Below are 55,922 nucleotides of genomic sequence, written 5' to 3'. Positions count from 1 at the left end.
CATCCAGATAGGCAAACACCTGGCTCATGGAACTGTCGACCCGTACCCCGGTGCCTTCGACGGTATCCACGCTGCTGCCCTGCAACACCTGTTGCCCGATGGCCTGGTGAATCTGTTCGAGGTCGAGGTTATAGACCACCAATTCGTGCTTATCGTCGAACTCGAACCCCGCCAGGAAGTAATGCCCTCCGAACCGGGCCGGCAACGGTGCCGACAGGTACCAGCGGCTGCCATGACGCGAAACCGTAAACAGGTACTCATCGCGCTGGGCCGGCGTGGCTTTAGGGTAGCTCACCGCCTTATAGCGGCGCTCACCGATACGGCTGATGTGCAGGTTGAGCGGTTCGCCCCAGGCATTCCTGCTGGTCCAATGGCCCAGCAATTCATCCGGCGCCGCCTCATGGGCGGGCAACGGGTCCTTGAACGTTACCAGGCAACCGCTGAGCAACAGGAACGACAAGGCGATTATCGCCACACGCCAGGTTTTCATTGGACTCCCCGGTGTCAGACCGAGGCCAACACCAAATGCATGTAACGCTTGAGGATCTCAAGCATCTCTTCACCGGTCAGAGGCTCTGCGCCGCCCAGCAGGCCCTGATATTCCATCCGACTGATAATCGCCGTCAACACCTTGGCGTCCTGTTGCGGCTCGCGGGAGCCCAATACCTGGAAAAACTGTCCCGTGCCCTGCAACAGAATCTGCTGGTGGGAACGCACCAATTGCGCCAGGCGCGGGTTGAGCAAGGCTTCCTGGCGAAAGGCCTGCTCGGCCATCAGGTGTTCGCGGCGGTTGGTCAGTTGGCGCAGCACATAGTCGGCGGTCAACCGCGCGATGTCATCGGCCAGTTGCGAACGCGATTCCGGGCTGCCATCGCCATAGGCGACCATCTCACGCAGCAAGCCTTCGTTACGCACCCATAGCTTGCCCATGAACGCAGCGCTGCGCTCGACGTACTGGGCGAACGTGTCGGTGAGCAAATCGTCGATATCTTTGAAGTAATAGGTGGTAGCCGACAACGGCACGCCGGCCTCGGCCGCCACGGCCCGATGGCGCACGGCCCGCACGCCATCGCGCACCACAATGCGCATGGCCGCATCGAGAATGTCTTGCCTGCGTTGCTCGCTGCCCCGACGGCTGGCCTTACGGCCCTGGTACTGGACGCTTTCAGCCACGGCAGCGGCAATGCCGGCGGCGCCTTCTTGAGCGGTTACGCGGTTCACGACGGATCTTCCTTATCAGGTGACGCGGGGCGTCACGGTGTGTATTCCCACGCAGAGCGCGGGAACGATCCCATGGCGCTGTTTGTTTGACGCTTATTAATGCCACATAAAAAAGCCGCCTTATAAAAGGCGGCTTCGGATTTCGCTACGCTTACGCTTGTGGCCGCATGTGCGGGAACAAGATCACATCGCGGATCGACGGCGAGTTGGTCAACAACATCACCAGGCGGTCGATGCCGATACCTTCACCGGCCGTTGGCGGCATGCCGTATTCCAAGGCACGTACGAAGTCGGCGTCGTAGTGCATGGCTTCGTCGTCGCCGGCGTCCTTGTCGGCCACCTGGGCCATGAAGCGCTCGGCCTGGTCTTCCGCGTCGTTAAGCTCGGAGTAGGCGTTGGCGATTTCGCGGCCACCGATGAACAGCTCGAAACGGTCGGTGACGTTCGGGTTGTCGTCGTTACGACGGGCCAGAGGCGACACTTCGAACGGGTACTGGGTAATGAAGTGCGGCTGTTCCAGCTTGTGCTCCACCAGCTCTTCGAAAATCATCACCTGCAGTTTGCCCAGGCCTTCGAAGCCCAGCACCTTGGCACCAGCTTTCTTGGCGATGGCGCGTGCCTTGTCGATGTCATTGAGGTCGTCGGCGGTCAGCTCAGGGTTGTACTTGAGGATCGAGTCGAACACCGACAGGCGCACGAACGGCTCGCCGAAGTGGAACACCTTGTCTCCGTACGGCACGTCAGTGCTGCCCAGGACCAGTTGCGCCAGTTCGCGGAACAGTTCTTCGGTCAGGTCCATGTTGTCTTCGTAGTCGGCGTAGGCCTGGTAGAACTCCAACATGGTGAATTCCGGGTTGTGACGGGTCGAGACGCCTTCGTTACGGAAGTTGCGGTTGATCTCGAACACCTTCTCAAAGCCGCCGACAACAAGACGCTTGAGGTACAGCTCAGGCGCGATACGCAGGAACATTTCCAGGTCCAGTGCGTTGTGGTGGGTTTCGAACGGCTTGGCTGCAGCACCACCCGGGATGGTCTGCAGCATCGGGGTTTCCACTTCCAGGAAGTCACGCTGCATCAGGAAGCTGCGGATGTGCGCGATGACTTGCGAACGCACGCGGAACGTCTGGCGCACCTCTTCGTTGACGATCAGGTCGACATAACGCTGGCGGTAGCGCTGCTCGGTATCGGTCAGGCCGTGGTGCTTGTCCGGCAGCGGGCGCAGGGACTTGGTCAGCAGACGCACACTGGTCATTTCCACGTACAGGTCGCCCTTGCCGGAACGGGCCAGGGTACCTTCGGCGGCGATGATGTCGCCCATGTCCCAGGTTTTCACAGAGGCCAGGGTTTCTTCAGGCAAGGTCTTGCGGTTGACGTAGACCTGGATACGCCCGGTCATGTCCTGGATCACCATGAACGAGCCACGGTTGAGCATGATGCGACCTGCTACCTTGACCGGGATCGCAGCCTCTGCCAGCTCTTCCTTGGTCTTGTCCGCGTACTGCTTCTGCAAGGCATCGCAGTAGTTTTCGCGGCGGAAGTCGTTGGGGAAGGCATTGCCCTTGGCGCGCTCGGCAGCCAGCTTTTCCTTGCGCAGGGCGATCAGGGAGTTTTCTTCCTGTTGCAGGACTTGCGGGTCGAGTTGTTGGTCGCTCATGTCTTTAAATTTTCCATCAGGTTCGTTGTCCCAGGCGTAGGCCGGGGATCGCCGGCATGCCGGCTCCTACAATCTTTATTACAAGCCGGACTTCAGGCTGGCTTCCAGGTATTCGTCGATGTCACCGTCGAGTACCTTGTCGCAGTCGCTGCGTTCGATGTTAGTGCGCAGATCCTTGATCCGCGACGCATCGAGCACATAAGAGCGGATCTGGTGACCCCAGCCGATATCCGACTTGGTGTCTTCCAGCGCCTGGGAAGCCGCGTTGCGTTTCTGCATTTCCTGCTCGTACAACTTGGCCCGCAGCATTTTCATGGCGGTGTCCTTGTTCGCGTGCTGGGAACGTTCGTTCTGGCAGCTCACCACGGTGTTGGTCGGTACGTGGGTAATACGGACGGCCGAGTCGGTGGTGTTTACGTGCTGGCCACCGGCACCGGAGGAGCGATAGGTGTCGATCCGCAGGTCGGCCGGGTTGATCTCGATTTCCACCTTGTCATCGATCTCGGGCGAGACGAACACCGCAGAGAACGAGGTGTGACGACGGTTGCCGGAGTCGAACGGGCTCTTGCGCACCAGGCGGTGCACGCCGATCTCGGTACGCAGCCAGCCAAAGGCGTATTCACCCTTGATGTGCACGGTCGCGCCCTTGATGCCGGCGACTTCACCGGCCGACAGTTCCATGATGGTGGCGTCGAAACCGCGTTTGTCGGCCCAGCGCAGGTACATGCGCAGCAGGATGTTGGCCCAGTCCTGGGCTTCGGTGCCGCCGGAACCGGCCTGGATGTCCAGGTAGGCGTTGTTCGGGTCCATTTCGTGGCTGAACATGCGGCGGAATTCAAGCTTGGCGAGGTTTTCCTCGAGACGGGCCAGCTCGGCGACGACATCGCCCACTGCGCCTTCGTCGTTTTCTTCGACGGCCATGTCCAGCAGGTCGCGGCAGTCGGCCAGGCCGGTGTTCAGCTCGTCGAGGGTGTCGACGATCTGCGCCAGCGCAGCGCGCTCGCGCCCCAGTTCCTGGGCGTATTCAGGTTTGTTCCAGACACTCGGATCTTCAAGCTCGCGATTGACTTCGGTCAGACGCTCATGCTTTTGATCGTAGTCAAAGATACCCCCGAATAGTTTCGGAGCGCTCGGACAGGTCCTTGATGGTGTTAAGGATCGGGTTGATTTCCATGGCGGGCAGCACTCGTTGGCGAACTTTTGAAAGCCGGCGAGTATAACGGCAAACAGCTGGAAACGGCAGTCCGCCGAGCCGAAAAGGCGGGATCTGTACACAATCCAAGCCCCATGAAGATCCAAATGTGGGAGGGGGCTTGCCCCCGATGGCAGCCTGTCAGCCAATGAGGTTGTGACTGACCCACCGCTATCGGGGCAAGCCCCTCCCACATTCTGATCTGTTGCGGCCTCGACTCACTCGATGCCGACCAGATTGCGCCCGTTGTGCTTGGCCGTATACAAGCCCTTGTCCGCCGCCATGATCAACTGGCGGCAATCCGTACCCTGCACCGGCGTCATGGTCGACAGGCCGATGCTGATGGTCAGGCTTGAGCCTTCAGCCGGGGCAATATGCGGGATTTTCAGCGCGGCAACGGCCATGCGCAGCTTTTCCGCCACCAGACGTGCGCCACCCGGCGAGGTGTTCGGCAGCACCAGCGCGAACTCTTCGCCGCCGTAGCGCGCCGGCAGGTCCGAGGGACGGCTGCTGGCTTCACGGATGGTGTTGGCGACTTTACGCAGGGCTTCGTCGCCCTCGACGTGGCCGAAGCTGTCGTTGTAGGTCTTGAAGAAGTCCACATCGATCATCAGCAACGACAGCTGGGTCTGGTCACGCATGGCGCGTCGCCATTCCAGCTCCAGGTATTCGTCGAAGTGGCGGCGATTGGACAGCCCGGTCAGGCCATCGGAGTTCATCAGCCGTTGCAGCACCAGGTTGGTGTCCAGCAGCTGTTGCTGGCTGACCCGCAGCGCACGGTAAGCGGCATCGCGCTGCAACAGGGTCATGTAGGAGCGCGAGTGATAGCGGATGCGCGCCACCAACTCGATGTTGTCCGGCAGCTTGACCAGGTAATCGTTGGCCCCCGCCGAGAACGCCGCGCTCTTGATCAGCGGGTCTTCCTTGGTGGAAAGCACGATGATCGGGATGTTCTGCGTGGCCGGGTGGTTGCGGTATTCGCGCACCAGGGTCAGGCCGTCGAGGCCGGGCATCACCAGATCCTGCAGGATCACCGTGGGCTTGATACGGATGGCCTGGGCAATCGCCTGGTGCGGGTCGGCGCAGAAGTGGAAGTCGATGTTTTCTTCATGGGCCAGGCCGCGCCGTACGGCTTCGCCGATCATGGCCTGGTCGTCGACCAGCAACACCATGGCGGCATTTTCGTCGGTCTTGATGCCGTCGATCTGTAAATCATTCATGTGCAGTCACCTGAATTACTGCCTGCAAGCCAGCACCGTGGAAGGTCATGATCATTTTGCAAAGACCTCCAGCAGTCGGGGCGCAATTCTATCCAGTGGGCGAATTTCAACAGCAGCATCAATCGCCGCCGCCGCTTTGGGCATGCCATACACCGCCGAGCTTTGCTGATCCTGGGCGATGGTCAAATAACCTTGTTCACGCATTAACTTGAGCCCCTGGGCCCCGTCACGGCCCATACCGGTGAGCAGTACGCCGACGGCATCGCCATTCCAGTGGCTGGCCACGCTTTCGAAGAACACGTCGATCGAAGGCCGGTAAATCTCGTTCACCGGCTCTGCGGTATAGGCTAGCGTGCCATTCTTCAATAAACGAATGTGATGATTAGTGCCGGCCAGCAGCACCACCCCGCTTTGCGGCGGCTCGCCTTCCCGGGCCAGGCGTACCGGCAGGCCGGAGGCACTGCTCAGCCACTCGGCCATGCCGGCGGCGAATACCTGGTCCACATGCTGCACCAGCACAATGGCCGCGGCAAAGTCCCGGGGCAAACCCCTGAGCAGGATTTCCAGGGCAGCCGGGCCACCCGCCGAAGAACCGATCGCCACCAGGCTCTGGCGTTTGCCGGTGCTGCGCTCCGGCGTGGTTTCGGCGCGCACACGGCTGCCGCGCTGGCCGATCAGCCAGCCGATGTTGAGGATCTTGCGCAGCAACGGCGCCGCCGCATCCTTGGGGTTGCCCACGCCGAGCGCCGGCGTATCCACCACATCCAGGGCGCCGTGACCCATGGCTTCGAACACCCGACTCATATTGGCCTGGCGGTCAACGGTCACCAGCAGGATCGCGCACGGGGTCTCGGCCATGATCTGCCGAGTGGCCTCCACGCCGTCCATCACCGGCATGATCAAGTCCATCAGGATCAGGTCCGGGGTCAATTCAGCGCAGCGCTGCACCGCCTCCAGGCCATTGCCGGCCACCCACACCACCTGGTGCGCGGGTTCGAAGCTCAAGGCCCGGCGCAGGGCCTCCACGGCCAGGGGCATGTCATTGACGATCGCAATCCTCATGACCGCGCGCCTCCAATCAGTTCCACCACGGCATCCAGCAGCGCGTCATCGTGGAAGCTGGCTTTGGCCAGATAATAATCGGCGCCAGCGTCCAGCCCGCGACGGCGGTCTTCTTCACGGTCTTTGTACGACACCACCATCACCGGCAACGATTGCAGGCGACTGTCACGGCGCAAGAGTGTGACCAATTCAATACCGTCCATACGAGGCATATCGATGTCAGTGATAAGCAGGTCGAAGTCTTCGGAGCGCAAGGCGTTCCAGCCGTCCATGCCGTCGACCGCGACGGCCACTTCGTACCCACGATTAAGCAGCAATTTGCGTTGCAACTCCCGCACGGTGAGCGAGTCGTCCACCACCAGTACTCGCTTGCGCGGTGCTTCGTTGGCCTGCTGGCTGCGCCGGGCGATGCGTTCCAGGCGCCCGGTGTTGAGCAGCTTGTCCACCGAGCGCAACATGTCTTCCACATCGACGATCAATACCACCGAGCCGTCGTCCAGCAAGGCGCCGGCGGAGATATCCTGGACCTTGCCCAGGCGATCATCCAGCGGCAGCACCACCAGCGTGCGCTCGCCGATAAAGCGCTCCACGGCGATGCCGTAAACCGCATCGCGCTCGCGGATCACCACCACCTTCAAGGTTTCATCATTGTTCTGCCCTGGCGGGCGCTGCAATAACTGGCTGGCGGCGACCAGGCCCACATGCCGACCCTCGTGCCAGAAATGCTGGCGGCCTTCCAACTGCACGATATCGTCAGGCGCCAGGTCGCACATACGCTCGATATGGGCCAACGGGAACGCATAGGCTTCTTCGCCGACCTCCACCACCAGGCTGCGGACCACCGACAGGGTCAGCGGCACCTCCAGATGGAAGCGGCTGCCCTGCCCCGCCGTCTGCTCCAGCACCACCGCGCCACGCAGTTGACGGACCATATGTTGCACCGCATCCAGGCCGACACCACGCCCGGACACTTCGGTAACCTTGTCGCGCAGGCTGAAGCCAGGCAGAAACAGGAACGTCAGCAGTTCCTCTTCGCTCAGGCGCAGGGCGGTCTCCAGCGGTGACAGGTGCCGGTCGACGATGGTGCCGCGCAGGCGCTCCAGGTCGACGCCGTTGCCGTCGTCACTCAGTTCCAGCACCAGCAAACCGGCCTGATGGGACGCACGCAGGCGGATCAAGCCTTCGGCCGGTTTGCCTGCCAACAGGCGTTGGTCGGGCATTTCGATGCCGTGGTCGACGGCATTGCGTAATAAATGGGTGAGTGGCGCTTCGAGCTTTTCCAGCACGTCGCGGTCGACCTGGGTCTTTTCGCCCTCGATCTCCAGGCGTACTTGCTTGCCCAAGCTGCGGCCGAGGTCGCGCACCATGCGCACCTGCCCGGCCAGCACATCGGCAAACGGGCGCATGCGACACGCCAGCGCGGTGTCGTAGAGCACCTGGGCGCGTTGCCCGGCCTGCCAGCCGAATTCATCCAGCTCGGCGGTCTTTTCCGCCAGCAACGCCTGGGCTTCGCTCAGCAGGCGTCGGGCATCGGCCAGCGCTTCCTGGGCTTCGAGATTCAAGTTCAGGGTCTTGAGCTGGCCGTCCAGGTTGTCCAGGGCACGCACGCTGTTGCTCTGGATCCGCTTGAGGCGTTGCATGCTGGCGAGGTAGGGCTTGAGGCGCTGGGTCTCCACCAGGGATTTACTGGATAAGTCCAGCAGGCTGTTCAGGCGCTCCGCGGTTACCCGCAGTACGCGTTCGCCGCCTTCGGTCATGCGCTTGTTCTGGCGCACAGGCTCGCTGGTGACCGGTGGCGCGGGCTCGGGTTCTGCGGGCAGCTCTTCGACGATAGGCGCAGGCGCCGGCTCGGGTGGCGGCGCGAGCCTGGCAGCGGGCTGGGACGGGTCGAGCAGGCGCTCCATCAGCGCCACGTAGGCTTCGATGTCCGCCGGCCCCACGTCGTTGCCGGGGGTGGCGATGCGCATCAGCAGGTCGGTGCCCTGCAGCAGCGCGTCGATATGTTCGGGTTGCAGGTACAGGCGGCCTTCCTGGGCGCTGACCAGGCAATCCTCCATGACATGCGCCACGCTGACGCCGGCGTCCAGCCCAACGATTCGCGCCGCGCCCTTGAGCGAGTGCGCGGCGCGCATGCAGGCTTCCAACTGGTCGGCCTGGGTCGGGTTGCGTTCCAGGGCCAGCAGGCCCGCGCTCAATACCTGAGTCTGCGCATCGGCTTCCAGGCTGAACAGTTCCAGCAGCGAAGCATCACGCATCTGGTCGGGGGTCATGTGAGGCTCCGGGTCACGGCGGACAACAATTGCGCCTCGTCCAGCCAACGCAGACTGCGGCCCTTCCACTGCAATACGCCCTGGGTAAAGCGGCCGCTGGCCTGGGTACCGGATGCCGACGCCGCCTTCAAGGTGCGCTCATCGATGGCATGGATACCGTCGACTTCGTCCACCGGCACCACCACCGGACCGTCCTGGGCGGCAATAATCAACATCCGCGGCATGATCCGCCCACCGCTGGCGCCATGGCCGGTGGTGTCCAGGCCCAGCAGCCCCACCAGCGACAGGCATGCCACCAGCGCGCCGCGTACATTGGCCACGCCGAGCAACGCCCGTGAACGCTGGTGCGGCAAGGAGTGGATCGGTTGCAGGGTTGCCACCTCTACCAGGCAACGGGTGGCGATACCCAGCCATTCTTCGCCGAGGCGGAATATCAGCAATGAACGGGTGGCCACCTCCTCGCCACGCGCAACGCCGGCCTGCGGGCGATGATCGTCCTGTTGCAGGGCATAGCGGTCCAACAGGCGCGTGGCTGCCGCCGAATACACTGAGCAATTGCGGCAGTGAATATGGTCCGCCAGCAACGGGCAGGATTTGTCACCATGAATACCGATGCGGTTCCAGCAGTCGTCGATGGCTTGCGTGTCGGCCAGGGTCAAGTCCAGGCCGGTAGTGTCGAGCACGTCTGGGCTACTCATGGTTTTTGCTCACTGTCGGCTCGCTCGCTACGCGCGGCCCGCGCCTGCAACCGGCGCGCCCCCGCACTGTCTCCCTGGGACTCGAGCAAGGCGGCCAGGTGCATCAAAGCCTGCGAATGCTGGGGCTCCAGGTACAAGGCTTTTCGATAATAGCCCTGGGCTTCCAGGGCGCTGCCGGCCACATCGCTGAGCAGTCCCAGCCAGTAGAACACCTGGGCGGCCGGCGGGTGGTTGTTCAGATATTGTTCGCACGCGGCGCGGGCATCAACGCTTTTGCCTTCATTGGCCAATGTAGCGATCCGGCTGAGCAAGGCGCTCGCATCGGACGCCGGCGCCTTGATCGGCACCACTTGGGCGCTGACTGTGCTGAACGGTCGCGGCTTGACAGGAATCGGTGCGGCGCTGCGCTGGGGTATGGGCATCGGCATGAAAACCGGCTCGGGCTTGACCGGCTCGGCATGTCGGCTGAACGCAAAGGACTGCGGCACACCGATCGAACGCATGCCATGCCGGCCCAGCAGGCTGCCCTCGGCCGGGCCGATAAACAGCACGCCGTCCACGTGGGTCAGGCCTTTGAGCACATCGAAGACGTGCTTCTGGGTCGGCTGGTCGAAGTAGATCAGCAGGTTGCGGCAAAACACAAAATCGTAGCTCGCCTCGTTGGTCAGCAATGCGGGGTCGAGCAGGTTGCCCACCTGCAGGCGCACCTGTTCGCGCACCCGCTCGGCGATGTGGAAGCCGTCGCCATATTCGACGAAGTGGCGATCACGAAAGGCGATGTCACCGCCGCGAAACGAGTTCTTGCCGTACACCCCGCGCCGGGCACGCTCCACCGACAGAGGGCTGACGTCGATGCCCTGCACTTTGAACTGGTGCGGCGCGAGGCCGGCATCCAGCAGCGCCATTGCGATCGAATAAGGCTCTTCGCCGGTGGAACAGGGCAGGCTGAGGATACGCAGCGCACGCATCTGGTTGATCTCGAGCAGGCGCGCCTTGGCCAGGCGGGCCAGGGTCGCGAAAGATTCGGGGTAACGGAAAAACCAGGTTTCGGGGACGATCACCGCTTCGATCAGCGCTTGCTGCTCATCGTGGGAACGCTGCAGATGGTGCCAGTAGTCATTCGTGGTGCCGGCCTGAATGGCTTGGCACCGCTGGCGTACGGCACGTTCGATGATGGCCTCGCCGACCGAGGCGACATCCAGGCCGATGCGTTCCTTCAGGAAGGCAAAGAAGCGCGGGTCGCTGCTCATAGGCTCTGCTCGGCGCTGAACAGCAGAGTGCGCACTGGCTCAGTGAGCAATTCATCGACGCCGATCCACTGCATCAGGCCCAACGCATCTTCACGGACCAGCCCCAGGTACGGGGCTTCACGGTTGTCCAGGCCATAAGGTTTGAATTCCTCAATCGCGCAACGCAGGGTGTCGGTGGCCTGCTCCAGGATCAGCCCCAGCCAGCGCGCTTCGACCCAGGGTTCGGGTTGATAGTTGACCAGCACCAGCCGCGTGCTGGTGCGGGCCTGGGCAGGTTTGCCGAAGGTCAGGGCGCTGAGGTCGATGACCGGCACCAGCAGGCCACGATGGGCGAAGATCCCCGCCACCCACTGCGGCGCATGGGCGATGGGCTTGAGGGGCAGGCGCGGCAGCACCTCGGCCACTTCCGTAGCCTTGAGGGCAAAGCGCTCCTGGCCGACGTGGAACACCAGGAACAACGCTTTTTTCGCTGCCGGGACGGCGCCGCGTTTAGCCGCGAGGTCGCTCATCAGACTTTGAAACGCGACACGCCGCTGCGCAGACCCACCGCAACCTGGCTCAGTTCATCGATGGCAAAGCTGGCCTGGCGCAGGGACTCCACCGTCTGGCTGCTGGCATCACCCAGTTGCACCAGGGCGTGGTTGATCTGCTCGGCGCCCGTGGCCTGGGCCTGCATGCCTTCGTTGACCATCAACACCCGCGGCGCCAGCGCCTGTACCTGATGAATGATCTGCGACAGCTGCTCGCCCACTTGTTGCACTTCGAACATGCCTCGGCGCACTTCTTCGGAGAACTTGTCCATGCCCATGACACCAGCGGAAACCGCCGACTGAATCTCACGCACCATCTGCTCGATGTCGTAGGTCGCCACGGCAGTCTGGTCGGCCAGGCGGCGCACTTCGGTGGCGACCACGGCAAAACCGCGCCCGTATTCACCGGCCTTTTCGGCTTCGATGGCGGCATTCAAGGACAGCAGGTTGGTCTGGTCGGCGACCTTGACGATGGTCACCACTACCTGGTTGATATTGCCGGCCTTCTCATTGAGGATCGCCAGCTTGGCGTTGACCAGATCGGCGGCGCCCATCACCGAATGCATGGTTTCTTCCATCCGCGCCAGGCCTTGTTGGCCGGAACCGGCGGCCACCGAGGCCTGGTCGGCGGCGGTGGACACTTCGGTCATGGTACGGACCAGATCCTTGGAAGTGGCAGCGATCTCCCGCGAAGTGGCACCGATCTCGGTGGTAGTCGCAGCAGTTTCAGTGGCAGTGGCCTGTTGCTGCTTGGAGGTGGCGGCAATTTCGGTGACCGAGGTGGTGACCTGTACCGAAGAACGCTGGGCCTGGGACACCAGGGCCGTAAGCTCGGTCATCATGTCGTTGAAGCCGGTTTCCACCGCGTTGAATTCGTCCTTGCGCGCCAGGTTCAGGCGTTTGCTCAGGTCACCGTCACGCATGGTGCCGAGGATGTCGACGATGCGCTGCATCGGCGCCATGATCGCGCGCATCAGCAGCAGGCCGCACAGACCAGCGGCAAGAATCGCCACGGCCAGCGACATGAACATGCTGACCTTGGCCGAGGCAACCGCGTCGTCAATAGCCGCCGTTGCTTTATCCGACACTGCCTTGTTTTCGGTGATGATGTCGTTGAGCTTCATGCGCCCTTCGGTCCAGATCGGCGTCAATTGCTCTTCCAACAACTCGCGTGCGGCCGGCATGTCATTAGCTTCGACGCGCTCAAGCACCTGGCCCAACACCTTGTTGTAGTTGATGTGAGCGGCCTTGAAGTTATCGAACTCCATGCGATCGGCCTGGCTATGGACCGTTGTTTCGTAGTTGGCCATCTGCTGCTCGATACGCGATTCGAAGGCCCTGTAGTCCGACTTATCGCTACTGGTGAGGGTTTTATCCTCGCGCAGGCCAATAATATCGATGGTCTGCAAATAGCTGTCGACCCACGCGCTGCGAATCATCGAACTGAGATAAACCCCCGGCACCGCATCGTCACGCACCGCTTCCTGACTGGCTTCGATCTTCATCAACCGTGAGTAGGACACCACAACCATCAGCAGCATGATCGCGATAATGACCGCAAAGCTCGCCAAAATCCGCTGGCGCAAGGTCCAATTCTTCACAGTACTTCCTCGAAGGGCCATTCAAATGGAGGGGAGTATAGCTGAGCAGAAGCCCTCATTTATCAATGGGTTTTGGTGTTGTGCCGACATAAATGCAAAAACACCTGTGGGAGGGGGCAAGCCACCTCCCACATCTATGGTTTTGCGTACACCCGGTGGTTATTGACTAAGCCGTACCTGCTTTTCCAGCTCTAGCTTCAAGCCGGGCTCGAGTTTCAGTTGGCGGGCCAATTCGTCCAGATAGGCCTTTTCCATAAAGTTCTCCTCGTCCACCAGCATCACGCTGGCGATGTACATCTCGGCGGCCATTTCCGGGGTACTGGCGGCGCGGGCGACGTCGGTCGGGTCCAGCGGTTTGTTCAACTCGGCGTGCAGCCAGCTTTGCAGTTCGCGGTCGTCGTCCAGCTTGGTGAATTCACCTTCGATCAGTGCGCGTTCACGCTCATCCACATGCCCGTCGGCCTTGGCTGCAGCGACCAGGGCCTTGAGGATCCCCTGGCTGTGCTGCTCGACCTGGGCCGGTGGCAGGCGGTCGATGGTTTGCGGCTCGCCCTGAGGCACGTTGGCCTGCTTGGCCTGCCAGTTGCCGTAGGCTTTGTAGGCAATCACGCCCAACGCGGCCAGCCCGCCGTAGGTCAGGGCCTTGCCGCCAAACTTGCGCGCCTTCTTGTTGCCCAGCAACAGGCCCATGGCACCCGCCGCCAGGGCGCCGCCGCCCGCACCGCCGAGCAAGCTACCCAGACCGCCGCCGCCGAGCAGCCCACCGAGGGCGCCTTTATCGTCCTGCTTGCGCTGGCCGCCGGTTTTGTTCTGCAACATGTCCTGGCCGGACTTGAGCAACTGATCGAGCAATCCACGGGTATTCATTCGTAGCCTCCAGACACTAGGGTTCATAGGACCAATAGGCCCTCAGCGTAAAACTAAGTGCCAAAAAGCCGCGATCTAGAGTGCTTCCAGATGTAACGCCGCGCTGGCCGCTTGTAGCTTTTCGCTGCCGTTCGCTAAAACCGATATACACTCGGACAAATCTATAAAAACACCCCACCGGTAATTCCAGCATGATGACCTTGCGTCAAATCCGGCATTTTATCGCCGTGGCCGAGACCGGCTCGATCTCCGCAGCCGCGCAGACCGCGTTCATTTCCCAGTCCACGCTGACCCTGGCGATCCAGCAACTGGAGCAGGAAATCGGCATCAACCTGTTCAACCGCCATGCCAAGGGCATGACCCTCACGCATCAGGGCCATCAGTTTTTGCGCCAGGCGCACCTGATCCTCGCCACCGTCGACAATGCCAAGCGCAGCCTGCAACAGAGCACCGATCAGGTAGCCGGGCAGTTGATCGTCGGCGTGACCAGCCTGGTCGCTGGCTATTACCTGGCAGATTTGCTCACCCGCTTCCAGCGTGCCTATCCCAACGTGGAGATCCGCGTGATGGAAGACGAGCGCCCGTATATCGAGCATTTGCTGGTCAGCGGTGAAATCGACGTGGGCGTGCTGATCCTCTCCAACCTGGAAGATCGCCACGCCCTGCAGACCGAGGTCCTCACCCACTCGCCCCACCGCCTGTGGCTGCCGGCGCAACACCCGCTGCTGGAGCACGACAGCATCAACCTCGCCGACGTGGCAAGCGAGCCGCTGATTCAGCTGAACGTCGACGAAATGGGGCATAACGCCCAGCGCATGTGGGCCGGTGCCGGCCTGCAACCGCGCGTGACCCTGCGCACCGCCTCCACCGAGGCCGTGCGCAGCCTGGTGGCGGCAGGCCTGGGCGTGTCGATCCAACCGGACATGACCTACCGCCCCTGGTCCCTGGAGGGCGACATTATTGAAGCGCGACCGATTGCCGACCTCAGCCAGACCCTGGACGTCGGCCTGGCTTGGCGCCGGGGCACTGCACGCCCGGCATTGGTGGATCCGTTCCTCACCGTAGCGCGGGAACAGCCACACCCACGCAAGCCATCTATTTAATCGAATGCTGCGTTCAGTATTTAGTATTTGTTGACCTCGCGCCTGACCTCTAGTCTCTCTCTATCCATAAGAGAAGGTGAGGCGCCTCGTAGGAGAACGCCCATGACCACACAAGAAAAGAGATCGCGAAAAATGTCCGGCGCCCCCACCCCGCTGCTCACTGCGTTGTTGATCGACGGCGAACTGGTCCAGGGCCAGGGCATTGCCGAGCCGATCCTCAACCCGGCCACCGGCGAAGTGCTCACCCGGATCGCCGAAGCCAGCACCGAGCAGGTCGAAAGCGCCATCCTCGCCGCCCACCGCGCCTTTGCCGGTTGGTCGCGGACCACGCCGCAACAACGCTCGAACATCCTCCTGGGCATCGCCGACGCCATCGAGAAACAAGCCGACTACCTGGCCCGCCTGGAATCGCTGAACTGCGGCAAGCCATTGCACCTGGCGCGCCAGGATGACTTGAGCGCCACCGTCGATGTGTTCCGCTTCTTCGCCGGCGCCGTGCGCTGCCAGACCGGCCAGCTCAGCGGCGAGTACCTGCCGGGCTACACCAGCATGGTGCGCCGCGATCCAATTGGCGTGGTGGCCTCGATTGCGCCGTGGAACTACCCCTTGATGATGGCCGCATGGAAGATCGCCCCGGCGCTGGCGGCCGGTAATACCCTGGTGTTCAAGCCGTCGGAACATACGCCGCTGTCGATCCTCGCATTGGCCCCGGTCATGAAGGACTTGTTACCACACGGGGTCGTCAACATTCTGTGTGGCGGCGGTGAAGGCGTCGGCAGCCATTTGGTCAGCCACCCGAAGGTGCGCATGGTGTCGCTGACCGGCGACATCGTCACCGGCCAGAAAATCCTGCAAGCCGCCTCCAAGACACTCAAACGCACACACCTGGAATTGGGCGGCAAGGCGCCGGTGATCGTGTGCAACGACGCCGACCTGCAAGCCGTGGTCGAAGGCGTGCGTGCCTACGGCTACTACAACGCCGGCCAGGACTGCACCGCGGCGTGCCGCATCTACGCTCAGGCGGGCATCCACGACAAATTGGTCGCCGAACTGGGCGCGGCGGTCAGCAGCCTGCGCTTTGCCGGCAAGCGCGATGCCGATAACGAACTCGGCCCGCTGATCAGCACACGCCAGCGCGACCGCGTGGCCAGCTTTGTCGAACGCGCCCTCGGCCAACCGCATATCGAGCGGGTCACCGGTGCGGCCGTGCATTCGGGGGCTGGCTTCTATTACCAGCCGACGCTGCTCGCCGGCTGCAAACAAAACGATGAAATCGTCCAGCGCGAAGTATTCGGCCCGGTGGTCACCGTGACCCGCTTCGACGCACTTGAACAGGCTGTGGACTGGGCCAACGATTCCGAATACGGCCTGGCCTCCTCCGTCTGGACCCAGAACCTGGACAAGGCCATGCAGGTCGCCGCGCGCCTGCAATACGGCTGCACCTGGATCAACAGCCATTTCATGCTGGTCAGCGAAATGCCCCATGGCGGGTTGAAGCGCTCGGGGTATGGGAAAGATCTGTCCAGCGACTCTCTACAGGACTACAGCGTGGTGCGCCACATCATGGCCCGCCACGGCCAGCACCTTTAAAACAACAACTAAGCTCATGCGTTACGGCTTCACACACTGCCCCGACCATAATTAAAGAAGAGGGAACCCCCATGTCTGCGCATAAGACCGCACTGCTCAGTGCCCTGACCACCGCGCTGCTGGCCAGCGTCAGTATCCAGGCCGCCGAACCGCTCAAGGCGGTGGGCGCCGGTGAAGGCCAGTTGGATATCGTCGCCTGGCCCGGCTATATCGAACGTGGCGAAAGCGACAAGGCCTACGACTGGGTCACAGGTTTCGAGAAGGAAACCGGCTGCAAGGTCAACGTGAAAACCGCCGCCACCTCTGACGAAATGGTCAGTTTGATGGCCAAGGGCGGTTATGACCTGGTCACCGCGTCGGGCGATGCGTCGCTGCGGTTGATCGTCGGCAAGCGTGTGCAACCGATCAACACGGCGTTGATCCCCAACTGGAAGAGCATCGACCCGCGCCTCAAGGATGCGCCGTGGTATGTGGTGGGCCAGCAGACCTACGGCACCCCGTACCAGTGGGGCCCGAACGTGCTGATGTACAACACCACCGTGTTCAAGACCGCGCCGACCAGTTGGAACGTGCTGTTCGATGCGCAAAACCTGCCGGACGGCAAGCCGAACAAAGGACGCGTGCAGGCCTATGACGGGCCGATCTACATCGCCGATGCGGCGCTGTACCTCAAGTCCACCAAGCCTGAGCTGGGCATCCAGAGCCCGTACGAGCTGACCGAGACCCAGTACAAAGCCGTGCTCGAGCTGTTGCGCGCGCAGCAACCGTTGATCCACCGCTACTGGCATGACACCACCGTGCAAATGAGTGACTTCAAAAACGAAGGCGTGGTGGCCTCCAGCGCCTGGCCGTATCAGGTCAACGGCCTGCAAAACGAGAAGCAGCCGATTGCCTCGACCATTCCCAAGGAAGGCGCCACCGGCTGGGCCGACACCACCATGTTGCACAGCGAGGCCAAACACCCCAATTGTGCCTACAAGTGGATGGACTGGTCGCTGCAGCCGAAGGTCCAGGGCGATGTCGCCGCCTGGTTCGGCTCGCTGCCGGCGGTGCCTGCAGCCTGTAAGGAAAGCGAACTGCTCGGCGCCGAGGGTTGCAAGACCAACGGCTTCGACCAGTTCGACAAGATCGCCTTCTGGAAAACCCCGCAAGCTGAGGGCGGCAAATTCGTGCCGTACAGCCGCTGGACCCAGGATTACATCGCGATCATGGGCGGCAGGTAAAACCCTGCAGACGGCATAGATCCCCTGTGGGAGGGGGGCAAGCCCCCTCCCACATTGACCGCATTCACAGATGTTTTGACTTTTCAGAAGTCCAGGCCGGGCCGCTGCGACGACCCGCGCCCTTTTGGAGCACCGCACCATGACGCTTGCAGTCCAATTCACCCACGTCTCCCGTCAGTTCGGCGAAGTGAAAGCCGTTGACCGGGTTTCCATCGATATCCAGGACGGCGAGTTCTTTTCCATGCTCGGCCCATCCGGCTCGGGCAAGACCACCTGTCTGCGCCTGATCGCCGGTTTCGAGCAGCCCAGCGCAGGCTCGATCCGGATTCATGGCGAGGAAGCCGCCGGCTTGCCGCCGTATCAGCGTGATGTAAACACTGTGTTCCAGGACTACGCGCTGTTCCCCCATATGAATGTGCGCGACAACGTCGCCTATGGCCTCAAGGTCAAGGGCGTGGGCAAGAGCGAACGCCGCAACCGCGCCGAAGAAGCCTTAGGGATGGTCGCCCTCGGTGGCTATGGCGAGCGCAAGCCGGTGCAGCTCTCCGGCGGCCAACGCCAACGGGTGGCCCTGGCCCGCGCGCTGGTCAATCGCCCGCGTGTGTTGCTATTGGACGAGCCGTTGGGCGCCCTCGACCTCAAGCTGCGCGAACAAATGCAAAGCGAGCTGAAGAAGCTGCAACGCCAGCTTGGCATTACCTTTATCTTCGTCACCCACGACCAGACCGAAGCGCTGTCGATGTCCGACCGTGTGGCGGTGTTCAACAAAGGCCGGATCGAACAGGTCGACACCCCGCGCAACCTGTATATGAAACCGGCCACCGCGTTCGTCGCCGAGTTCGTCGGCACCTCCAACGTCATTCGCGGCGAGTTGGCCCAGCGCCTCAGCGGCAGTGCGCAGCCGTTCTCGATTCGCCCGGAACACGTGCGTTTTGCCGAGGGACCGCTGGGTGCTGGCGAAGTGGAAATCAGCGGCTTGCTGCACGACATCCAGTACCAGGGCAGCGCCACCCGCTATGAACTGAAACTGGAAAACGGTCAGGCGCTGAATATCAGCCAGGCCAACAGCCAGTGGCTGGACATCAGCAGCGGCCATCAGGTCGGCCAGTCCATCACCGCCCGTTGGGCACGGGAAGCCATGACGCCGCTGACTGACCGCGCAGGCGAGGTGTGACATGAGCCTGGCCCTTTCCCAACCGCCGATGCGCAGGTTTTCCAACCTGCTGTACCGCAAGCCCAACCTATACCTGGCGATGCTGCTGATACCGCCGCTGATCTGGTTCGGCGCGATCTACCTGGGTTCGTTGCTGACCCTGCTGTGGCAGGGCTTCTATACCTTTGACGACTTCACCATGGCGGTCACGCCGGACCTGACCCTGGCCAACTTCGCCGCGCTGTTCCAGCCGTCGAACTTCGACATCATCCTGCGCACCTTGAGCATGGCGATCGTGGTGTCGATCGCCAGCGCCATCGTCGCCTTCCCGATTGCCTACTACATGGCGCGCTACACCACGGGCAAGACCAAGGCGTTCTTCTATATCGCGGTGATGATGCCGATGTGGGCCAGCTATATCGTCAAGGCGTATGCCTGGACCTTGCTGCTGGCCAAGGGCGGCGTAGCGCAATGGTTCGTGCAGCATCTGGGCCTGGAGCCGGTGTTGCAATTCGTGCTGGGCATTCCCGGCGTGGGCGGCAGCACCTTGAGCACCTCGCACCTGGGGCGGTTCATGGTGTTCGTCTATATCTGGCTGCCCTTCATGATCCTGCCGATCCAGGCGTCCCTGGAGCGCTTGCCGCCGTCACTGCTGCAAGCCTCCGCCGACCTGGGCGCCAAGCCGCGCCAGACCTTCATGCAGGTGATTCTGCCACTCTCGGTGCCGGGGATTGCCGCCGGTTCGATCTTCACGTTTTCGCTGACCCTGGGCGACTTCATCGTGCCGCAACTGGTGGGCCCGCCGGGCTATTTCGTCGGCGGCATGGTGTACGCCCAGCAAGGTGCCATCGGCAATATGCCGATGGCGGCGGCGTTCACCCTGGTGCCGATCGTGCTGATCGCGGTTTACCTGTCCATCGTCAAACGCCTGGGGGCCTTCGATGCACTCTGAAAAATCGTCTATTGGCCTGAAGATCGCTGCTTGGGGTGGATTGGTCTTTCTCCATTTCCCGATCCTGATCATCTTCCTCTACGCCTTCAACACCGAAGAAGCCGCGTTCAGCTTTCCGCCCCAGGGCTTTACCCTGAAGTGGTTCAGCGTGGCCTTCGCCCGGCCGGACGTACTGGAAGCGATCAAGCTGTCGTTGCAGATCGCCGCCATCGCAACCCTGATTGCCATGGTGCTTGGCACCCTGGCCTCGGCGGCGCTGTATCGCCGCGAGTTCTTTGGCAAGCAAGGCGTGTCGTTGATGTTGATCCTGCCGATCGCGCTGCCGGGGATCATCACCGGTATTGCGTTGCTGGCGACCTTCAAGACCCTGGGCATCGAGCCGGGGATGTTCACCATCATCGTCGGCCACGCGACGTTCTGCGTGGTGATCGTCTACAACAACGTGATCGCCCGTCTGCGCCGCACGTCCCACAGCCTGATCGAAGCCTCGATGGACCTGGGTGCCGACGGCTGGCAGACCTTCCGTTACATCATCATGCCCAACCTCGGCTCGGCGCTGCTGGCCGGCGGCATGCTGGCGTTTGCACTGTCGTTCGACGAAATCATCGTCACCACCTTTACCGCCGGTCATGAACGTACGTTGCCGCTGTGGTTGCTCAACCAGTTGAGCCGGCCACGGGATGTGCCGGTGACCAACGTGGTCGCGATGCTGGTGATGCTGGTGACGATGTTCCCGATCCTCGGTGCCTATTACCTGACCCGCGGCGGTGAAAGCGTGGCCGGGAGTGGTGGTAAATAATTTTTTGTTGAAGACACCGAGCTCAAATGTGGGAGGGGGCTTGCTCCCGATAGCAGTGTGTCAGTTGTAGATGATGTGACTGAACGACTGTCATCGGGAGCAAGCCCCCTCCCACATTCAGAGCCGGTTTATTCAGTGACATAACGATCGCTTTTTGGAGGACTGAACCATGCAAACCAAACTCTTGATCAACGGCCACCTGGTCGAAGGCGAAGGCCCGGCGCAAGCAGTGTTCAACCCGGCACTGGGCCGTGTGCTGGTGGAAATCAACGAAGCCAGCGAAGCCCAGGTCGACGCCGCCGTGCGCGCCGCCGATGCGGCCTTCGAAGGCTGGTCGCAAACCGCGCCCAAGGATCGCTCGCTGTTGCTGCTGAAACTGGCCGACGTGATCGAAGCCCATGGCGCAGAGCTGGCCAAGCTGGAATCGGACAACTGCGGCAAGCCCTACAGCGCCGCCCTGAACGACGAGATTCCGGCGATTGCCGACGTGTTCCGCTTCTTCGCCGGCGCCAGCCGTTGCATGAGCGGTTCGGCCGGTGGTGAATACTTGCCTGGCCACACCTCGATGATCCGGCGCGACCCGGTGGGCGTGATCGCGTCCATCGCGCCGTGGAACTACCCGCTGATGATGGTCGCCTGGAAAATTGCGCCAGCCCTGGCGGCGGGTAATACCGTGGTGCTCAAGCCATCGGAACAAACCCCGCTGACCGCGTTGCGCATGGTCGAGCTGGCGTCGGAGATCTTCCCGGCCGGCGTCCTCAACCTGGTGTTCGGCCGTGGGCCCACCGTGGGCAGTCCGCTGGTAAACCACCCTAAAGTGCGCATGGTGTCGTTGACCGGCTCCATCGCCACTGGCGCGAATATCATCTCCAGCACCGCCGACAGCGTGAAACGCATGCACATGGAGCTGGGCGGCAAGGCCCCCGTGATCATCTTCAACGACGCGGATATCGATGCCGCCGTGGAAGGTATTCGCACTTTCGGCTTCTACAACGCCGGCCAGGATTGCACCGCTGCGTGCCGGATTTATGCGCAAGCGGATATCTACGATGCGTTTGTCGAAAAGCTCGGCGCGGCGGTCGCCAGCATCAAATATGGCGTGCAGGATGACCCAGCGACGGAGCTGGGCCCGCTGATCACCGCGCAACACCGCGACCGTGTCGCCGGGTTTGTCGAACGCGCCGTAGCACAACCGCATATCCGCCTGGTCACCGGTGGCAAGGCGGTGGAAGGCAATGGCTTCTTCTTTGAGCCGACCGTCCTGGCTGACGCGCAGCAGGATGACGAGATCGTGCGCCGCGAGGTGTTCGGGCCGGTGGTGTCGGTGACCAAGTTCACCGATGAGGCGCAGGTATTGGGCTGGGCCAATGATTCGGACTACGGGTTGGCGTCGTCCGTGTGGACCGCCGACGTAGGACGTGCCCATCGCCTGGCCGCGCGCTTGCAATACGGCTGCACCTGGGTAAACACCCATTTCATGCTCGTCAGCGAAATGCCTCACGGTGGTCAGAAACTGTCGGGGTATGGCAAGGACATGTCCATGTACGGCTTGGAGGACTACACCACGGTTCGCCATGTGATGTTCAAGCACTGATCCCCCCAAGCGCCGTAACGCTTTATTGTAGGAGCGAGCTTGCTCGCTCCTACAGGCCCCATGGACATCACCCGCCGCGACTTCCTCAACGGCGTCGCCATCCGCCCTCCCACATTTCGATCTTCATAATTCCCAGGTAATGTGTCCACTCACAGCGCTGGAAATGTCTTGTTTCACATGCAATGCCATCACCCAGCCATCAATCAATTTTCCTACGTCATCGAACCGCTTAAGCTATCCGGCGTCTGTTTAATGTCCGTTGTGTTTGGCCGAAGGCATGTCCGAACCGTAATTTCTGATCCAGCACGTGCCAGGAACGGCGCGGGATTTGCTCACGACAGGTTGTCTCTATGCACCGCAGGAATTTGCTCAAAGCCTCCATGGCCATTGCGGCCTACACCGGTTTGTCAGCCAGCGGCCTGCTTGCCGCGCAGGCCTGGGCCGGTAACCGTGCCGCCGATGGCAAGGCCGTGGCGTTCGATTTTGAAACGCTCAAGGCCCAAGCCAAGCAGCTCGCCGGCACCGCGTATAAAGACACCAAACAGGTGCTGCCGCCCACACTGGCGACCATGACCCCGCAGAATTTCAATGCCATCGGCTACGACGGCAACCATTCGCTGTGGAAGGAATTGAACGGCCAACTCGACGTGCAGTTCTTCCACGTCGGCATGGGCTTCAAGACGCCGGTGCGCATGCACAGCGTCGACCCCAAGACCCGTGAAGCCCGTGAGGTGCATTTCCGTCCTTCGCTGTTCAACTATGAAAAAACCACTGTCGACACCAAACAGCTGACCGGCGACCTGGGTTTCTCCGGCTTCAAGTTGTTCAAGGCGCCGGAGCTGGATCGCCATGACGTGCTGTCGTTTCTCGGCGCCAGCTACTTCCGCGCGGTGGACTCCACCGGCCAGTACGGCCTCTCCGCCCGTGGCCTGGCGATTGATACCTACGCGAAAAAACGCGAGGAGTTCCCCGACTTCACGCAGTTCTGGTTCGAGACCCCGGACAAGAACGCGACCCGCTTTGTGGTCTACGCCCTGCTCGACTCGCCGAGCGCCACCGGTGCCTATCGTTTCGATATCGACTGCCAGGCCAACCAGGTGGTGATGGCCATCGACGCCAACATCAATGCCCGCACCGCCATCGAACAGCTGGGCATTGCAGCCATGACCAGCATGTTCAGCTGCGGCACCCATGAGCGGCGCATGTGCGACACCATCCATCCGCAAATCCACGATTCGGACCGCCTGGCGATGTGGCGTGGCAACGGCGAGTGGATCTGCCGCCCGTTGAACAACCCGGCCAAGTTGCAGTTCAACGCGTTCGCCGACACCGACCCGAAAGGTTTCGGCCTGGTGCAGACCGATCATGAATTCGCCAGCTATCAGGACACCGTCGACTGGTACAGCAAGCGCCCAAGCCTGTGGGTCGAACCGACCACCGCGTGGGGCGAAGGCTCGATCGACCTGCTGGAAATCCCCACCACCGGCGAGACCCTGGACAACATCGTGGCCTTCTGGACCCCGAAAAAACCCGTGGCGGCCGGCGACTCACTCAACTATGGCTACAAGCTGTACTGGAGCGCATTGCCACCAGTGAGCACGCCACTGGCGCAAGTCGACGCGACCCGTTCCGGCATGGGCGGCTTTACCGAAGGCTGGGCGCCGGGCGAGCACTACCCGCAAGTGTGGGCACGCCGCTTTGCCGTGGACTTCAAGGGTGGCGGCCTGGACCGTCTGCCAGCCGGCACCGGGATCGAGCCGGTGGTGACCTGCTCCCACGGTGAAGTGAAGGATTTCAGCGTGCTGGTGCTCGACAACATCAAGGGCTATCGCATTCTGTTCGATTGGTACCCTACCAGCGACAGCGTAGAGCCGGTGGAACTGCGTCTGTTTATCCGCACCCAGGACCGCACCCTGAGTGAAACCTGGTTGTATCAGTACTTCCCGCCGGCACCGGACCAACGTAAGTACACCTGATCCAGATCGTTCCCACGCCCTGCGTGGGAACGATCCTTCAGCACGGCATCAGAACCGCGACACACTCTTCATCGCCCCAATCAGATAGCGCATCGCCACCTGATCGCTCTCGGTCAGGGCGCGATACTGCGCCAGTAATTCGGCTTCGTCCGAACTTAACCTGCGGCCACGCAAGGACACCCTGCGGGTGAAAAAAGACGCCACCACACCCGCTACACCATAGGACTTGGCCATGGACTGTTTCTCCTGATATCGATCAAATACTCCTGTGCCCACAAACCGTTTCCCGTGAAGCGCAATGCCCCCGTGGACAAACAGACTGACTCCCTGGGCCAGAAATCAGTCCTAACCTAAGCGTAGAAACAATCTCGTCACGCGTGGGATTTTTTTAGAGTATTCACTTAAAAAATCACTTCGGTAACAAATACCTACAACCTCATCCCACAGCATCAGGCAAAAAAAACCCACCGATTCAAGGTGGGTTTCGATGGAGCCGATGCAGGATCAATCCCTCAAGTCAGACTCATGAATCGGCTGGTCCCGATGGGTCGCCCTTTGGTACTGAGCCGGCCAAATGGCCTTGCGCCCGCCCAGATCATCATCGGCGTGCAACGGCCAGTAAGGATCACGCAGCAGTTCACGGGCCAGGAAGATGATGTCGGCCTGGCAGGTACGCAGGATGTGCTCTGCCTGGGCCGGTTCGGTGATCATGCCGACGGTGCCGGTGGCGATGCCCGACTCCTTGCGCACGCGCTCGGCAAAGCGCGTCTGGTAGCCAGGGCCGGTGGGGATTTCGGCGTTGGCGGCAGTGCCACCGGAGGACACGTCGATCAGGTCGACGCCCAGGTCTTTGAGACGGCGCGCCAGTTCCACGGTTTCATCGGGGTTCCAGCCATCTTCCACCCAATCGGTGGCCGACACCCGCACGAACAGCGGCAGCTCCTGGGGCCAGACTTCGCGCACTGCTTCGGTCACTTGCAGCACCAGGCGGATACGGTTCTCGAAGGAGCCGCCGTATTGGTCCTGACGCTGGTTGCTGATGGGCGAGAGGAATTGATGCAGCAGGTAACCATGAGCAGCGTGGATTTCCACCACTTCAAAACCGGCGGTCAGGGCGCGCCTGGCGGCGGCGACAAAGTCGGCGATCACCTGCTGGATCTGCGCCTCATCCAATGGCTTGGGTTGTGTGTGCTGCGGGTCAAAGGCAATCGGCGACGGCCCCACCGGCACCCAGCCACCGTCCTGCGGCTTGACGCTGCCGTGCTTGCCGATCCACGGCCGGTGGGTGCTGGCCTTGCGTCCGGCATGGGCCAGCTGGATGCCCGCCACCGCGCCCTGGGCGGCGATAAAGCGGGTGATGCGTTGCAGGGGGGCGATCTGTTCGTCGTTCCACAGGCCCAGGTCTTCGGCCGTGATACGGCCATCGGCGGTCACGGCAGTGGCCTCGGTGAATATCAACCCGGCGCCGCCAACCGCGCGGCTGCCGAGGTGGACCAGGTGCCAGTCGTTGGCCAGGCCATCGACACTTGAGTACTGACACATTGGCGACACGGCGATGCGGTTGAGCAGGGTCAATTGGCGCAGGGTATAGGGTTCGAGCAGCTGACTCATGGCGCACCTCTTCTTGGCTTTTGGGCACTTTTGTAGGAGCGAGCTTGCTCGCGAAGGTCTCATAGGCGCCGCGTTTATCCAGGATTAACGCGTTACCGTAACGTTTTTCGCGGGCAAGCCCGCTCCTACACAACAGTGCTTAGAGCCTAGTCGACAACAGTGGATTGCACAGGGTTCAGAAGCAAAGCGGGAGCCGATTGCCGGCTCCCGTACCGCAGCGCTTACATTTCGACCTGGGTGCCCAGCTCGATCACCCGGTTGACCGGGAGCTTGAAGAACCGCAGGTTGCCGTTGGCGTTCTTGAGCATGAACGCAAACAACGCTTCGCGCCAACGGGCCATACCCTTGATGCGCGAGGCGATGACTGTTTCACGGCTGAGGAAGTAGGTGCTGCGCATCGGACTGAAATCCAGGCCGTCCAAATGGCACAGCTTCAAGGCTTCGGGCACGTCCGGCTCATCGGTAAAGCCGAAGTGCAGGATCACGCGGAAGAACCCTTCGCCGTAGGAGTCCACCTCGAAGCGCCGTGAGGCCGGGACACGCGGGATGTCTTCGTAGACCACCGTCAGCAACACTACCTGTTCATGCAGCACCTGGTTATGCAGCAGGTTGTGCAACAGCGCGTGGGGCACGGCGTCCGGGCGGGCGGTGAGGAACACCGCCGTGCCCTGCACGCGATGCGGCGGCTGCACGCGAATGCTGCTGATGAAGATCGGCAACGGCAGGCCACCTTCGTCGAGGCGGTCCACCAGCAATTGCTTGCCGCGCTTCCAAGTGGTCATCAGTACGAACAGCACAATCCCCGCCAATACCGGGAAGGCGCCGCCCTGGATGATCTTCGGCACGTTGGCCGCGAAGTACAGCCCGTCCACCAACAGGCAGCAGACCAGGACCGGCACGGCCAGAATCGGGGGCCATTTCCACAGCAACAGCATGACTGCCGACACCAGGATAGTGGTCATCAGCATGGTCCCCGTCACCGCCACGCCGTAGGCCGACGCCAGCGCGTTGGAGGACTCGAAACCCAGCACCAGCAGGATCACGCCGACCATCAACGACCAGTTCACCGCACCGATATAGATCTGGCCCTGTTCGGCGCTTGAGGTGTGCTGGATATGCATGCGCGGGATATAACCCAGCTGGATCGCCTGGCGCGTCAACGAGAACGCACCGGAAATCACCGCCTGGGACGCAATCACCGTGGCCAGGGTGGACAACACCACCAGCGGGATCAGCGCCCAACTCGGCGCCAGCAAGTAGAAGGGGTTGCGCGCGGCTTCCGGATCGCCCAGCAGCATGGCGCCCTGGCCGAAATAGTTGAGCACCAGCGCCGGCAACACCAGGATGAACCAGGCGCGGGCGATGGGCTTGCGACCGAAGTGGCCCATGTCGGCATACAGCGCTTCGGCACCGGTCAACGCCAGCACGACCGCACCGAGGATCGCCACGCCGATGCCAGGGTGGGCCTCGAAGAAACGCACGCCCCACATCGGGTTCAGGGCATTGAGCACTTCAGGGTGCAGGGTAATGCCATACACGCCGAGGCCACCCAGCACCAGGAACCAAGTCACCATCACCGGCCCGAACAGCTTGCCGATGCGGTCAGTACCGTGCTTCTGGATCAGGAACAGCGCCACCAGCACCACCAAGGCGATCGGCACCACCCATTTTTCCAGGCCGTCGAACGCCAGTTCCAGGCCTTCAATGGCCGACAGCACGGAAATCGCCGGCGTGATCATGCTGTCACCATAGAACAGCGCCGCACCGCACAGGCCGCACACCACGAGGAAACTGCGCAACTTCTTGCGCTCCCCTGCCGCCCTTCGCGCCAACGCGGTCAGGGCCATGATGCCGCCTTCGCCCTGGTTATCGGCGCGCAGCACAAACAGCATGTACTTGATCGACACCACCCAGATCAACGACCAGAAGATCAGCGCCAGGATCCCCAGCACGCCGTCATGGTTGACCTGCACCCCATAACCACCGTTGAACACCTCTTTGAGGGTATAGAGCGGGCTGGTACCGATATCGCCGTAAACCACCCCGACCGCTGCCACCAGCATGCCGATCGGCTTTGCGTTGGAATGCTCGGCACCTGCTGCCTGACTACTTGCCTGACCCATCAACCACTCCTGCCCTTTGACCTGAGGTCTCTTATAAACAACGCGTCTAAGCTGACCCTAGCATGCGCTGTTTTACTTCTCGTAACAGACGTTTTATTGACCCAAGGGTTTTACCCGTGCGCAACGGCGCGAAGCATAGCGCAGCACTCGTCGCATTTCCCTGCATAAAGCTGGTCAAGTGCGTTGCCCGTCGCTAGAATTGCGCACTTTTTGATCAGAGGCGCAGCAAGCGCCCGTCCGCAGCCCTGTCGTGCCCGACTGGCGGCGTCATTCAATACCGAGGTTAGACATGTCCACCACCATCGCAAAAGCCAACCCCAAGGTTGGCTTTGTTTCCCTGGGTTGCCCGAAGGCTCTCGTCGATTCCGAGCGCATCCTCACGCAACTGCGTATGGAAGGCTATGACGTTGTGTCCACTTACCAGGACGCCGACGTGGTGGTGGTCAACACCTGCGGCTTTATCGACTCGGCCAAGGCAGAGTCCCTGGAAGTGATCGGCGAAGCCATCAAGGAAAACGGCAAGGTCATCGTGACCGGTTGCATGGGTGTGGAAGAAGGCAATATCCGCAACGTGCACCCAAGCGTGCTGGCCGTGACCGGCCCGCAGCAGTACGAGCAGGTGGTCAATGCCGTGCACGACGCGGTGCCGCCGCGCCAGGATCATAACCCGCTGATCGACCTGGTGCCGCCCCAAGGCATCAAGCTGACCCCGCGTCACTATGCGTACCTGAAGATTTCCGAAGGCTGCAACCACAGCTGCAGTTTCTGCATCATCCCGTCGATGCGTGGCAAGCTGGTCAGCCGTCCGGTGGGTGACGTACTCGACGAGGCCCAGCGCCTGGTCAAATCCGGCGTCAAAGAGCTGCTGGTGATCTCCCAGGACACCAGCGCCTACGGCGTCGACGTGAAATACCGCACCGGCTTCTGGAACGGCGCGCCGGTGAAAACCCGCATGACCGAACTCTGCGAAGCCCTCAGCAGCCTGGGCGTGTGGGTGCGCCTGCACTACGTCTACCCGTACCCGCACGTGGACGAGCTGATCCCATTGATGGCCGCCGGCAAGATCCTGCCGTACCTGGACATCCCGTTCCAGCACGCCAGCCCGAAAGTGCTCAAGGCCATGAAACGCCCGGCCTTCGAAGACAAGACCCTGGCGCGCATCAAGAACTGGCGCGAGATCTGCCCCGAGCTGATCATCCGTTCGACCTTCATCGTCGGCTTCCCCGGCGAAACCGAAGAAGACTTCCAGTACCTGCTGGACTGGCTGACCGAAGCGCAACTGGACCGCGTGGGTTGCTTCCAGTACTCGCCCGTGGAAGGTGCGCCGGCCAACCTGCTGGACCTGGCCGTGGTCCCGGATGACGTCAAGCAGGACCGTTGGGAGCGCTTCATGGCGCACCAACAGGCAATCAGCTCGGCGCGCCTGCAACTGCGTATCGGCAAGGAAATCGAAGTACTGATCGACGAAGTGGACGAGCAAGGCGCAGTCGGCCGTTGCTTCTTCGATGCACCGGAAATCGACGGTAATGTGTTTATCGACGATGCCAGCGGCTTGAAGCCGGGTGACAAGGTCTGGTGCACCGTGACCGACGCTGATGAGTACGATCTGTGGGCTGAAAAGCGCGACTGATCAAAAAAACTTGAAAAGCCCTGCCTCTGGACAAGATGCGGGGCTTTTTTAGGTCTATTGTTTTGCCCATCGGCACCCATCATGGCAAGGGGCAGCGGGCATGCGCCAGCATTCGGTTATCCACACACCTAAAACCGGCGACTACGCAGAATTGACGCGCATCTGGGAGGCCTCGGTGCGGGCCACCCATGATTTTTTACCGGACAGCTACATCGAGTTGCTGAAAAACCTGGTGCTGACCCGCTACCTGGATTCGGTGATGCTGATCTGCACCCGTGACCCGCGCCAACGCATCACCGGGTTTGCCGGGGTGGCGTGCGGTAAGGTGGAGATGCTGTTTATCGACCCGCAATACCGCGGGCAGGGCCTCGGCCGGCAGTTGCTGCGTTATGCAATCGAAAGCATGAACGCCGACGAACTGGACGTTAACGAGCAGAATCCCCAGGCCTTGGGGTTCTATTTCAAGCAGGGTTTCGAAGTGATCGGGCGCACCGAGCATGATGGCTTGGGGCAGCCTTATCCATTGCTGCACCTGCGGCTGCGCCAGCAACAACAAAAGGCCCGTCAGGGCTAAATGAAATGGGGCCGGGATTAACCGCGCCCACACAGGTACAATAGCCGCCCCCTTTTGTTACGGCCCTTGTCATGACTGACCCCATACGCCTCTCCAAACGCCTTATCGAACTGGTCGGTTGCTCCCGTCGGGAGGCTGAGCTGTTTATCGAAGGCGGCTGGGTCTCGGTGGACGGTGAAGTGATCGACGAACCGCAATTCAAGATCACCACCCAGAAGGTCGAACTGGACCCAGAGGCCAAGGCCACCGCGCCAGAGCCGGTGACCATCCTGTTCCACGCCCCGGTCGGTGTAGATGCAGAGACGGCAATGGCCTCGATCAGCGCCGAAACCCTGTCCGAAGAACACCGCTTCAGCAAGCGTCCGCTCAAGGGCCACTTCCTGCGCCTGACCGCCAGCGCCGACCTGCAAGCCAAGGCCAGCGGCCTGTTGGTGTTTACCCAGGACTGGAAGATTCTGCGCAAGTTGACCGCCGATGCCGCCAAGATCGAGCAGGAATACATGGTGGAGGTTGAAGGCGACATGGTTGCCCACGGCCTCAACCGCCTGAACCACGGCCTGACCTACAAAGGCAAAGAGCTGCCAGCCGTGAAAGCCAGCTGGCAGAACGAAAATCGCCTGCGCTTTGCGATGAAGAACCCGCAACCGGGCGTGATCGCCCTGTTCTGCGAAGCCGTTGGCCTGAAAGTCGTTGCCATCCGCCGCATTCGCATCGGCGGCGTGTCCATCGGCAAAGTGCCAGTCGGCCAATGGCGTTACCTGTCCGGCAAAGAGAAGTTCTAAGCCGCCTCCCCTTTCCAGGCACCGCCCCACCCGGCGGCGCCCACCGTTGAAAACCAGGATTGCCCACCATGATTCACAACGACGTACTGCGCAGCGTGCGCTACATGCTCGACATCAGCGACAACAAGATGGTCGAGCTGATCAAGCTCGGCGGCATGGAAGTGACCAAGGAAGACCTGCTGACTTACCTCAAGAAAGATGAGGAAGAAGGTTTTGTGTTCTGCCCGGATGACGTCATGGCCCACTTCCTTGATGGCCTGGTGATTTTCAAGCGCGGCAAGGACGAAAGCCGTCCGCCGCAGCCGATCGAAACCCCGGTAACCAACAACATCATCCTCAAGAAGCTGCGCGTGGCCTTCGAACTGAAGGAAGACGACATGCACGCCATCCTCAAGGCTGCCGAATTCCCGGTGTCCAAGCCTGAACTGAGCGCACTGTTCCGCAAGTTCGGCCACACCAACTACCGCACCTGTGGCGACCAGTTGCTGCGCAACTTCCTCAAGGGCCTGACGCTGCGGGTTCGTGCGTAAGCCATGAGTTACCAGGTCTCGCCCGTCGGTTTCGTACGTTCCTGCTTCAAGGAAAAGTTCGCCATCCCGCGCCAACCGCAACTGGCGCCTGCCGCGCGGGGCGTGCTGGAGTTGGTGGCGCCGTTCGACCAGGGTGAGGCGGTACAGGGCCTGGAACAGGTCAGCCACGTGTGGCTGTTGTTCCTGTTCCACCAGGCCCTGGAAGATAAACCTCGTCTGAAAGTGCGCCCGCCACGCCTGGGCGGCAACACGTCCATGGGCGTGTTTGCGACCCGCGCGACTCATCGGCCCAACGGGATTGGCCAGTCAGTGGTCAAGCTGGACAAAGTGGAGCCGGGGCGGCTGTGGATTTCCGGGATCGATTTGCTCGATGGCACACCGGTGTTGGATATCAAGCCGTATGTGCCCTACGCCGACATCATCGACACGGCCACCAACAACATCGCCAGTGGAGCGCCGCAGTTGATTCCCGTGCAGTGGCTGAAGACGGCTCTGCAGCAGGCACAAGGCCACGCTCAGCGCCTTGGAGAGCCATTGGTGGAGTTGATCGATCAGTGTCTGGCACAGGATCCGCGGCCGGCGTACCAGACGCCTGGGCCGGAGCGCGAATACGGGGCGCAGTTCTGGGATGTGGATGTGCGCTGGCACTATCCTGAGGCGGGGATGATTTGTGTGCTGGAAGTGGTTCCGGCGGGATAAACCGAAACCAAATGTGGGAGGGGGCTTGCTCCCGATGGCGGTGGGTCAGTCGATATACAAGTTGACTGATCCACTGCCATCGGGAGCAAGCCCCCTCCCATATTTTTTACCGCAGTTATTTCTCGACGAACGCGCGTTCGATCAAGTAATCACCCGGCTCACGCATGCGTGGCGAAACCTTCAGGCCGAAGCTGTTCAGCACTTCGCTGGTCTCATCCAACATGCTTGGGCTGCCGCACAACATGGCGCGGTCGTCCTCGGGGTTGATCGGTGGCAGGCCGATGTCGCGGAACAGCTTGCCGCTGCGCATCAGGTCGGTCAGGCGGCCTTCGTTTTCGAAAGGCTCGCGGGTCACGGTCGGGTAGTAGATCAACTTTTCACGCAGGGCCTCGCCGAAGAACTCGTTCTGCGGCAGGTGCTCGGTGATGAATTCGCGATAAGCGACTTCGTTGACGTAACGCACGCCGTGGCACAGGATCACTTTTTCGAAACGCTCGTAGGTTTCGGGGTCCTGGATCACGCTCATGAACGGAGCAAGGCCGGTACCGGTGCTGAGCAGGTACAGGTGTTTACCCGGCTTCAGATCGTCAAGCACCAGGGTGCCTGTCGGTTTCTTGCTGATGATGATCTCGTCGCCTTCCTTCAAGTGCTGCAATTGGGAAGTCAGCGGGCCATCCGGCACCTTGATGCTGAAGAACTCCAGATGCTCTTCCCAGTTTGGGCTGGCAATGGAGTAAGCGCGCATGAGCGGGCGGCCGTTGGGCTGTTGCAGGCCGATCATCACGAACTGACCGTTCTCGAAGCGCAGGCCCGGATCGCGGGTGCACTTGAAGCTGAACAGAGTGTCGTTCCAGTGATGAACACTGAGGACACGCTCGTGGTTCATGTTGCTCATGTACGGGGGACTCCTGGGAATGGGTCTGCGCCAAAGATGAAGTGCGCAATTGCACAGCATTCTAATGGCGGCGACAATATCTGTTAACTGGATTATTAAGATAAGGGTTATCGGTTATATCGATATGCGATTTACTCTCCGTCAACTGCAAGTCTTCGTCGCCGTCGCCCAGCAGGAAAGCGTCTCCCGCGCTGCTGGCCTTCTGGCCTTATCTCAATCCGCCGCCAGCACCTCGATTACCGAGCTGGAGCGCCAATCCAGCTGCCAATTATTCGACCGCGCCGGTAAACGCCTGAGTCTCAACGCTTTGGGCCATCAGCTGTTGCCTCAAGCGGTGGCGCTGTTGGACCAGGCCAAGGAGATCGAAGACCTGCTCAACGGTAAGTCCGGCTTCGGCTCCCTGGCGGTCGGCGCTACCCTGACCATTGGCAATTACCTGGCCACCCTGCTGATCGGCAGCTTCATGCAGCAGCACCCGGAAAGCCAAGTGAAGCTGCATGTGCAGAACACTGCCAATATCGTGCACCAGGTTGCGCACTACGAAATTGATCTGGGTCTAATCGAAGGCGACTGCAGCCACCCCGATATAGAGGTGCAAACTTGGGTGGAAGATGAGCTGGTGGTGTTTTGCGCGCCTCAGCACCACCTGGCCAAGCGCGGCGTGGCCACCATGGAAGAGTTGACCCATGAGGCATGGATCCTGCGGGAGCAAGGCTCCGGCACCCGTCTGACCTTTGACCAAGCCATGCGTCATCACCGCAGTGCGCTGAATATCCGCCTGGAGCTGGAGCATACCGAGGCGATCAAACGGGCGGTGGAATCGGGTTTGGGGATTGGGTGTATTTCCCGGCTGGCGCTGCGCGATGCATTTCGCCGTGGCAGCCTGGTGCCGGTAGAAACCCCGGACCTGGACCTGGCCCGGCAGTTCTACTTCATCTGGCATAAACAGAAATACCAGACCTCAGCGATGCGCGAGTTCCTGGAGCTGTGCCGCGCCTTCACCGCCGGGGTTCAGCGCAGCGACGAGATCGTGCTGCCAAGCATTGCCTGATCGTTAGATCAGAATCACTGCCCACACCAGGGTGATCATGGTCAGTGCCACGAATTGCGCGGCGCTGCCCATGTCCTTGGCGTTTTTCGACAAGGGATGGCGATCAAGAGAAATACGGTCGATCGCCGCTTCTACCGCCGAATTGAGCAATTCAACGATCAAGGCCAACAGGCACACCGCAATCAGCAGCGCCCGCTCAACACGGCTGACGTGCAGGAAAAAACTCAGCGGGATCAGGATGACGTTCAACAGCACCAGTTGACGGAACGCCGCCTCACCGGTGAAAGCCGCGCGCAGGCCATCCAGGGAATAGCCCCCTGCATTAAAGATACGTTTGAGACCGGTTTGACCCTTGAAAGGCGACATAGACGTAGGCAACTGAACCAAAGAAGTGGGGAAACTAGATCACGCAAAGTCAAAAAAGCGTGAATCGGTAACAACTTAATGCTGCGAAATAGACTCAAGTTGTTGCAAGAGCAGCGCCGCCTGGGTCCGTGTGCGCACCCCCAACTTGCGAAAAATCGCCGTGACGTGAGCCTTGATGGTCGCTTCCGACACACTCAGCTCGTAGGCGATCTGCTTGTTCAGCAAACCTTCGCAGACCATGGTCAGCACTCGAAACTGCTGGGGCGTCAGGCTGGCCAAACCGTCACGGGCGGCCTTGGCTTCGTCGGACACGTTGATTTGTTCAAACGCTTGGGGCGGCCAGGAAACATCACCGTCCAACACTGCGCGCACGGCCTTCTGAATATCTTCCATCGCGCTGGACTTTGGAATGAAGCCACTGGCGCCAAATTCCTTGGAGCGCACCACTACGTCGGCGTCTTCCTGGGCAGAGACCATCACCACGGGGATCTGAGGGTATTGCCCACGCAGGAGCACCAGCCCCGAGAAACCGTAGGCGCCAGGCATGTTCAGGTCGAGCAGCACCAGGTCCCAATCGGATTTTTCAGTAAGGCGGGCTTCCAGCTCGGCAATGCTGGCCACTTCAACCAGGCGCACGTCGGGGCCAAGACCCAGGGTCACGGCCTGATGCAGCGCACTGCGAAACAGCGGGTGGTCATCGGCTATCAGGATTTCGTATGTGGCCATTGATTAAATGATCCTGTTTTTTATGGCAGCCCTGATGGGTTCAGGGTTCGCCAGTACACCAGGCAACGGCCAGGCAGCCATTGCCACAGGGCAGGTTCAACGTCAAAAGCACCTGAATCGACGTCGAAAATTCACGGTTGCGCCCCAATCGGCGCCCAGCATGCCCAGCGCAGCCTGGGGGGTCAAGCACTACGCCCATGGGCATTTTAGCGAGGTGCGGGTTTACGCTGCCATCATGCAAACGTCGCCTGGCTATCGCGCTTATATATAGGGTGCAAGACGAGTATGGACGCTGTCGGCCGGATCCAGTGGCAACTGGAACTTTGCGGCCAGGTAATGGGTGCTGAATACGTCAAGATAGGCGTCCAGCACTTCGCTTGCCGCGGCGTCATCGGCCAGCTCCAGGCACAGGGCCGCGACTTCGGCGGTGCAGAAATGGTCGTCGCGCTTGGAGCGGCGCAGTTTGTAGCGCGAGAGCTGCTCCGGCGCCAGACTCAATACCGGCAGATGCTCCAGATAAGGGCTCTTGCGGAACATCTTGCGCGCTTCGCTCCAGGTGCCATCCAGCAGGATGAACAGCGGGCGCCTGCCTTCTGCCACCGTCACGGTACTGACGACACGCTCGGCGGCCACGAATTCGCCGGGGAACACGATGTAGGGCTGCCACTGCGGGTCAGCGAGCAGGGTGAGCAAATCCGGGTCGACTTCGGTGCGCGACCAGGCGAAGGCGGTAGTGTCGTCGATAACATCGGCGATCAGCCAGCCGGTGTTGCTGGGCTTCATCGGTTCGACATCGTGCATCAGCAGGCACATGGCAGACCTGGCTGCGACCCGGGGGCGCCAGGCGCACAGGCAATACTCGGGAATGACCCGGCAGCCGGGACAGCGTTCGGCACGGGAGCCTCGATTGACGAAGGGCTTGATCGCGCGTGCCAGTCGCTGGGTACGCAGGCGGGAGACGGCGTGGCTCATCGGATGCGCCGTACAGAGGGGTAGATCGACACGGACAAAACTCGTGAAAGGCTGAAGTGGCCGCAGTTTACCAGCGATACGCCTGGCTGTAGTGGCAAGGCGTCACCTATAATTGCGCGCCACTGAACGCACAGCGCAGTGGCTGGTCTATGCACCAGTAACCGAATCAGGAGAGTTTCATGCTGCGTTCCATGCTGCGTCTTGCCGCCCCATCCATCGCACTTGCGCTGGTACTGCCTGTGGGCGCCCAGGCGGCCTCGCTGCTGGAGGCCCAAATGAACCGGAAGCTGCAAAGCGTCGCTGCTGAAAGTAACAAGGACCTGCCCCGGGAAATCGACGAGAAAACCCTCGAAGTCGCCTACACCGTTGAAGGCATGCAGTTGATCGATCACCTGAGCGTCTTGCCCGACCGTGCCGAACAAATGCGCGCCAACCCCAAGGCTGTGTACTTCCAACTCGGGCAAAGCGTGTGCCTGAACAAAGGTTATCGCGAGCTGATGGCCAAGGGCGCAGTGATGCGCTACGAAATCACCGAGAACAAGACCAACCGTCCTGTGGCATCGGTGAAGTTCGTGGAAGCGGATTGCCCGGCACCGGCTGCCGCCAAGAAGAAAAAGTAATCTTCGCTAGCCCTCGCGCGCTGCTGTCCAGTAGCGCGCACTCCCCCGCGTCAACTCCCTGAACATCGCTGAACTACCTGATGAGCGACCAATAAGCGGTTGCCAGCCAAGGGTTTTTCGGCCCATCATCAAGTCATCCCAATCGCCCGTTCATAACGGCTCCCGTGCTGTTCTGTAACAATTTCTGAGCAAAACAGGGTTGCCCTCCTGCGACTTGCAGTGCAAAGGTTTTTTAAATCACAAGGAACATACAGAGCCCGTTTGTCGCCTGGCAAACATGTGCAATGCCTTGGGCATGCAGCGACACAAGCAGTGTCGTGGCCCCGGACGAATTTCTCGCCGCAGGCCCAGCCTCTGTGAAGAAGGAGAAGTTGAATGCCTTACGAACCGAATGACAGCCTGATCCGGCATTTTGAAGAAAACGGCGCTGACCTTACGCAGCAGGTCGAAGCTCAACTCCAGCAGATCGCCCCCAACAGCCCGAATATCCCCCTGTATCGCGACATGATTCTGACCGTGCTACGGATGGCCCAGGACGACCGCAACCGCTGGAACGCCAAGATCACCTTGCAAGCCATTCGCGAACTGGACCACGCCTTCCGCGTACTCGAACAGTTCAAGGGGCGCCGCAAAGTCACGGTGTTCGGCTCGGCACGCACCCCGGTGGAAAGCCCGCTGTACGCCTTGGCCCGCGAGGTGGGTGCCGCACTGGCACGCTCGGACCTGATGGTGATCACCGGTGGCGGCGGCGGCATCATGGCGGCGGCCCACGAAGGGGCTGGCCTGGAACACAGCCTGGGCTTCAACATTACCCTGCCGTTTGAACAGCATGCCAATCCGACTATTGATGGCACCGAGAACCTGCTGTCCTTCCACTTCTTCTTTACCCGCAAGCTGTTCTTCGTCAAGGAAGCCGACGCGTTGGTGTTGTGCCCGGGTGGTTTCGGTACCCTGGATGAAGCCCTGGAAGTATTGACCCTGATCCAGACCGGCAAAAGCCCGCTGGTACCGGTGGTGTTGCTGGATTCGCCGGGGGGAGGTTTCTGGCAGGGCGCGCTGGACTTTATCCGCAGCCAACTGGAAGCCAATCGTTACATCCTGCCCACCGACCTCAAGCTGGTACGCCTGGTGTACAGCGCTGAAGAGGCAGTGGCGGAGATCAATCAGTTCTATGCCAACTTCCATTCCACGCGCTGGTTGAAGCGGGAGTTTGTGGTTCGCATGAATCATCCACTCAGCGATCGAGCGCTGGCTCATTTGCAGAGTGAATTTGCCAGCCTGCGGTTGAGTGGGGATTTCCAGCAACTTGCCTATACGGGTGAAGAGCATGACGAACCGAGGTTTAGCCATTTGACGCGGTTGGTGTTCAACTTCAATGGCCGCGACCAGGGCCGGTTGCGAGAACTGGTGGATTACATCAACTTGCCGGAGAACTGGGCGCAGGCCCAGGGGAAGACGCAACAGCGGGTAGCGCCGCAGCCGGCGTGAAATCCAGAAACGCAAAAAGGCCCGCTATTTTCATAGCGGGCCTTTTTGGTGTTTAAGTTTAGATCGAAGGGAGGTCATTGGGCCTGCTTCGCAGCCCGACGCGGGGCAAGCCCGCTCGCCACAACAAGCCCATTCACCACACTACAAGGCCGTTCATCACACAACAAGGTGTTCAGTCGTCCATATCTCGACCACTGAGTAAGCGGCTGATCATCTCCATCGAAAAACCGCGATAACTCAGGAAGCGGCCTTGTTTCGCGCGTTCTCTCGCATCGATGGGGAGATGACCAGAGAACTTTCGACGCCAAGTGTCTTCCAGTTGCGCCTGCCAACTGATACCGCACTCGCGCAGGGCAAGGTCAATATCATTACGTTGCAAACCGCGCTGGCTCAGCTCTTCGCGAATCCGCGCGGGGCCGTAGCCGGAGCGAGCTCGGTAGGAGACAAAACTTTCGAGGTAACGGGCTTCCGAAAGCAGCCCCTCTTCCGTCAAACGGTCAAGGGCAGTTTCGATCATCTCGGGTTCCGCGCCGCGCTGACACAGTTTGCGCGTCAGCTCGACTCGACCATGCTCGCGGCGAGCGAGCAGGTCCATTGCGGTGCGCCGAACGGCGACGAGTGTATCCAGTACAACAGTCATCATTTGCTTCAGATGTCAGTGTCAGCTTCTTCTACTTCTTCAACCGGCTCGCGGTTGGCGGCAGCTTTCACGTCTGGCGCTGGGGTCAGCAGCTTGTCGCGGATCTGCTTCTCAAGCGTGGCCGCGATATCCGGGTTGTCCGCCAGGAACTTGGCCGAGTTGGCCTTACCCTGACCGATCTTGCTGCCGTTATACGCATACCAGGCACCGGATTTCTCGACGAAGCCGTGCAGCACGCCCAGGTCGATCATTTCGCCGTTCAGGTAGATACCCTTGCCATAGAGAATCTGGAATTCAGCCTGGCGGAAAGGCGGAGCCACTTTGTTCTTCACGACTTTGACGCGGGTTTCGCTACCAACCACCTCGTCACCTTCTTTCACCGCGCCGGTACGGCGGATGTCCAGACGGACCGACGCATAGAACTTCAGCGCGTTACCACCGGTAGTGGTTTCCGGGCTGCCGAACATCACGCCGATCTTCATACGGATCTGGTTGATGAAGATCACCAGGCAGTTGGCGTTCTTGATGTTACCGGTGATTTTACGCAGCGCCTGGGACATCAGGCGGGCTTGCAGGCCCACGTGCATGTCGCCCATTTCGCCTTCGATTTCAGCCTTGGGTACCAGGGCTGCCACGGAGTCGACCACGATCACGTCGATGGCGTTGGAGCGCACCAGCATGTCGGTGATTTCCAGGGCTTGCTCACCAGTGTCCGGCTGGGACACCAGCAGGTCGTCAACGTTGACGCCCAGCTTGCCCGCGTATTCAGGATCCAGGGCGTGCTCGGCGTCGACGAAAGCGCAAGTGGCGCCCATTTTTTGTGCCTGGGCAATCACCGACAGGGTCAGGGTGGTTTTACCGGAAGATTCAGGACCGTAGATTTCAACGATACGGCCTTTTGGCAGGCCGCCAATGCCGAGCGCGATGTCCAGACCCAGAGAGCCAGTGGAAATAGCCGGGATCGCCTGACGGTCGTGATCGCCCATACGCATTACGGCACCCTTGCCGAATTGACGTTCGATCTGACCCAGGGCCGCAGCCAAGGCTTTCTTCTTGTTGTCGTCCATTAAAGTCCTCACGTAATCAATAAGGCCTGGCGGCCAACACCTGTATAAGTAGACAGTATTGTTCCACAAAGATCAGAGATCGCCTACCCCTGATTTTCTATTTCTGCTGCAGCTCGTCGCAACAAGCCCTCCAGCGCGGCCTTCACCGTTTGTCGGCGGACCTCATCGCGGTTGCCGGGGAAGTGCGCAAGCTCGGCCGTGACCTCCTCGCCAACACCAAAGGCCAACCATACGGTGCCCACCGGTTTGTCCGCCGAACCACCATCCGGCCCCGCCACACCGCTGACCGCCACGGCAAAGCGCGCCAGGCTTTTCTCCTGGGCGCCGCGCACCATGGCCTCCACCACTTCCTGGCTGACCGCCCCAACCTTTGGAAACAACGTCTCCGGCACATTCAATTGCCGGGTCTTCTGCCGATTGGAATAGGTGACATACCCCGCCTCGAACCAGGCCGAACTTCCCGGGATCCGCGTAATGGCCTCGGCGATACCGCCACCGGTACAGGATTCGGCCGTGGTGACGTGGGCATTGAGCACCTGCAGGCGGCGCCCCAGTTCAGCGGCAAGTTGAGTGATTTCCTTCACGACGGTCTCCAGAAGTGGGCGGGGGTTTGCCTACCCTACAGGAGCAAATCGCTCATGCAAGCGACAGGCGGGAACAAGAGATTAGCGGGTGACAGCGCGCACATAAGCCTGGCAAGCGCGCAAGGCGATCAGTCCTTGGTCGCCGGCATCGGTGATGCCGATAATTCGTTGAGCATGCGCCGGGTCAAGTCGGGCTCGCGCGGCTGCATGAACCACGCTGACGGCGGTGGCGGCGGTTGGCACTGCACAGCCACTGGCGGGCTCGGCTGCGTCGAGAAGGACTGACAACCGCACATCAGCAGTGGCCAGACGGTCGCGCAGAGCAGCCTGGTTATGTTGCGCATCGCTTAACTCCCGAGCATGGTGTTGGTCGCTGGCACTGAGCTGTTGCTCCAGGGCCAGCCGTTTGTCCTGCTGTACCTGTTGCTGGCGCAGGGCCGCCTGGGTTTGTTGACTGAGCGCCTGGGCATGGACAGCCGCTTGCCGCTCCAACTGCGCCCCCAATCGCCAGGCCTGCACTTGCCAGGTCACCGCCACCAACAGGCAAACGCCGATCAATCGCCAAGCCCCTAGGAAACGCATAACACCGCCTTCGCCCGCGCCCATAACCGCAAGCGATCCTCGAGCCCATTCAACCCGCCGTTGATCCGCCGTGTGATGGCGGTGAACTGGTCCTTGTCGGCCAGCTCATTCAGGCCATTGCTCTGCCAGAACCAGGCGGCCGACTCAGCCGCCCATTGTGGTTGCTCCAACAACGTGGGATCTCTCAACAGACGATCATCACCAAACAACGCCTGGCTGCAGACCAGGTAATTGTGACGACCGGTGATCTGGATCAGCCCCCTGCCCCGGTACAACTGACCATCGCCATCCGTTTCGGGGCTATTGCCCAGGCGCGCGGCCAAGCCGCCGGTGTCGTATTTGCTCAGGTAGTGATCGCTGCCCAGTTCACGGACGTAACGCAGTTCGCCGGATTCGTGGCCGATCTGGGCGAGGAAGGCGGCGATGCGCTTCGCACGGTCAATCTCGAAGCGAACGAAAGCCGCATTCAAGGGCGTTAAAAAAAGGCCCGCTCTAAGGCGGGCATCCGGCATAACGCCGAGCAGTTGGGGAAGTGTTATCACCATTGGTTTTACTCTCGAAAAGTATCTATATCGACAATCCACCCGCCGTGATCGAACTGCGGTATCCCGTCGCCGGATCGCCGACATGAACCACCTGCCTTATCGACCATCGTCCCTGCATATAGGACGGCCAGCTCTCATCCAGCACTAACAGCCCTTCCGCGGCCAACAATGGATTGCCCGGGCAATCGATCAGCAACTTTAAATTTTCACGCCCCACACGGCGTAGTTCGCCTTCGGCAACGGCGCGGGCTTCGGCTTCGTTCTGGTAGCGTTGGCGCAACGTCTTGAACGGCGCATTCCCCACCTGGACCACGCGCTGCTTGCCGGCAGAGGCATCCCACCAACTGGCGCGGCAGCCTTCGTATTTCGAACGGGTTTTTTCGTCGAGTTTGGCGGTGATGAAACTCTGTTCACCGGGGCGGTTATCATCCGTCACGGACAGCTTCACTTCCGGCAGTAGCTGGCCGGAGAGCGACTTGACTCGGCCGGCTTCGGCCAACACATAGAGTTCGTTAAACGGTTTGGTCACCGCACTATAGAGTCGGGCAAGACGCGAAATGAACGCCATGTCGCTTTCGTTGGACTGGTCGATGTGCGCGATCGCAATCCCCTCCAGCGCTGGCGCCACTCGCGGTGAATAGCCGTGACGACTGACCAGTCGGCGAAACAGCGCGCCCAGGGTGGTCGGACCGTAACTGGCGGATCGACGCTGGCGGTAACCCGTTGCATCGACCACGCTGAAGGGCGCTGCGGTGGCTACGATCATCAAGCGCATGGGAAACAGCACCGGGGTCCGTTGGGTGACGACAAACTCGCCCTTCTCCACCAACCCCGATTCCAGGTAACCGACACGCAAGCCGATCTTGCCGTTCAAAGTGGGCAGACCGTCCAGCCCCTCGATATTGAGGGTCAGCTCCAGCCGGTCAGTCTCAATGCCCGCAGCGTCAGTGTGGCTCCAGCGCATCAGGCGTTGATTGAGCAGCGCCGCGTTGGCGCCATAAAACTCGACGATAGGCGTAAATCCCTGTGCCATGCAGCCTCCTTAATCCCAGGCCAAAACGGGTCGCACAGCACCTGATCGAGCGTGCAATTCCGGCACGATCACCCACACGCCGGCCGGTAGCACCGGGCCATATTCGGCAAGCTCGGGGTTCAGGCGCCAGAGGGTTTCTTCCGCTGCGTCATCGCAACGGCCCAACTCCCGATAAAGCAACAGATTGACCGAATCACCGGCGATACTTCGCACTCTACGCATTGACGAATTCCTCCAACTCCAGCGTCCAGGCCATGACCATAGCGGTGCCGTCATCGATCACATTGCTCTGGGTTTCCACCACCGAATTAATCCGCCACAAGCCCCAGTTACGGCCGATGCCGTCAACCAAAGGCAACGGCGCACGCGTGTTTTGCAGCGCGCGCAACTCGTCCAAGCGCTGCATGCCGGTGGCGTACATCGCCGTACCGCTGAACGTGAGCTTTTCCAGCTTCTGCCCGCTCTGTCGCGACTGGGGCTTACTGGCAATAATCACCAAGTCACTCCAGCCGCCGTCGTTGGTACGTACCAACGACGAATAGGCAAACCCTCGGGACAAGCCAAAGATAAAGTCGCCGAGCACCATTTGTTGTCGCATCAGTCACCTCCTGGAGAATCGGCCAGTGCCGCATTGCGTCGGATGCCCAGGGTGTCGGTGACCATCGGCATGCATTGGAACTGCAAGGCTTGGATTACCTGGTTGACGACCTGCTGGGCGTCGGCGGGGTTTACACCGGTGATCTGGATACTCGGGGCGAGGGTGACTTGCACGTTATCCGTGCGCGCCGCGTTGAGTTCCTTGCTCACCGCATTGGGTGCAGGCAGGCGATCCGTTGAGCCGAACAGTTTGTCACCGAGCCAACTGCCTGCCTCGCTGCCGAGCAAACCACCGATTGCGCCACCGACAGCGGTGCTGAGGCCTGAGCCGACGGCGTTTACGCCACCGCTGCGTACGCCTTGAACCACATTGACTTGAAGAGAAATTTCTCAGCCATAACAGACCACCGAGCAGAACAGTGCCGGTACCGCCAAGCCACGCGAACGTGCCTGGCCCCAGGTCGTTAGGATCCATCGCCACTCCATAGAGAAAGGTGGCCGAAGTACGACCTGTACAAATAAGTTAGCCCCAGCACCACTCCCAGCTTGGAGCAATGGGTGTGGTGGAGCCGAAAACGAAAAGGCCCCTACCAATGCAGAGACCTGAAAAGGTAGATTTGGATCGGGTAGAGCGTACCTTCAGCTGGAAAATCTAAATATTTATCCAAGCACAGGAAGAACAACGTGAAGAGAGGGAAAGTTTTCACAGCGCTAGCTGTTGTTGCTTTTCTCAATATGCAGGGTTGCGAAACCCATGAGGCGCACGCAGTAAAAATGATTCGGTGCGCCTTGGCGGGGAGCGGTGATCCAAATATTGAACATGTTGTGATAGTAAAGTCGCTGAACACTACCGCTCTTTACATGAAAGAAAGCGGCATGAAGAGAAATCGAGAAGAGTTAGTCGCGATGTTTGAGGGCGTAAAAAACGAAATATTGGGTCCTCCTGGCTCATCGGGAAAGGAGCAAGAAGCCCGAGCAAAGAAAATCCTCGATACTAAGTTTTGCACGGATTATCTAAATTCACTGCGGCAGGAGTAGGTTAGCGGTCTTTCCCGACATCAACCAAAGACAACCCCAGCGTCGACGCCCCAATGCATCGATCTAGCCGTTCCTGTCTCGCGCTACCCTGGAAGTCAGGTGTTAACAGCACGCGCGGGCTGCCGGTGTTTTTCCGTAGCGCTGCACTACCGGCTTATCCGCGTCCAGGCATCCCCCCAAGGGCCACCCTGGCTGTGGCGAGCCTGAATCAGAAATGAAAAAGCCCAGCGCGACGGCTGGGCTCTATTACGCAAGGAGATAGAAGATCATGGAGTCCAGTAAGCAATCTTGCCGCCTGCACCAACAGCTACAAAGTTGCCGTTACCGAAGGCGACGCTCCGGATATCGGTTCCTGCGAAAGTGTTGGCTTGCTGAACCCAGCCGATCCCATCCTCGGAAACGGCTGTCTTGCCGCCGTCGCCGACAGCTACATACTTGCCATTACCGTAAGCAATGTCGCGGATGATGGTTCCACCGAAACTGGTATCTGCAACAGCAGTCCAGTTAAGCCCATCGGGTGAATATGCCATCTTGCCATCCGCACCAACGATAAACATTTTCCCGTTGCAAAGCTTCATGGAAAGGATGGTACTAGTGCCGAAGGTGCTGGTTACGGTCGAGAATGATTGCGGATTACCCGTCGCCATCTTCACAGCGCTAAGCAGCTTCCCATTCGATCCCGCAACCAACACAAAAACGCCAATGACGTTGACGCAGTACACAGTCTCGTCAGAAGTGAAGGTCGTAGTGCGCTCCACCTGGCCTGACCAATCGCCATAACGGGAAAAGACTTTACCGTTAGACCCAACCAGTATCCAGGTCGCGTCGCTGCCGGAAATTGGCTGATAATAAGCAATGCCTTGCAAGTCTCCGGACACGCGAACAGTTGCCGTAATGTTTGTCCAAGCCCTTTCAGGGCGTGCTGTGCTGCCGTAGGCCACATTGCCGGATTGAGAAAGGGCTTGAAGCTGTGTCCCAATACCGTTCCAGTACAGATCGTTGAGGACCTTTCCGCTATCAGAGGTGACGACGTCCTTAAACTTGGTCCAAGTTGTACCAGTCGCGCCTCCGCTGACAAGCTGAGTGGTTGTGGGAAGACCGTTGCCACCAGCCGCATAAAACTTGCCGTCCCCAAAAACCACGCGCCTAAGCATGCCGGTGTTATCCACCGGTTGCACTTGGGTCCAAAGATCTTGCAAGGTTTGAGACGCCGAATTTGCGTTTTCCATTTTAAACTCCGTTACTTAGCTGATTTAAGTTCAGGCCTCTGTATTGGGCGTATGGCGCTCATGGGCGATTGCTCGAGGCTTGTGGCCTTCACATGATTCAACGTCCCACATCGGGAACATTTGATCTGGAGCTCTGTAAACCCACCCGTGCGGGCGAGAAGTCTTTTGCAGTTACCACATCTGAATTCTTTCAACATCTGCAAGTCCGTTTATTTATTTGCTAGGCTCCCTCCCGCTCGCGCGAGCAGTGAGGGCCTTGGCTGGCTGGCTGGCTACATCTGCGATCTGGCGTCTCCTTAGAGTGTTACAGCACCCTCTGGAGTCGCCCTCTCTTTTTTCGATCCCAACAAAAAGCCCCGAACTTGTCGGGGCTTTTTGCTTTCTTCCGGGCACAAAAAATCCGACACAATGGCCGTTTTTTGTGAATCATCATGATCGGCCTCTAGGGCTCGAGTATCTGCAGTTGCACGCACCGGCGCTGTGGAACGCATAGTCGATCCAACTTGGGTTCACGCGGCCGTCCAAGCAATGCCAGGAGTCGGCGTAGGTTTGCAGCAGTTGCTGCGCGGCCGCTTGGGTCAGCAGTTCACTTTCGTTGTCGAGGCTGACCTTGAGTTTGGCCGCGCTTTGCGGCGCGCGGGTGGCGACGTAATCGACGACAAACGCCTTGAATTCCGCCAGCAGCGGTTCGAACTCATCGACCGCGATAATCGCCGGCTCCGCCAGTTGGTTCTGGCCTGGGATCAGCATGCTCATGTCACGACCTCGAAGGATTGTTGGCGGTTTTTCCAGGTGCCGGCAAAACGCAGCAATAAACCGGCGCCCTGGCGGGTGGCGACGATGACCTGGGGTTGAAAGTCGGCAATGCCGTTCTGGGTGTTATAGAAGGCTTGCGCGGCGTGGCTTTGAGCAAGGATCAGCAGGTCGTCGCCGAGGTTCTGGCCGAGCAGTTGCGGGATCATCGGGCCGTACATCGGGCGCTTCTGACGAGTGCCTAAGGGGGTGGTCAGCGCTCGGGTGGCACGCTGTACGAATTGCAGCCAGTCATCGACGGCTGCCCCGGTGTTCCTATCGATTCCGATCATGGCAACTCCTTATGCGCGGCTGATCACGCGCCCCTGGTGATCCACCACCGGGCCGCTCAAATGCACGCCGGCGGCATCCAGCGAGAGGCCGGTGGCGCCGAGTTGCAGGGTGATGCTCTGGGCACTCATGGTCAGGCTGGCAGCGCCGACCTTGATGTCGACCTGTTCGCGAGAACCGCTGAACGTGGTTGGGCCGTTAATCCAGTTGAAGGTGTGGCTGGCGTCGTCGTAGTCGCTTTGGGTGCCATCCTGATGGCGCCGCCGGGTCAGCGAGGCCACGCTGGACACCGGTGGAAACAGACTACTGTTCAGTCCGAACAGTGCCACAGACTGCGTGCCCCCTTCCCCACCGCCGTAGTTGAGCAGCAGGCATTGTTCGCCCACCGATGGAATACGGGTTTCGGTCTGCGCACCGGCACTGGGGTTGAAGAATCGAATCGCCGGGGTAAGCAACTCACCATGGCTGACCTTGCAGGTATTGCTGGCAGCGTCGACCTCCCGGCACACGCCAATGCGACAGAAACTTTCCGCGCGTCGATACAAGTCTTCGAGCTGGGCTTCCATTTCCGCCAGGCGCTCGACAATCGGCCCCAGTTGCATGCGTAACAATGCGTCGAACATGGACTACTCCTGCAGGGGCCGATATTGATCCGGATCGTCGATGTCCGAGACTTCCCAGGTGCGGGTAAACAGCGGCGTACCTGTGGGATCTTGGAGCAACGACGGGCCGAGATAGAGGGTTTGGGTGAAGGAAACGGTCCAGGTGTCGTAGTCCGTTTCAGCGCTGGAAAATCCGGAAGGCGCCGCAACGATGGACGTGGGTAAATCGCACTGATCCGGCGGCAGGCCCCAGCGGTTATCCAGGGCCAGGTCCATCAATTGGCTGGCCAGGTCGCACGCGTCAAAGGGTGCCGCGCCGCTGGCGACCATAGCCTTGAGTGAAACCGACAAAACATGCGCCTTGCGCCCTTCAGGGGAACGAACCCCGGGACCGTTACGCTCCATGCTGATCAGCACGCCGGTGTGATCCCCGGCGCCGGCAAAGTCCTGGTGGTTGCCTACCTGTAATTGTGGGAAGGCACGCTTCAGCGCGTCCTCAATCGCTACAGGCAGTTGGGATGGTTTTTCGATATGTGTCATCAGTTGCGTCCTTGCAGCAGTTACTGCTGATCCGGTCGGGACGTCGGCGCTTCGTTGACCCCGATGCGCTTGGCCGCCCAGCGTTCATAAAGGCCGATGGCGACGTCTGCGCCGGCCATGGCGGTCAGGCAGCCAATGGCGCCGGCGGTCCAGATCGACATGCCGGCGGCGTAGCACAGCATCAATGCCGAGACCCCGCAGACCATGCATGCCCCGGACCGTAGGGCCAGGCGCCGGACCAGCGACCAACCGCGGGCGCCCTCCTTGTCGGCGCGCCACATTTCGCCGGATACGCCGCCGATCAGGGCCAGTGCGATCACCAGCCAGATAGGCATTTCCGCTAACGCTTGCTGCTCGTTTGTCATGTCACGCCTCCTGGCTGAGCAATGCCGGCGAAGGTCCGGCTTTCGGGTAAATCCATTTATAGGTAGGCATTCCAAAAAGCCCGGTTGCCCGGGCTTTTCAGTAATGCGGTCCAGCTTCGATCTTTCGGCGCTACTGGCGCGGTACGGATCTTTCCTCAATGTTTTTCCGACCACGATCCCTGTCTGCCGGATAACTGCTTCTGGTGCTTTACGCTGCACACCCGGGTCAGTTGCCAACCCTCTGAACCGTTAAGGCCGGTTCATCGCTGCCTGTTCTTGCAAAGCTGTGAAACTAAAGAGCGTCGGCATCCTTGCCGGTGTTGCCTGGCATCCCTGCCATCGCTCTGATGGCGTCCTTGCCGATGTTGCGTGCCTTCCTTGTCTTCCTTGGCAGCATCCTTGCCGCCTCCACCAGGCCTTGTTGGCTGGCTTGAGATGAAGAATATGCATGTATGCATATACAGTCAATGCACAAATGCATTTATTTTCGACATACTCATGCATGGATGCATTTCCGACCTTGCGGGTAAAGGGTTTGACGATTTTCTACAGACGAAAAAAAGCCCGCTCGATGGCGGGCTTTCTCTTACACAAGAAGGTTAACGGGCGTACATCCCCCACCAGAACACATGGCCAAGGATGCTGATCTGCTCATCCTGAATATCCTGGAAGCTGTAGTCCTCATCCGGGTGTTCATCGCGATTGAAACTACGCAGGCGAATCCCGGAAGGCAGGCGATAGAGCTGTTTCACCCGCAACTGGCCGTTGTGATTGATGGCATACAAGTCGCCATCGACGATGTCGCCGATGCCACTTTTGCCAGCATTCACGCCGACCGTCGCGCCGTCGCGCAGTACCGGCAACATACTGTTGCCGCGCACCGTCACACACTTGGCCTGGTCGAACTGCACACCGTTATGCCGCAGGCTGCGCTTTCCAAAACGCAGGCTGGCCTTCTCGCTTTCCTCGATGACGAATCTTCCTGATCCAGCAGCCAATTCAACCTCGCGCAGAAAGGGGATCGACACCTCGTCATCATTAACTGGGGTGTCGTCGTCCCACAGGCTTATATCCTTGAGTTCCGAATGCATCGGGTCGCGCCCGTCATCGCGCAAAGCCCCCACTGCTGCGCGCCCGCGCAGTTGGTCGGTGCTGACGCGGAAGTACTCGGCGATGCGCGAGATGTGTTTATCCGACGGATCAACGATCTTGCCGCTGAGGATCCGGGACAACGTGGATTGAGGCACGCCAGTACGCCGGTGAAGCTCCGTAGGGGAGATCCGGTCGCGGTCCAGCAGCTCTCTCAAGACGATAGAAACGTTGCGTTTTTGCATAGCGGGGATAGTGAAGGGAGTTTTCGAGGTTGGCAAATGCTAATTTGCATAATTCATGCATTAATAATGCACTTGCCATGCCTGCGTCGCCTTCAACCTTGCGTGCTAACCTTGCCGCCATCACAAAACATGCCGGGCCAAGCGCCCCCTTTAGCCCATTTGAAGCGGTATGCGGAAAACCAAGAATGACCCAATGGCGAAATCAGAGCTTCTGGGGCAAGGCATGGATCTATGCTCTGCTGGCACTCTTCATGATAATTTCCGATGGCTCAGATCTTAGCTCGCTGGGCGACGGGGGCTCATCCAATCGCAAGCGCGTCTTCAGCCCGGGATTTATTGTGCTATGCGTTTTCGTCGCAGTGATTGAATTGACAGCGCTGAACCATTTTTATGGGGCAAACGCATGAGTCAGGCGCTGTAGTACAACGTTAAAGCCGCCCCAATCAAGTAAGGCTGCTCGGCCCCTGCAACGAAGCCTTGCGCATTTAAATTAATGCACCACCCCCTTTGCGTTTTACCTATCCGCTTGCGACCTGCGAAGGGCCGACCTCGCGTGTTAACCTTGCGGCCATTGCAAAATCAGCAGGGCCGAGCGCCCCACCTTTGCCCCACTCCTTTCAACGAATTTGCCTATTATCCAATGAGTAAAAACACGTCCGATCTGTCCTCTCACACCCCGATGATGCAGCAGTACTGGCGCCTGAAAAACCAGCACCCTGATCAGTTGATGTTCTATCGCATGGGCGACTTCTACGAGATCTTCTATGAAGACGCGAAGAAGGCGGCCAAGTTGCTGGACATCACTCTGACCGCGCGCGGGCAGTCGGCGGGGCAGTCGATTCCGATGTGCGGGATTCCCTACCATTCGTTGGAAGGCTACCTGGTCAAGCTGGTGAAGCTAGGCGAGTCGGTGGTGATCTGTGAGCAGATCGGCGATCCAGCCACCAGCAAGGGCCCAGTGGAACGCCAGGTGGTGCGCATTATTACGCCGGGGACGGTGAGTGATGAGGCGCTGCTGGATGAGCGTCGCGATAACCTGATCGCCGCGGTGCTGGGCGATGAGCGCTTGTTCGGGCTTTCGGTATTGGACATCACCAGCGGCAATTTTAGCGTGTTGGAGATCAAGGGCTGGGAGAACCTGCTGGCAGAGCTGGAGCGCATCAACCCGGTGGAGTTGTTGATCCCGGATGATTGGCCGAAGGATCTGCCAGCGGAAAAACGTCGTGGGACCAAGCGTCGTGCGCCGTGGGATTTCGAGCGTGATTCGGCGCTGAAAAGCCTGTGCCAGCAGTTCTCGGTACAAGACCTGAAGGGCTTCGGCTGCGAAACCCTGACCCTGGCCATCGGCGCTGCCGGCTGCCTGCTCAGCTACGCCAAGGAAACCCAACGCACCGCCCTGCCGCATTTGCGCAGCCTGCGCCATGAGCGCCTGGACGACACCGTGGTGCTCGATGGCGCGAGCCGTCGCAACCTGGAACTGGACACTAACCTGGCCGGCGGGCGCGATAATACGTTGCAATCGGTGGTCGACCGTTGCCAGACGGCCATGGGCAGCCGCTTGCTGACCCGCTGGCTGAACCGTCCACTGCGGGATTTGACGGTACTGCAAGCGCGTCAGACATCTATTACCTGCCTGCTGGACGGCTATCGCTTTGAAAAGCTGCAACCGCAGTTGAAGGAGATCGGCGATATCGAGCGCATCCTGGCGCGGATCGGCTTGCGCAATGCGCGGCCCCGCGACCTGGCGCGTCTGCGCGATGCCCTCAGCGCCCTGCCGCAACTGCAAGTGGCAATGACCGAGCTGGATACCCCTCACCTGCAACAGCTCGCTGTAACGGCTGGTACCTACCCGGAACTGGCAGCGCTGTTGGAAAAGGCCATCATCGACAACCCGCCGGCGATCATCCGTGACGGTGGCGTACTCAAGACCGGCTACGACAGCGAACTGGACGAACTGCAGTCCCTGAGCGAAAACGCCGGGCAGTTCCTGATCGACCTCGAAGCCCGCGAAAAAGCCCGCACCGGCCTGGCCAACCTGAAGGTGGGCTACAACCGCGTGCATGGCTACTTTATCGAGTTGCCGAGCAAGCAGGCCGAGTCGGCGCCCATCGACTATCAACGCCGCCAGACACTCAAAGGTGCCGAGCGTTTCATCACGCCCGAACTGAAAGAGTTCGAAGACAAGGCGCTGTCGGCCAAGAGCCGTGCCCTGGCCCGGGAAAAGATGCTCTACGAGGCCTTGCTCGAAGACTTGATCAGCCAACTCGCACCGCTGCAGGACACCGCTGCTGCTCTGGCGGAACTGGACGTGCTGAGCAACCTCGCCGAGCGGGCGCTGAACCTCGACCTGAACTGCCCGCGCTTTGTCAGCGAGCCGTGCATGCGCATCGTGCAGGGGCGTCACCCGGTGGTGGAACAGGTGTTGACCACGCCGTTCGTCGCCAACGACCTGTCGCTGGATGACGATACCCGCATGTTGGTGATCACCGGTCCGAACATGGGCGGTAAATCCACCTACATGCGTCAAACCGCGTTGATCGTACTGCTGGCGCATATCGGCAGTTTTGTACCGGCAGCCAGTTGCGAGCTGTCCCTGGTGGACCGCATCTTCACCCGGATCGGCTCCAGCGATGACCTGGCCGGTGGCCGCTCGACCTTTATGGTGGAAATGAGCGAGACCGCGAATATCCTGCACAACGCCACCGAGCGCAGCCTGGTGCTGATGGACGAAGTGGGACGCGGCACCAGCACCTTCGACGGCCTGTCCCTGGCTTGGGCTGCGGCCGAACGGCTGGCGCACCTGCGTGCCTATACGTTGTTCGCCACCCACTACTTCGAACTGACCGTGCTGCCGGAAAGCGAGCCGCTGGTGGCCAACGTGCATCTCAATGCCACCGAGCACAACGAACGCATCGTGTTCCTGCATCACGTGCTGCCCGGGCCCGCCAGCCAGAGTTACGGCCTGGCCGTGGCGCAATTGGCCGGCGTGCCGAACGACGTGATCACCCGTGCCCGCGAGCACCTCAGCCGCCTGGAAACCACGGCCCTGCCCCATGAAACCGTAGTTGCCAGCCCAGCCAAGACGAGCCGCAAACCCGCTGCGCCGCACCAGAGCGATATGTTCGCCAGCCTGCCCCACCCGGTGTTGGATGAGTTGGCAAAGCTTGACCTGGACGACTTGACGCCGCGAAAAGCGCTAGAAATGTTATATGCACTGAAGACTCGGATATAACGCTGACGCTTACAAGCTGATAGACTCTCGCGCGGTTTGGGATGCTGCTGGCTTTTAGCCTGGCCTGCAGACTATCGCTCCCAAACCTCGCGAGCCCTACCACAAAGGGTTTCGCTGCCGCCGCCTGAGGAGAGAATTAGAAATGACCTTCGTCGTCACCGACAACTGCATCAAGTGCAAGTACACCGACTGCGTAGAAGTGTGTCCGGTGGACTGCTTCTACGAAGGGCCGAATTTCCTGGTTATCCACCCGGACGAGTGCATTGACTGCGCCCTGTGTGAGCCTGAATGCCCGGCCGTCGCTATTTTCTCCGAGGACGAAGTCCCGGCGGATATGCAGGAATTTATTCAGTTGAACGTCGAGCTGGCGGAAATCTGGCCGAATATCACTGAGAAGAAAGAACCGCTTCCAGACGCGGAAGAGTGGGATGGCAAGAAAGGCAAAATCAAAGACCTTGAGCGCTAACGCGCTGCTGCCCTCCCAAAAAGGCCCCTTGCGGGCCTTTTTTGCATTCAGGGGCAGGCGTTCACTTTTCTACAGGCAAAAAAAAGGGGCGGTATGACCCGCCCACATTTTTTCCCTAGTCCCTGTGTTCCTTTTCATCATCCTGATGAATCGCATCCTGCGACGTTCCTTCAACCATCGTTCCTTGATGGCTGTGTCAATCCGTGGACACAGGGCTGATGTTAGAGAGTTCCCAGGGAAGTTCAACGGGATCCAACCCGGGCACCGACAGGCTTCAGCGTACAGACAAATATAAATAATTGTTATATTTCAAACAGATAGAAAAATCTCTCAAGGATTCGAGACGCACCCCCCCAGCAAAAAAACCAAACACTTACGAGAAAGTAAGTGAATGCTTACACGAGCAATTGCGTAAAAGCGCAAGGGAACCCCGTTGACCGATCCCCAGGCAAGAAAAAGCCCCGACAACGTCGAGGCTTCTTGTCCTTCAGCGAGTTCAGTCGTCGCTGACCGTAATCGTCGGCATTGCCGGGGCGGCCGCTTCCTGCAGGACGATCCGCGCGCCCACATGACGAGCCAGCTCCTGGTAGATCAGGGCGATCTGACCATCGGGCTCTGCCGCTACAGTGGGCTTGCCGCCGTCGGCCTGTTCACGAATGCCCATCGCCAATGGCAACGAGGCCAGCAGTTCAACGCCGTACTGGGTCGCCAGCTTCTCGCCACCGCCCTCGCCGAACAGGTGCTCGGCGTGACCGCAGTTGGAGCAGATATGCACCGCCATGTTCTCCACGACACCCAGCACCGGGATGTTGACTTTGCGGAACATCTCCACGCCTTTTCTGGCGTCCAGCAGCGCCAGATCCTGGGGCGTGGTCACGATCACCGAGCCGGCCACCGGGACTTTCTGCGCCAGGGTCAGCTGGATATCGCCGGTGCCTGGCGGCATGTCGATCACCAGGTAATCCAGGTCGCCCCAGGCGGTCTGGGTAACCAATTGCAGCAGGGCGCCGGAGACCATCGGTCCACGCCACACCATAGGCGTGTTGTCATCGGTCAGGAACGCCATGGACATGACTTCCACGCCCATGGATTCGATCGGCACGAACCACTTCTGGTCCTTGACCTTAGGTCGCGTGCCTTCGGCGATGCCGAACATCACGCCTTGGCTTGGGCCGTAGATGTCGGCGTCGAGAATCCCCACGCGCGCGCCTTCACGGGCCAGGGCCAGGGCCAGGTTGGCCGCCGTGGTGGATTTGCCCACGCCGCCCTTGCCGGAAGCGACTGCCACCACGTTCTTGACATTGGCCAGGCCTGGGATCTGCGCCTGGGCCTTGTGCGCGGCAATCACGCACTGGATGTCGACTTTGGCCGAACGCACACCGTCGAGGCCCTCGATGGCGATTTGCAGCATCTGCGCCCAACCGCTCTTGAACAGGCCGGCGGCATAACCCAGTTCCAGTTGAACCGAGACCTGATCGCCCTGGATTTCGATGGCGCGTACACAACCGGCGCTGACCGGGTCCTGGTTCAAATAGGGGTCGGTGTACTGGCGAAGAACGGCTTCCACCGCTGCGCGATTGACGGCGCTCATGGGCTACTCCCGAAAAAAGACTGACTGAAACAGGCGGCTATCCTAACCGTTCCAGCGGCGTTACGGCACGCTTTCGCAGATGCAGAAGATTCTGAAACAGCGCCACGGGGTGAAATAAATTTCCCGGCGCTTTATAGTGGCCGACCTCCGTTTCATCAAGTAGCCGAGCCCCATGTCCGAGCCACGCAAGATCCTCGTCACCAGCGCCCTGCCCTATGCCAATGGTTCCATCCATCTTGGCCATATGCTTGAGTACATCCAGACCGATATGTGGGTGCGCTTCCAGAAGCATCGCGGCAATCAATGCATCTATGTCTGCGCAGACGACGCCCACGGTTCGGCCATCATGCTGCGCGCCGAAAAGGAAGGGATCACCCCGGAACAACTGATCGCCAATGTGCAGGCTGAACACAGCGCCGACTTTGCCGAGTTCCTGGTGGATTTCGACAATTTCCATTCGACCCATTCCGAAGAAAACCGTGAGCTGTCGAGCCAGATCTACCTGCGGTTGAAAGACGCCGGGCACATTGCCACGCGCTCGATCACGCAGTATTTCGACCCGGAAAAGAAAATGTTCCTGGCCGACCGCTTCATCAAGGGCACCTGCCCGAAATGCGGCACTGAAGACCAGTACGGCGACAACTGCGAGAAGTGCGGTGCCACCTATGCCCCCACCGACCTGAAGGATCCTAAGTCGGCGATCTCCGGCGCCACACCGGTGCTCAAGGATTCCCAGCACTTCTTCTTCAAGCTCCCGGATTTCCAGCAGATGCTGCAAACCTGGACCCGCAGCGGCACCCTGCAGGACGCCGTGGCGAACAAGATCGCCGAATGGCTGGACGCAGGCCTGCAGCAGTGGGACATCTCCCGCGATGCGCCGTACTTCGGCTTCGAGATCCCTGGCGAGTCCGGCAAATACTTCTATGTGTGGCTGGACGCGCCGATCGGCTACATGGCCAGCTTCAAGAACCTCTGCGACCGCACGCCGGAGCTGGACTTCGACGCGTTCTGGAGCAAGGACTCCACCGCCGAGCTGTACCACTTCATCGGCAAGGACATCGTCAATTTCCACGCCCTGTTCTGGCCAGCCATGCTCGAAGGTTCGGGCTACCGCAAGCCCACCGGCATCGCCGTACATGGCTACCTGACGGTCAACGGCCAGAAGATGTCCAAGTCCCGTGGCACCTTTATCAAGGCACGCACTTATCTGGATCACCTGTCGCCGGAATATCTGCGCTACTACTACGCCTCCAAGCTGGGCCGTGGTGTGGACGACCTCGACCTGAACCTGGAAGACTTCGTACAAAAGGTCAATTCGGACCTGGTCGGCAAGGTGGTCAACATCGCCAGCCGTTGCGCCGGGTTTATTCAC

At 60.3% G+C, this 55,922-nt stretch carries 57 protein-coding genes and 2 pseudogenes (2 of these 59 only partly in view); 21 read left to right on the top strand and 38 right to left on the bottom strand.

What is annotated here, in order from left to right:
- From HCF10_RS02715 to HCF10_RS02660, 12 genes are all read right to left on the bottom strand, one after another.
- A protein-coding gene (locus HCF10_RS02715) for a hypothetical protein (protein ID WP_131697288.1) crosses the window boundary here: on the bottom strand, positions 1-490 show its 5' portion. 59 nt of this gene lie to the left of the window's left edge; the window shows 490 of its 549 coding nt (coding positions 1-490); the start codon lies at positions 488-490; its stop codon lies off the left edge, out of view.
- 14 nt (positions 491-504) lie between these two features.
- Entirely contained in the window at positions 505-1,221 is a 717-nt protein-coding gene (locus tag HCF10_RS02710; protein WP_131697289.1) for a TetR/AcrR family transcriptional regulator, read from the bottom strand.
- 151 nt (positions 1,222-1,372) lie between these two features.
- Positions 1,373-2,875, bottom strand: a complete 1,503-nt coding sequence (lysS, locus tag HCF10_RS02705) for a lysine--tRNA ligase (protein WP_131697290.1) — start codon at positions 2,873-2,875, stop codon at positions 1,373-1,375.
- A gap of 78 nt (positions 2,876-2,953) precedes the next feature.
- Positions 2,954-4,049 (bottom strand): peptide chain release factor 2 gene (gene prfB / locus HCF10_RS02700; RefSeq protein WP_098465888.1). Its coding sequence is split into 2 segments (ribosomal slippage): positions 2,954-3,976 and positions 3,978-4,049, totalling 1,095 coding nucleotides; the frame shifts between segments, so codons are not numbered across the junction.
- A gap of 236 nt (positions 4,050-4,285) precedes the next feature.
- Positions 4,286-5,287 (bottom strand): response regulator, encoded by a 1,002-nt coding sequence (locus tag HCF10_RS02695; RefSeq protein ID WP_131697291.1) that lies wholly within the window; start codon positions 5,285-5,287, stop codon positions 4,286-4,288.
- A gap of 51 nt (positions 5,288-5,338) precedes the next feature.
- On the bottom strand, positions 5,339-6,349 hold the full coding sequence (locus tag HCF10_RS02690) for a chemotaxis response regulator protein-glutamate methylesterase (protein WP_131697292.1): 1,011 nt from the start codon (positions 6,347-6,349) through the stop codon (positions 5,339-5,341).
- Positions 6,346-8,619, bottom strand: a complete 2,274-nt coding sequence (locus HCF10_RS02685) for a hybrid sensor histidine kinase/response regulator (RefSeq protein ID WP_167654833.1) — start codon at positions 8,617-8,619, stop codon at positions 6,346-6,348. The genes HCF10_RS02690 and HCF10_RS02685 overlap by 4 nt, the downstream gene beginning before the upstream one ends.
- Positions 8,616-9,317, bottom strand: coding sequence for a chemotaxis protein CheW (locus tag HCF10_RS02680; RefSeq protein ID WP_167654832.1), 702 nt, complete (start codon positions 9,315-9,317; stop codon positions 8,616-8,618). The genes HCF10_RS02685 and HCF10_RS02680 overlap by 4 nt, the downstream gene beginning before the upstream one ends.
- Positions 9,314-10,567, bottom strand: coding sequence for a CheR family methyltransferase (locus HCF10_RS02675; RefSeq protein ID WP_145335089.1), 1,254 nt, complete (start codon positions 10,565-10,567; stop codon positions 9,314-9,316). Before HCF10_RS02675 ends, HCF10_RS02680 begins: the two co-directional genes overlap by 4 nt.
- Complete coding sequence (locus HCF10_RS02670) at positions 10,564-11,076, bottom strand: chemotaxis protein CheW (protein ID WP_131697296.1); 513 nt, start codon at positions 11,074-11,076, stop codon at positions 10,564-10,566. The genes HCF10_RS02675 and HCF10_RS02670 overlap by 4 nt, the downstream gene beginning before the upstream one ends.
- Entirely contained in the window at positions 11,076-12,698 is a 1,623-nt protein-coding gene (locus tag HCF10_RS02665) for a methyl-accepting chemotaxis protein (RefSeq protein WP_145335091.1), read from the bottom strand. Before HCF10_RS02665 ends, HCF10_RS02670 begins: the two co-directional genes overlap by 1 nt.
- A 159-nt stretch (positions 12,699-12,857) precedes the next feature.
- The gene (locus tag HCF10_RS02660) at positions 12,858-13,565 is read right to left on the bottom strand and encodes a tellurite resistance TerB family protein (RefSeq protein ID WP_131697298.1); all 708 of its coding nucleotides are present in this window, start codon (positions 13,563-13,565) and stop codon (positions 12,858-12,860) included.
- A 191-nt stretch (positions 13,566-13,756) separates the two neighbouring features.
- Between HCF10_RS02660 and HCF10_RS02655 the strand changes: the two genes are divergently transcribed.
- From HCF10_RS02655 to HCF10_RS02620, 8 genes are all read left to right on the top strand, one after another.
- Positions 13,757-14,668: a LysR family transcriptional regulator gene (locus tag HCF10_RS02655; RefSeq protein WP_167654831.1), complete on the top strand. Its 912-nt coding sequence runs from the start codon at positions 13,757-13,759 to the stop codon at positions 14,666-14,668.
- A 132-nt stretch (positions 14,669-14,800) separates the two neighbouring features.
- On the top strand, positions 14,801-16,258 hold the full coding sequence (locus tag HCF10_RS02650; protein WP_205885399.1) for a gamma-aminobutyraldehyde dehydrogenase: 1,458 nt from the start codon (positions 14,801-14,803) through the stop codon (positions 16,256-16,258).
- A 71-nt stretch (positions 16,259-16,329) separates the two neighbouring features.
- The gene (ydcS, locus tag HCF10_RS02645) at positions 16,330-17,481 is read left to right on the top strand and encodes a putative ABC transporter substrate-binding protein YdcS (protein ID WP_131697301.1); all 1,152 of its coding nucleotides are present in this window, start codon (positions 16,330-16,332) and stop codon (positions 17,479-17,481) included.
- A 139-nt stretch (positions 17,482-17,620) separates the two neighbouring features.
- Entirely contained in the window at positions 17,621-18,655 is a 1,035-nt protein-coding gene (locus HCF10_RS02640; protein ID WP_131697302.1) for an ABC transporter ATP-binding protein, read from the top strand.
- 1 nt (position 18,656) lies between these two features.
- The gene (locus tag HCF10_RS02635) at positions 18,657-19,586 is read left to right on the top strand and encodes an ABC transporter permease (protein WP_090408657.1); all 930 of its coding nucleotides are present in this window, start codon (positions 18,657-18,659) and stop codon (positions 19,584-19,586) included.
- Complete coding sequence (locus HCF10_RS02630; RefSeq protein ID WP_016977919.1) at positions 19,576-20,385, top strand: ABC transporter permease; 810 nt, start codon at positions 19,576-19,578, stop codon at positions 20,383-20,385. Before HCF10_RS02635 ends, HCF10_RS02630 begins: the two co-directional genes overlap by 11 nt.
- 169 nt (positions 20,386-20,554) lie before the next feature.
- A complete protein-coding gene (locus HCF10_RS02625) occupies positions 20,555-21,979 on the top strand; it encodes a gamma-aminobutyraldehyde dehydrogenase (RefSeq protein WP_131697305.1) in 1,425 nt (474 codons plus the stop codon).
- A gap of 350 nt (positions 21,980-22,329) precedes the next feature.
- Positions 22,330-23,955, top strand: coding sequence for a glucan biosynthesis protein D (locus HCF10_RS02620; protein ID WP_131697306.1), 1,626 nt, complete (start codon positions 22,330-22,332; stop codon positions 23,953-23,955).
- 48 nt (positions 23,956-24,003) lie between these two features.
- Here HCF10_RS02620 and HCF10_RS02615 read toward each other — a convergent pair whose 3' ends face one another.
- From HCF10_RS02615 to HCF10_RS02605, 3 genes are all read right to left on the bottom strand, one after another.
- Entirely contained in the window at positions 24,004-24,189 is a 186-nt protein-coding gene (locus tag HCF10_RS02615; RefSeq protein ID WP_131697307.1) for a hypothetical protein, read from the bottom strand.
- 270 nt (positions 24,190-24,459) lie between these two features.
- The gene (locus HCF10_RS02610) at positions 24,460-25,566 is read right to left on the bottom strand and encodes an NADH:flavin oxidoreductase/NADH oxidase (protein ID WP_131697308.1); all 1,107 of its coding nucleotides are present in this window, start codon (positions 25,564-25,566) and stop codon (positions 24,460-24,462) included.
- Between the two features lie 221 nt (positions 25,567-25,787).
- Positions 25,788-27,689: a potassium transporter Kup gene (locus tag HCF10_RS02605; RefSeq protein WP_167654829.1), complete on the bottom strand. Its 1,902-nt coding sequence runs from the start codon at positions 27,687-27,689 to the stop codon at positions 25,788-25,790.
- A gap of 289 nt (positions 27,690-27,978) precedes the next feature.
- Here HCF10_RS02605 and rimO point away from each other — a divergent pair, with 289 nt between their 5' ends.
- The 5 genes from rimO to tsaA all read left to right on the top strand — a co-directional run bounded on the left by rimO (position 27,979) and on the right by tsaA (position 31,904).
- On the top strand, positions 27,979-29,319 hold the full coding sequence (gene rimO / locus HCF10_RS02600; protein ID WP_145335097.1) for a 30S ribosomal protein S12 methylthiotransferase RimO: 1,341 nt from the start codon (positions 27,979-27,981) through the stop codon (positions 29,317-29,319).
- A gap of 100 nt (positions 29,320-29,419) precedes the next feature.
- Entirely contained in the window at positions 29,420-29,893 is a 474-nt protein-coding gene (locus HCF10_RS02595) for a GNAT family N-acetyltransferase (RefSeq protein ID WP_131697342.1), read from the top strand.
- A gap of 71 nt (positions 29,894-29,964) precedes the next feature.
- Positions 29,965-30,675, top strand: a complete 711-nt coding sequence (locus HCF10_RS02590; protein WP_167654828.1) for an rRNA pseudouridine synthase — start codon at positions 29,965-29,967, stop codon at positions 30,673-30,675.
- 68 nt (positions 30,676-30,743) lie between these two features.
- A complete protein-coding gene (locus HCF10_RS02585; RefSeq protein WP_131697343.1) occupies positions 30,744-31,205 on the top strand; it encodes a DUF1456 family protein in 462 nt (153 codons plus the stop codon).
- Positions 31,206-31,208: 3 nt separating this feature from the next.
- Complete coding sequence (gene tsaA / locus HCF10_RS02580) at positions 31,209-31,904, top strand: tRNA (N6-threonylcarbamoyladenosine(37)-N6)-methyltransferase TrmO (protein ID WP_131697344.1); 696 nt, start codon at positions 31,209-31,211, stop codon at positions 31,902-31,904.
- A 115-nt stretch (positions 31,905-32,019) separates the two neighbouring features.
- Here tsaA and fpr read toward each other — a convergent pair whose 3' ends face one another.
- The gene (gene fpr, locus HCF10_RS02575; protein ID WP_024073760.1) at positions 32,020-32,799 is read right to left on the bottom strand and encodes a ferredoxin-NADP reductase; all 780 of its coding nucleotides are present in this window, start codon (positions 32,797-32,799) and stop codon (positions 32,020-32,022) included.
- A gap of 124 nt (positions 32,800-32,923) precedes the next feature.
- Between fpr and HCF10_RS02570 the strand changes: the two genes are divergently transcribed.
- Complete coding sequence (locus HCF10_RS02570) at positions 32,924-33,850, top strand: LysR family transcriptional regulator (RefSeq protein ID WP_042944277.1); 927 nt, start codon at positions 32,924-32,926, stop codon at positions 33,848-33,850.
- A 3-nt stretch (positions 33,851-33,853) separates the two neighbouring features.
- On the opposite strand, the gene HCF10_RS02565 is transcribed toward HCF10_RS02570, so the two are convergent.
- The 3 genes from HCF10_RS02565 to HCF10_RS02555 all read right to left on the bottom strand — a co-directional run bounded on the left by HCF10_RS02565 (position 33,854) and on the right by HCF10_RS02555 (position 35,914).
- Complete coding sequence (locus tag HCF10_RS02565) at positions 33,854-34,216, bottom strand: diacylglycerol kinase (protein WP_065938722.1); 363 nt, start codon at positions 34,214-34,216, stop codon at positions 33,854-33,856.
- Positions 34,217-34,291: 75 nt separating this feature from the next.
- Entirely contained in the window at positions 34,292-34,942 is a 651-nt protein-coding gene (gene erdR / locus HCF10_RS02560; protein ID WP_131697345.1) for a response regulator transcription factor ErdR, read from the bottom strand.
- Between the two features lie 261 nt (positions 34,943-35,203).
- Positions 35,204-35,914 (bottom strand): tRNA-uridine aminocarboxypropyltransferase, encoded by a 711-nt coding sequence (locus HCF10_RS02555; protein ID WP_131697346.1) that lies wholly within the window; start codon positions 35,912-35,914, stop codon positions 35,204-35,206.
- Between the two features lie 179 nt (positions 35,915-36,093).
- On the opposite strand from HCF10_RS02555, the gene HCF10_RS02550 reads away from it, so the two are divergent.
- Both HCF10_RS02550 and HCF10_RS02545 read left to right on the top strand, forming a co-directional pair.
- A complete protein-coding gene (locus tag HCF10_RS02550) occupies positions 36,094-36,534 on the top strand; it encodes a PA3611 family quorum-sensing-regulated virulence factor (RefSeq protein ID WP_065903274.1) in 441 nt (146 codons plus the stop codon).
- Between the two features lie 375 nt (positions 36,535-36,909).
- Complete coding sequence (locus HCF10_RS02545) at positions 36,910-38,022, top strand: TIGR00730 family Rossman fold protein (protein ID WP_167654827.1); 1,113 nt, start codon at positions 36,910-36,912, stop codon at positions 38,020-38,022.
- Between the two features lie 172 nt (positions 38,023-38,194).
- On the opposite strand, the gene recX is transcribed toward HCF10_RS02545, so the two are convergent.
- The 10 genes and pseudogenes from recX to HCF10_RS02495 form a co-directional block, all read right to left on the bottom strand.
- The gene (gene recX, locus HCF10_RS02540; RefSeq protein ID WP_167654826.1) at positions 38,195-38,662 is read right to left on the bottom strand and encodes a recombination regulator RecX; all 468 of its coding nucleotides are present in this window, start codon (positions 38,660-38,662) and stop codon (positions 38,195-38,197) included.
- An 8-nt stretch (positions 38,663-38,670) separates the two neighbouring features.
- Positions 38,671-39,729 (bottom strand): recombinase RecA, encoded by a 1,059-nt coding sequence (gene recA, locus HCF10_RS02535; protein ID WP_048720087.1) that lies wholly within the window; start codon positions 39,727-39,729, stop codon positions 38,671-38,673.
- 83 nt (positions 39,730-39,812) lie between these two features.
- Positions 39,813-40,313, bottom strand: coding sequence for a CinA family protein (locus tag HCF10_RS02530; protein ID WP_131697348.1), 501 nt, complete (start codon positions 40,311-40,313; stop codon positions 39,813-39,815).
- Positions 40,314-40,394: 81 nt separating this feature from the next.
- The gene (locus tag HCF10_RS02525; RefSeq protein WP_167654825.1) at positions 40,395-40,895 is read right to left on the bottom strand and encodes a lysis system i-spanin subunit Rz; all 501 of its coding nucleotides are present in this window, start codon (positions 40,893-40,895) and stop codon (positions 40,395-40,397) included.
- Positions 40,883-41,440: a glycoside hydrolase family 19 protein gene (locus tag HCF10_RS02520; RefSeq protein WP_167654824.1), complete on the bottom strand. Its 558-nt coding sequence runs from the start codon at positions 41,438-41,440 to the stop codon at positions 40,883-40,885. Before HCF10_RS02520 ends, HCF10_RS02525 begins: the two co-directional genes overlap by 13 nt.
- 22 nt (positions 41,441-41,462) lie before the next feature.
- A complete protein-coding gene (locus HCF10_RS02515; RefSeq protein ID WP_167654823.1) occupies positions 41,463-42,473 on the bottom strand; it encodes a contractile injection system protein, VgrG/Pvc8 family in 1,011 nt (336 codons plus the stop codon).
- Between the two features lie 9 nt (positions 42,474-42,482).
- Positions 42,483-42,695 (bottom strand): tail protein X, encoded by a 213-nt coding sequence (locus HCF10_RS02510; protein ID WP_145335104.1) that lies wholly within the window; start codon positions 42,693-42,695, stop codon positions 42,483-42,485.
- Positions 42,688-43,071: a phage tail protein gene (locus HCF10_RS02505; RefSeq protein WP_167654822.1), complete on the bottom strand. Its 384-nt coding sequence runs from the start codon at positions 43,069-43,071 to the stop codon at positions 42,688-42,690. The genes HCF10_RS02510 and HCF10_RS02505 overlap by 8 nt, the downstream gene beginning before the upstream one ends.
- Positions 43,071-43,439 carry a hypothetical protein gene (locus tag HCF10_RS02500; RefSeq protein WP_237683049.1) on the bottom strand — a complete coding sequence of 123 codons (369 nt, stop codon included), beginning with the start codon at positions 43,437-43,439 and terminating at the stop codon, positions 43,071-43,073. Before HCF10_RS02500 ends, HCF10_RS02505 begins: the two co-directional genes overlap by 1 nt.
- Positions 43,429-43,545, bottom strand: a pseudogene (locus HCF10_RS02495) (chemotaxis protein); the annotation flags it as partial. The gene HCF10_RS02500 and the pseudogene HCF10_RS02495, both read right to left, overlap by 11 nt.
- A 209-nt stretch (positions 43,546-43,754) precedes the next feature.
- Here HCF10_RS02495 and HCF10_RS02490 point away from each other — a divergent pair.
- Positions 43,755-44,108: a hypothetical protein gene (locus HCF10_RS02490; protein ID WP_167654821.1), complete on the top strand. Its 354-nt coding sequence runs from the start codon at positions 43,755-43,757 to the stop codon at positions 44,106-44,108.
- 266 nt (positions 44,109-44,374) lie between these two features.
- Here the strand turns inward: HCF10_RS02490 and HCF10_RS02485 are convergent, their stop codons facing one another.
- The 8 genes and pseudogenes from HCF10_RS02485 to HCF10_RS02450 all read right to left on the bottom strand — a co-directional run bounded on the left by HCF10_RS02485 (position 44,375) and on the right by HCF10_RS02450 (position 49,270).
- Positions 44,375-45,337 (bottom strand): hypothetical protein, encoded by a 963-nt coding sequence (locus tag HCF10_RS02485; protein ID WP_167654820.1) that lies wholly within the window; start codon positions 45,335-45,337, stop codon positions 44,375-44,377.
- Between the two features lie 11 nt (positions 45,338-45,348).
- Positions 45,349-45,534, bottom strand: coding sequence for a zinc finger domain-containing protein (locus tag HCF10_RS02480; RefSeq protein WP_081585403.1), 186 nt, complete (start codon positions 45,532-45,534; stop codon positions 45,349-45,351).
- A 373-nt stretch (positions 45,535-45,907) separates the two neighbouring features.
- Positions 45,908-46,093 (bottom strand): annotated as a pseudogene (locus tag HCF10_RS02475) (baseplate J/gp47 family protein); the annotation flags it as partial.
- On the bottom strand, positions 46,090-46,422 hold the full coding sequence (locus HCF10_RS02470; protein WP_167654819.1) for a phage baseplate protein: 333 nt from the start codon (positions 46,420-46,422) through the stop codon (positions 46,090-46,092). The gene HCF10_RS02470 and the pseudogene HCF10_RS02475, both read right to left, overlap by 4 nt.
- 9 nt (positions 46,423-46,431) lie before the next feature.
- Entirely contained in the window at positions 46,432-47,043 is a 612-nt protein-coding gene (locus HCF10_RS02465) for a phage baseplate assembly protein V (RefSeq protein ID WP_131697364.1), read from the bottom strand.
- A gap of 3 nt (positions 47,044-47,046) precedes the next feature.
- A complete protein-coding gene (locus tag HCF10_RS02460) occupies positions 47,047-47,562 on the bottom strand; it encodes a hypothetical protein (RefSeq protein ID WP_167654818.1) in 516 nt (171 codons plus the stop codon).
- A gap of 20 nt (positions 47,563-47,582) precedes the next feature.
- On the bottom strand, positions 47,583-47,927 hold the full coding sequence (locus HCF10_RS02455; RefSeq protein WP_131697366.1) for a phage holin family protein: 345 nt from the start codon (positions 47,925-47,927) through the stop codon (positions 47,583-47,585).
- A 599-nt stretch (positions 47,928-48,526) separates the two neighbouring features.
- Positions 48,527-49,270, bottom strand: coding sequence for a LexA family transcriptional regulator (locus HCF10_RS02450; protein WP_178116720.1), 744 nt, complete (start codon positions 49,268-49,270; stop codon positions 48,527-48,529).
- A 176-nt stretch (positions 49,271-49,446) separates the two neighbouring features.
- On the opposite strand from HCF10_RS02450, the gene HCF10_RS02445 reads away from it, so the two are divergent.
- The 3 genes from HCF10_RS02445 (at position 49,447) to fdxA (ending at position 52,959) form a co-directional block, all read left to right on the top strand.
- Entirely contained in the window at positions 49,447-49,668 is a 222-nt protein-coding gene (locus tag HCF10_RS02445) for a hypothetical protein (RefSeq protein ID WP_145335648.1), read from the top strand.
- A gap of 233 nt (positions 49,669-49,901) precedes the next feature.
- Positions 49,902-52,493, top strand: a complete 2,592-nt coding sequence (gene mutS / locus HCF10_RS02440) for a DNA mismatch repair protein MutS (RefSeq protein WP_131697367.1) — start codon at positions 49,902-49,904, stop codon at positions 52,491-52,493.
- A 142-nt stretch (positions 52,494-52,635) separates the two neighbouring features.
- The gene (fdxA, locus tag HCF10_RS02435; RefSeq protein ID WP_053137462.1) at positions 52,636-52,959 is read left to right on the top strand and encodes a ferredoxin FdxA; all 324 of its coding nucleotides are present in this window, start codon (positions 52,636-52,638) and stop codon (positions 52,957-52,959) included.
- Positions 52,960-53,455: 496 nt separating this feature from the next.
- Here fdxA and apbC read toward each other — a convergent pair whose 3' ends face one another.
- The gene (gene apbC, locus HCF10_RS02430; RefSeq protein WP_131697368.1) at positions 53,456-54,550 is read right to left on the bottom strand and encodes an iron-sulfur cluster carrier protein ApbC; all 1,095 of its coding nucleotides are present in this window, start codon (positions 54,548-54,550) and stop codon (positions 53,456-53,458) included.
- 172 nt (positions 54,551-54,722) lie between these two features.
- Between apbC and metG the strand changes: the two genes are divergently transcribed.
- Positions 54,723-55,922: the 5' portion of a methionine--tRNA ligase gene (gene metG / locus HCF10_RS02425; protein WP_167654817.1), read on the top strand. Its footprint extends 852 nt past the window's final position; the window shows 1,200 of its 2,052 coding nt (coding positions 1-1,200); its start codon is at positions 54,723-54,725; the stop codon falls past the right edge of the window.

This window comes from Pseudomonas sp. B14(2022), from assembly GCF_012030485.1.
GTDB lineage: Bacteria > Pseudomonadota > Gammaproteobacteria > Pseudomonadales > Pseudomonadaceae > Aquipseudomonas.
Note: the sequence above shows the minus strand (reverse complement) of the source record. Positions and strands in the feature narration are given on the sequence as shown.

Excerpts from the sequence above, each read along its gene's own strand:
- lysS (WP_131697290.1), bottom strand. The coding sequence starts at position 2,875 with ATGAGCGACCAACAACTCGACCCGCAAGTCCTGCAACAGGAAGAAAAC.
- HCF10_RS02695 (WP_131697291.1), bottom strand. The coding sequence starts at position 5,287 with ATGAATGATTTACAGATCGACGGCATCAAGACCGACGAAAATGCCGCC.
- HCF10_RS02690 (WP_131697292.1), bottom strand. The coding sequence starts at position 6,349 with ATGAGGATTGCGATCGTCAATGACATGCCCCTGGCCGTGGAGGCCCTG.
- HCF10_RS02685 (WP_167654833.1), bottom strand. The coding sequence starts at position 8,619 with ATGACCCCCGACCAGATGCGTGATGCTTCGCTGCTGGAACTGTTCAGC.
- HCF10_RS02680 (WP_167654832.1), bottom strand. The coding sequence starts at position 9,317 with ATGAGTAGCCCAGACGTGCTCGACACTACCGGCCTGGACTTGACCCTG.
- HCF10_RS02675 (WP_145335089.1), bottom strand. The coding sequence starts at position 10,567 with ATGAGCAGCGACCCGCGCTTCTTTGCCTTCCTGAAGGAACGCATCGGC.
- HCF10_RS02670 (WP_131697296.1), bottom strand. The coding sequence starts at position 11,076 with ATGAGCGACCTCGCGGCTAAACGCGGCGCCGTCCCGGCAGCGAAAAAA.
- HCF10_RS02660 (WP_131697298.1), bottom strand. The coding sequence starts at position 13,565 with ATGAATACCCGTGGATTGCTCGATCAGTTGCTCAAGTCCGGCCAGGAC.
- HCF10_RS02655 (WP_167654831.1), top strand. The coding sequence starts at position 13,757 with ATGATGACCTTGCGTCAAATCCGGCATTTTATCGCCGTGGCCGAGACC.
- HCF10_RS02650 (WP_205885399.1), top strand. The coding sequence starts at position 14,801 with ATGTCCGGCGCCCCCACCCCGCTGCTCACTGCGTTGTTGATCGACGGC.
- ydcS (WP_131697301.1), top strand. The coding sequence starts at position 16,330 with ATGTCTGCGCATAAGACCGCACTGCTCAGTGCCCTGACCACCGCGCTG.
- HCF10_RS02640 (WP_131697302.1), top strand. The coding sequence starts at position 17,621 with ATGACGCTTGCAGTCCAATTCACCCACGTCTCCCGTCAGTTCGGCGAA.
- HCF10_RS02635 (WP_090408657.1), top strand. The coding sequence starts at position 18,657 with ATGAGCCTGGCCCTTTCCCAACCGCCGATGCGCAGGTTTTCCAACCTG.
- HCF10_RS02630 (WP_016977919.1), top strand. The coding sequence starts at position 19,576 with ATGCACTCTGAAAAATCGTCTATTGGCCTGAAGATCGCTGCTTGGGGT.
- HCF10_RS02625 (WP_131697305.1), top strand. The coding sequence starts at position 20,555 with ATGCAAACCAAACTCTTGATCAACGGCCACCTGGTCGAAGGCGAAGGC.
- HCF10_RS02620 (WP_131697306.1), top strand. The coding sequence starts at position 22,330 with ATGCACCGCAGGAATTTGCTCAAAGCCTCCATGGCCATTGCGGCCTAC.
- HCF10_RS02615 (WP_131697307.1), bottom strand. The coding sequence starts at position 24,189 with ATGGCCAAGTCCTATGGTGTAGCGGGTGTGGTGGCGTCTTTTTTCACC.
- HCF10_RS02610 (WP_131697308.1), bottom strand. The coding sequence starts at position 25,566 with ATGAGTCAGCTGCTCGAACCCTATACCCTGCGCCAATTGACCCTGCTC.
- HCF10_RS02605 (WP_167654829.1), bottom strand. The coding sequence starts at position 27,689 with ATGGGTCAGGCAAGTAGTCAGGCAGCAGGTGCCGAGCATTCCAACGCA.
- rimO (WP_145335097.1), top strand. The coding sequence starts at position 27,979 with ATGTCCACCACCATCGCAAAAGCCAACCCCAAGGTTGGCTTTGTTTCC.
- HCF10_RS02595 (WP_131697342.1), top strand. The coding sequence starts at position 29,420 with ATGCGCCAGCATTCGGTTATCCACACACCTAAAACCGGCGACTACGCA.
- HCF10_RS02590 (WP_167654828.1), top strand. The coding sequence starts at position 29,965 with ATGACTGACCCCATACGCCTCTCCAAACGCCTTATCGAACTGGTCGGT.
- HCF10_RS02585 (WP_131697343.1), top strand. The coding sequence starts at position 30,744 with ATGATTCACAACGACGTACTGCGCAGCGTGCGCTACATGCTCGACATC.
- tsaA (WP_131697344.1), top strand. The coding sequence starts at position 31,209 with ATGAGTTACCAGGTCTCGCCCGTCGGTTTCGTACGTTCCTGCTTCAAG.
- fpr (WP_024073760.1), bottom strand. The coding sequence starts at position 32,799 with ATGAGCAACATGAACCACGAGCGTGTCCTCAGTGTTCATCACTGGAAC.
- HCF10_RS02570 (WP_042944277.1), top strand. The coding sequence starts at position 32,924 with ATGCGATTTACTCTCCGTCAACTGCAAGTCTTCGTCGCCGTCGCCCAG.
- HCF10_RS02565 (WP_065938722.1), bottom strand. The coding sequence starts at position 34,216 with ATGTCGCCTTTCAAGGGTCAAACCGGTCTCAAACGTATCTTTAATGCA.
- erdR (WP_131697345.1), bottom strand. The coding sequence starts at position 34,942 with ATGGCCACATACGAAATCCTGATAGCCGATGACCACCCGCTGTTTCGC.
- HCF10_RS02555 (WP_131697346.1), bottom strand. The coding sequence starts at position 35,914 with ATGAGCCACGCCGTCTCCCGCCTGCGTACCCAGCGACTGGCACGCGCG.
- HCF10_RS02550 (WP_065903274.1), top strand. The coding sequence starts at position 36,094 with ATGCTGCGTTCCATGCTGCGTCTTGCCGCCCCATCCATCGCACTTGCG.
- HCF10_RS02545 (WP_167654827.1), top strand. The coding sequence starts at position 36,910 with ATGCCTTACGAACCGAATGACAGCCTGATCCGGCATTTTGAAGAAAAC.
- recX (WP_167654826.1), bottom strand. The coding sequence starts at position 38,662 with ATGACTGTTGTACTGGATACACTCGTCGCCGTTCGGCGCACCGCAATG.
- recA (WP_048720087.1), bottom strand. The coding sequence starts at position 39,729 with ATGGACGACAACAAGAAGAAAGCCTTGGCTGCGGCCCTGGGTCAGATC.
- HCF10_RS02525 (WP_167654825.1), bottom strand. The coding sequence starts at position 40,895 with ATGCGTTTCCTAGGGGCTTGGCGATTGATCGGCGTTTGCCTGTTGGTG.
- HCF10_RS02520 (WP_167654824.1), bottom strand. The coding sequence starts at position 41,440 with ATGGTGATAACACTTCCCCAACTGCTCGGCGTTATGCCGGATGCCCGC.
- HCF10_RS02515 (WP_167654823.1), bottom strand. The coding sequence starts at position 42,473 with ATGGCACAGGGATTTACGCCTATCGTCGAGTTTTATGGCGCCAACGCG.
- HCF10_RS02510 (WP_145335104.1), bottom strand. The coding sequence starts at position 42,695 with ATGCGTAGAGTGCGAAGTATCGCCGGTGATTCGGTCAATCTGTTGCTT.
- HCF10_RS02505 (WP_167654822.1), bottom strand. The coding sequence starts at position 43,071 with ATGCGACAACAAATGGTGCTCGGCGACTTTATCTTTGGCTTGTCCCGA.
- HCF10_RS02485 (WP_167654820.1), bottom strand. The coding sequence starts at position 45,337 with ATGGAAAACGCAAATTCGGCGTCTCAAACCTTGCAAGATCTTTGGACC.
- HCF10_RS02480 (WP_081585403.1), bottom strand. The coding sequence starts at position 45,534 with ATGTTGAAAGAATTCAGATGTGGTAACTGCAAAAGACTTCTCGCCCGC.
- HCF10_RS02470 (WP_167654819.1), bottom strand. The coding sequence starts at position 46,422 with ATGATCGGAATCGATAGGAACACCGGGGCAGCCGTCGATGACTGGCTG.
- HCF10_RS02465 (WP_131697364.1), bottom strand. The coding sequence starts at position 47,043 with ATGTTCGACGCATTGTTACGCATGCAACTGGGGCCGATTGTCGAGCGC.
- HCF10_RS02460 (WP_167654818.1), bottom strand. The coding sequence starts at position 47,562 with ATGACACATATCGAAAAACCATCCCAACTGCCTGTAGCGATTGAGGAC.
- HCF10_RS02455 (WP_131697366.1), bottom strand. The coding sequence starts at position 47,927 with ATGACAAACGAGCAGCAAGCGTTAGCGGAAATGCCTATCTGGCTGGTG.
- HCF10_RS02445 (WP_145335648.1), top strand. The coding sequence starts at position 49,447 with ATGACCCAATGGCGAAATCAGAGCTTCTGGGGCAAGGCATGGATCTAT.
- mutS (WP_131697367.1), top strand. The coding sequence starts at position 49,902 with ATGAGTAAAAACACGTCCGATCTGTCCTCTCACACCCCGATGATGCAG.
- fdxA (WP_053137462.1), top strand. The coding sequence starts at position 52,636 with ATGACCTTCGTCGTCACCGACAACTGCATCAAGTGCAAGTACACCGAC.
- apbC (WP_131697368.1), bottom strand. The coding sequence starts at position 54,550 with ATGAGCGCCGTCAATCGCGCAGCGGTGGAAGCCGTTCTTCGCCAGTAC.